This window comes from Polaromonas jejuensis NBRC 106434, assembly GCF_001598235.1.
GTDB classification, from domain to species: Bacteria; Pseudomonadota; Gammaproteobacteria; order Burkholderiales; family Burkholderiaceae_C; genus Polaromonas; species Polaromonas jejuensis.
Genome location: NZ_BCYO01000029.1, coordinates 1 through 45169, shown reverse-complemented (window position 1 = coordinate 45169; position 45169 = coordinate 1). Strand labels below are relative to the sequence as shown.

Genomic DNA, 45169 nt, shown 5'->3' with positions numbered 1-45169 from the left:
CGCTGCCTGCGCCGGGCGTGTCAGGCGTGGCCGTACCCTCCCCCTGGACCGGGGGCGTGAGGCCGCCCGCGGCGGCCGGCTCCGGACTGGAGTTTGCTATCATTTCGGTAGCTTCTTGCGCAGGTTCCGCCTGGGCTGGCGCCATTTTTTTCTTGAGAACCGGTTTTTTGACGGGTTTGGCCACGGGTGGGACGGGCGCTTCTGCCGCTGGCGGCAGCTCAATGCGGCGCGTCACAAAAGCAGCGCTGCGCGGCGAAGGCGGCGCCAGTTCCGCGCCAGGCGGCCTGGGCGAGATGCGCAACACCAGTGTGTGCGCGGCGAGCACCAGCCCGGCCAGCGCCAGCAGCGTGCCCCAGGGCGGCCTGGCGCTTGGGCCGGTGGCCGTCTGCGGAGCGGGTGGCGCCAGGCGGCTCATGCCTGAGGGCCTCCAGAACTATGGGAACGCAAGCGCATTGTCGGCTATGTTTTATAAAAGAGCGCGCCGTCAGGCGCGGCACAATCGGGTCTGTCATCTGGAGCGCGGCACCTTGTCCCGGCCCCAGCCATTTATTCAGGATATTGATGAAACTAGCCACTTACAAAGACGGCTCACGCGACGGCCAGCTCGTCGTGGTGTCGCGAGATCTTTCCACCGCCCATTATGCGACGGGCATTGCCGGCAAATTGCAGCAGGTGCTGGATGACTGGAACTTCATGGCACCGCAGCTGCAGGACCTGTACGACACGCTGAACAACGGCAAGGCACGCCAGGCTTTCCCGTTCGAGCCGTCCCGCTGCATGGCGCCGCTGCCGCGCGCCTACCAGTGGGCCGATGGCTCGGCCTACCTCAACCATGTGGAGCTGGTACGCAAGGCGCGCCATGCCGAGGTGCCGGACACCTTTTACGGCGACCCGCTGATGTACCAGGGCGGCAGCGACGACTTCATCGGACCCTGCGATGACGTGGTGGTGCCCAGCGAGGCCTTCGGCATCGACTTTGAAGCCGAGCTGGCGGTGATCACCGGCGACGTGGCCATGGGCGCCACACCGGCGCAGGCGCTGGAAGGCATACGCCTCCTGATGCTGGTCAACGATGTCTCGCTGCGCCACCTGATTCCCGGCGAACTGGACAAGGGCTTCGGCTTTTTCCAGAGCAAGCCGGCGACCGCCTTCAGCCCGGTGGCGGTCACGCTCGACGAGGTCGGCGATGCCTGGGACCAGGGCCGTTTGCACCTGACCTTGCAAAGCACCTGGAACGGCCGCAAGGTCGGCATGTGCGAAGCCGGTCCCGAGATGACCTTTCATTTCGGCCAGTTGATCGCACACATCTGCAAGACCCGCAACGCGCGCGCCGGCAGCATTGTGGGCTCGGGCACGGTCAGCAACAAGGACTGGAGCCATGGCTACAGCTGCATCGCCGAAAAGCGGGCGATTGAAACCATTGAGAACGGCAAGCCCAAAACCAACTTCATGAAGTTCGGCGACACCATACGCATAGAGGTCAAGGGCGGGGACGGGCAGTCGGTGTTCGGCGCCATCGACCAGAAAGTGGTCGAGGCGGCGTAGCGGCGCAGGGCCCGGCGGGCGGCCTGCCGCCAACGGGTTCAGGAGGCGCCGCCGATTTGCGCGACAAAAAGGCGTATGCCGCGCAGCAGCATCTCGACCGAAATGGCCACCAGGATCAGGCCCATCAGCCGCTCAAAGGCCATCATGACGCGGTCGCCCGCGATGCGCTGAATCCGCTCGGACAGCACCAGCACCACGGCGCAGACCGCCATCGTGACGCACAGCGCGGCGACCCACTCCAGGCGCCGCTCCGGCGCCTGCGACACCAGGAGCATCACCGTGGCCAGCGCCGACGGGCCCGCCAGCGCCGGGATGGCCAGCGGCACGATCAGCGGCTCGCCCTGCAGGACCGGTGCCGACTCGGGCTGTTCCGACGGAAAAATCATGCGCAGCGCGATCAGGAACATGACCACGGCGCCGGCAATCTGCAGCGAGAGGTCACTCAGGTTCATCAGGCGCAGGAAACCGTCGCCCACAAACATGAAGGCCAGCAGCAGCAAAAAGGCGATCATCACCTCGCGCAGGATGACCTGCATGCGCCGCTGGGGTGCCACGCCGCGCAGGGCGTTGACGAAAATCGGGATGTTGCCCAGCGGATCCGTGATCAGCAGCAGCAACACCGTGGCCGAGGCAAAGGTATAAGCCATGGGCGCGGGGCGTCAGGCGGCGTAAAGCGCGTCCAGCGACCGGAAGCCCTTGATCTCTATGGGATTGCCAAACGGGTCGCAAAAAAACATGGTCCACTGCTCGCCCGGCTGGCCCTCAAAGCGCACCTGCGGCGCCAGCACGAACTCGGTATGGGCCGCCTGCAGGCGCTGGGCCAGGGCCTGCCAGTCGGGCAGGGCCAGGACCAGTCCGAAATGCGGCATGGGCACCAGGGTGTCGCCCACATGGCCGGTGCGCTCCGTCTTGAAGGGCTCGCCCAGATGCAGCGAAATCTGGTGGCTGAAGAAATCAAAGTCGACCCAGGTGGCGGTGCTGCGGCCTTCGGCGCAGCCCAGCACGCCGCCATAAAACCGGCGCGCAACATCCAGGTCTCTGACATTGAAGGCAAGGTGAAACAGGCTTTTCATGCTGCAAGCTTAGCAGGCGCGGCGGGCCAGGAAGGGCGGCCATGCGGTGCAAGACCACCGGTCGCCCGAAGCGCCGCAAGCGCGGGCGTTCCTTGCTTGATTTTTGTATGCTATCGAATAAGTAGCAAATTACGCCCGTCATTCGGGCGCTACAGCAATTTTTGTCAATAGAGATGGCGGTGGCGCCTGTCCCGGACGGCCGGGTCGGTCTGGCCGCGCCGGACAGAAACCGGTTGACGTGCCGCGGCGGCGTTGCACAATCAGGACGCGTAGCGCGGCGCCAATGTCCTCATGGCCAGGCAGCCCATCCATTCAGATGCAATATTGCAATAACACGCCAGGAGACTTTCATGAGTGACGCAGACCCATCTTCATTTTCAGGTTTCGGCAAGCTGGTGCCGGGCTTCGACTTTTTGCAAAACCTGGCGAAGCAGGCGGCCGGCAGCGCGACGCACAACATACCGCAGTTGCCCAACCTCGGGAACTGGGTGGCGCCCACGCTCAATGTGGAGGAACTGGACAAGCGCATTGATGAGCTCAAGGCCGTCCAGTTCTGGCTGGACCAGAACGCCACCGCGCTCAAGGCCACCATCCAGGCGCTGGAGGTGCAGAAAATGACCCTGGCCACGCTCAAGGGCATGAACTTCAACATGGGTGACGTGGCCAACGCCTTCAAGCTCAAGGTCGCCGACAGCGTGGCCGGTGGCGTGCAGCGCGTGGCCGACAAGGCCAGGACGTTTTCGGGCCTGGAGGTTCCTGCCTCGAGTTTTGGATCCGGCCAGGCCGGCGCCGATACCGGCACCAAAGCCGCCGCTGCCAAATCAAAAACGCCCAAGGCCAAGGCCGTCGAGGCGCCGGCCAGCGCAGGCGTGGTGGACCCCATGCAATGGTGGGGCGCGCTGACCCAGCAGTTCCAGACCATTGCCGCGGACGCGATGAAGGACGCCGCCAAAAAAGCCGCCCTGGACAGCACCAAGAGCCTGGCCAAGGATGCCGTGAAAACCGCCACCGACATGGCGACGGGGCTGGCCAGGGGCATGGCCGAAACCGCCGGCAAAACCGTGGCCGGCGGCGCGCGTGCCGCCATGGGTTCGGCCCTGCGCAGCAGCCAGGCCTGGCCGACACCCGTGTCGGTAGCGGCGCCGGCCAAAACCCCGTTGCGGGCAGAACCCGCTGCCAAAACCAAAGCCAAAGCGCCGGCGCGCAAGACGGCCCGCAGCAGCACCCGCCAACCCACACGTTAATTTTTCACCGAACCCATGAAGCTTTTCCCCTACGGCCACGCCACCCATCCGCAATGGCAGATGGCGGCCGGCCTCGTGCTGGCGCAACTGCGCGCCCACCTCGCCTTGCCCGGCTATGCCCACGCACCGACGCTGGCGCTGCTCTACATCACTGACCACTACGCGGCGCATGCGCAGGAAATCCTGGACCACCTGAGTGCCGAGCTGCCCGATATCACCGACTGGAGCGGTACCGTGGGCGTGGGCGTTGCCTCCAACAACGTGGAATATTTTGACGAGCCGGCGCTGGCGGTGATGCTGTGCGAACTGCCGCATGACCTGTACCGCGTGTTTTCCGGTGTGTCGCCCCTGCCGCCGGCCAGGCCAGGAGGCTTCAAGGCGCACACCGCGCTGGTGCATGCCGACGCTGCCACGCCCGATGTGGCCGAGCTGATTGACGAGATGGCCCAGCGCACCGACAGCGGTTATGTCTTTGGCGGCCTGGCGTCGAGCCGCTCCAGCACCGTGCAGTTTGCGCTCAGCGGCCATGGCAATGTCAAGGGGCAGGGCGCGGCCGGCGGTGTCTTCAGCGGCGGCCTGAGCGGCGTGGCCTTTGCGCGCGATCCCTCCGGCGGCATGGGGCTGATGTCGCGGGTCACGCAAGGCTGCAGGCCGATCTCCGCCTATTACGAGATCACCGCCTGCGAAGGCAATGTGGTCATGGCGCTGGACGGCCGGCCCGCGCTGGATGTGTTGCTGGCCGACCTGGCGGTATCGCTGGACCAGCCGCGAGAGGCGCTGGCCAGGGTGCGCACCACGCTGGTGGGGCTGAGCCGCGACGCCGACCGCCCGAACGATGTCGTGAGACGGCGCGCCGGCCAGTTTGGCGCCGACGTCGTGGTGCGCCACCTGATCGGGCTGGACCCGGCGCGCAAGGGCGTGGCCATTGCCGATCTGCCGGCCCTGGGCATGAAGCTGGCTTTTTGTGAGCGCAACGCCGAGGCCGCGCGCGCCGACCTGGTCCGGGTCTGCGCCGAAATCCGTGAAGAGCTGGAGCCGCAGGAGCTCACGCTGGAAGTGGCCAATGCCCTGCGTGCCCCCGAAGCCGAATCGTCACCGCATCCGGCGCGCCGCATCGCCGGTGCGATTTATGTCAGTTGCTCCGGGCGGGGCGGGCCGCATTTCGGCGCGCCCAGTGCCGAGCTGCAGATTGTGCGGCGCGCCCTGGGGGATGTGCCGCTGGTGGGCTTTTTTGCCGGCGGTGAAATTGCGCGCCACCACCTGTATGGCTACACCGGCGTGCTGACGGTGTTTACCGCGACAGATGGCGGGTGAAACCGGCGCGCTGGCTTGGCCTATGGGCGCAAGCCGGCCAGCGCAAGATTTCCCCCGGGCTTCAGAATACCTGCGCCTCCGGCATCCCGGCCGGCTCGGGCCTCCTCACGCCTTGACCAAGTGCCTGCGAAACCGGCAGCAGCCCGCAGCGTCTGGGCCGGCAATCAGGGCAGAATCCGGCTCAGCATTCAACAAATGAGCAGATGACCGGCGACCCGGTCCCCCCAAGTTCACGGCATGGCAATGTCAAAAGAGGAGTCAGGCATGAGGGTTGAGAAAGCCGCACCGGTGGCAGCGGTGCCGATAGCGCCAACAGGGTCAACAGGGGTAATAACGCCACCCGAGCCGCAGGCGCGCCCGAATCAGTTCGCGCTCCTGAAGCAGCGCCGCTTCGCGCCCTTCTTCTGGACGCAGTTTTCCGGCGCGGCCAATGACAACCTGTTCAAGTTTGCGTTCACCGTGATGGTGACCTACCAGCTTGGCGTAGGCTGGCTGCCGCCTGCGCTGGCGGGGCTGGTGATAGGCGCCCTGTTCATCCTGCCGTTTTTGCTGTTCTCGGCGACGAGTGGCCAACTCACCGACAAGTTCGAAAAAACCCGCATCATCCGCTTTGTCAAGAACCTGGAAGTGCTGATCATGCTGGTGGCCGCTGTGGGCTTTCTGGGCCGCAGCGCCAATGTTCAGGCCGCCGTGCTGCTGGGCTGCACCTTTCTGATGGGGCTTCACTCCACGCTGTTCGGCCCGGTCAAGTTTGCCTATCTGCCGCAGGCCCTGAGCGAGCGCGAGCTGACCGGCGGCAACGGCATGGTGGAGATGGGCACCTTCGTGGCCATCCTGCTTGGCAACATCGTGGGCGGCCTCATGGTGGCGGTTCCCGGTGTGGGCGCGCATTATGTGGCGCTGTCCTGCGTGTTGCTGGCGCTGGCCGGCCGGGCGGTGGCGCAGTTCATTCCCCTGGCGCCTGCCACCGACCCCGGTCTCAGGATCAACTGGAACCCCGTCACCGAAACCTGGCGCAATCTCAGGCTGGCCCGCGACAACATGGTGGTGTTTCGTTCCATGCTGGGCATCAGCTGGATGTGGTTTTTCGGCGCGGTCTTCCTGAGCCAGTTCCCGAGCTTTGCCAAAGAGGTGCTGCATGGCAACGAGCAGGTGGCCTCCCTGCTGCTGGTGGTGTTCTCGATAGGTATCGGGACTGGATCGCTGCTGTGCGAGGTGCTGAGCCGACGCCATGTCGAGATCGGCCTGGTGCCGCTGGGCGCCATCGGCATGAGCGTGTTTGCGGTGGACCTTTACTTTGCCGTGCGCGGCCTGCCGGGCGCGGCGCTCATGGGCATGGCCGGCTTTATCGCCCAACATGCGCATTGGCGCGTGATGCTGGACCTGGCGCTGCTCAGCCTGTTTGCCGGGCTGTACAGCGTGCCCATGTATGCGCTGATCCAGCTGCGCAGCCGGCCCACGCACCGCGCCCGCATCATCGCCGCCAACAACATCCTCAATGCGCTGTTCATGATTGTCAGTGCAATCCTGGCCGGGGGCCTGCTGGGCGCCGGGTTCAGCATCCCGCAGATATTCCTGTTTGTCGGCCTGGCCAATGCCGTGGTGGCGTTCTACATCTTCATGCTGGTGCCCGAGTACCTGCTGCGCTTTGTGGCCCTGATCGCCTCGCGCTGCGTGTACCGTTTCCGGATCAGGGGGGACGAACACATTCCCCTGCAGGGCGCGGCGGTGCTGGTCTGCAACCATGTCAGTTTTGTCGACCCGGTGCTGCTCATGGCCGCCAGCCCGCGGCCGATTTACTTCTTGATGGACCACCGCATTTTCAAACTGCCGGTGCTGGGCTGGCTGTTCCGGCTGGCCAGAGCCATACCGATTGCGCCACGCTCGGAAGACCCGGCGGCTTACGAAGCGGCGTTCGAGGCGGCCGCCAAGGTGCTGCGCGATGGCGACTTGCTGGCCCTGTTCCCCGAGGGCGGCATCACCCGGGATGGCGAACTGCAGGCGTTCAAGGGCGGCATCATGAAAATTCTGGAAAACGCCGAGCGCGACGGCCTCAGCGTGCCGGTAGTGCCTTTGGCCCTGACCAATTTGTGGGGTTCGTTTTTCAGCCGCGTCGAGCAGGTCAAGGGCCGGAAGGTGGCCATGGTGCGGCCCTTCCGGCGCGGGGTGTTCAGCCGGGTGGGGCTGAATGCGGGGCCCGCCATCCCGGCGACGGAAGTCCAGCCGGAGCTCTTGCGGGTCCGGGTGGCTGCGCTGATGAAGACATGAGTTACGCTATACATTTGATAGCTATATGCGCCCGAAGGACGGCCGCTGCTGCCTGATTTGATGCGAAATTTGGAGCCGGGTTGCTGGGCCCGGCAGGCGCCGGCTTCCCTTCAAGCCACCTAGAAACGGAACTGCCCATGAGCAAAGCCTTGCGACTGTCCGAGAAATGGTTTCACCGCGGCCTGTGGCTGGTGGCGATGGTGTTCGCCAGCTTCCTGGTCGGCCTGGGCGGCACCGTGGTGAGCGACCTGCCCAAGGTTGAAAAGCGGCTTTCACTGGACGACTATATGGACGCCGCGGCCAGCGGCGCGCTGCGCAGTGCGATCAAAACCGCCGAGCGCGCCGGGCAGGACGCCGACACCGCGCTGGAGCAGGCGCAACTCAAGCGCAGGGCGGCCCAGGCCGATTCTGCCGCGGCCCGCGAGACCTTCAACAACTGGCTGTCGACGCGTCGTGCCACGCAGTTGGTTGACCAGGACCCGGAGCTGGTGTTGCGCACCAAGGCGCTGGATGCGCTGAAGGACAGGGAGCGCGCGGCCGGCGCGGCGGTGGAAGCCCAGCAACAGGCCGCGCTGGATGCCCGGCAGACGGTTGTGCGCGAACGCCGCAAACTGAATGAGCTGGAAGCGGCCGCGCAGCAGCAACTCCAGGCCGAGTACCGCCGCGTGGAATTGCGTGTCTTTTTGTACCGCCTGGCGCTGACCTTGCCGCTGCTGGTGATCGCCGGCTGGCTGTTTGTGAAAAAACGCAAGAGCACGTATTGGCCTTTTGTCTGGGGCTTCATCCTCTTTGCCGTGTTCGCATTCTTCGTCGAACTGGTGCCCTACCTGCCCAGCTACGGCGGCTATGTGCGCTATGTCGTGGGGATTGTGGTCACCGCGCTGGTCGGCCGGCAGGCCATCGTGTCCCTGAACCGCTACCTGGAAAAACAGAAACTGGCCGAGCAGCTGCCCGACGCGCAGCGCCGCGAAGAACTGAGCTACGACACGGCGCTGACGCGGCTGGCCAAAAGTGTGTGTCCGGGCTGTGAGCGGCCGGTGGACCTTAAAAACACCGCGATTGATTTTTGCCCGCACTGCGGCATTGGCCTGCACGACCATTGCGGCCGCTGCAGCACGCGCAAGAGCGCGTTCGCCAGGTTTTGCCATGCCTGCGGCACGGGCGCCGGACCGGCGGCCGCTGTCAGTCGGCCCTGATGTTGGCGCGTGCGGCCACCGCGCGCATTTGGGGCAGCTCTCTTTCGACACGGTCTTTCACGGCCTGGCCCGGGCCGTAGGCCGGTATCAGGCCCACGCTGTCTAGCTTTTTTCGCAGTTCGGGGTTGGCCATCACGCTCTCGAGCGTTTTCTCCAGCCTGGCCTGGACGGGGGCCGGGAGCCGGGCAGGCGCCAGCAGGGCGAACCAGGTTGACATCTCGAAGCCCGGGTAGCCGCTTTCCGCCACGGTGGGGACGGCCGGCAGCATCGATGACCGGTTGGCGGACAGCATCGCGATCGGTTTGATCTTGCCGGCCTTGATCAGCGGGGACGTGGCCACGACCGTGTCGACCGCGACCTGTACCTGGCCGCCCATCAGTGCCGTGAGGCTGGGGGCGCTGCCGTTGAAGGGCACATGCACCATGTCGACGCCGCTCGCCGATTTGAGCATCTCGCCGCCGAAGTGCACCGACGAGCCGGTACCGAAGGAGCCGTAGGAAAACTTTTGCGGCTCGGCCCTGGCCTTCGCAAGAATCTCCTTGAGCGTGGTGCCGGGCGTGTTGTTGTTGGCCACCAGGACCAGGCTCATGTCGGCCACCAGGCCGATGGGCGTGAAGCTGGCGACCGAATCGTAGCCCAGGTTGGAGCGCAATGCGGGGTTGAGCGTGAGCGTGGTGCTTGCACCCAGCAGCAGCGTGTAGCCATCGGGCGGTGCCTTGGCCACGGCCGATGCCGCCACGACGGTGGCTGCCCCGGGCCTGTTTTCCACGATCATGGTCTGCCCCAGCTTGTCACCCATGGCGGTGGCCAGCAACCGGGCCAGGATGTCGGTGGCGCCGCCCGGGGCAAAGGGCACGACCAGTCGGATGGGGTGGTCGGGGTAGGCCTGTGCGAGCGCGCCCGTGCAGAGGACGGAGGCACAGCCGGCGGCAAGACACGACATGATGAGAGAGCGGCGCAATGCCATGGTGGAGCTCCTGGTGGTGGGTAGGGTGAACAAAGGGCTGAACGGCGACTTGCGAAGGGCCGGGCTTTTTACCGCAGCAGCGGGCTGCGCACGCGGGCATGGCCGCTGGCCTGGTCGTAGGCATGGCCGATCTGCAGCACGGCCCAGTCGGCCTGCGCCGGACCGATGATCTGCAGCCCCGCGGGCAGGCCGGCCGCGCTGAAGCCGGCCGGCGCGCAGAGGGCCGGCAGGCCTGCCATGGTGGCCGGAACCACCACCTGCATCCAGCGGTGGTAAGTGTCCATCTCGCGGCCGGCTATGGACGCGGGCCAGTGCAGCTTGCCGTCGAAGGGGAAGGCCTGGGTGGCCGGCAGCACGAGGTAGTCAAAGGTGTCGAACAGTCCGCGCAACACCTGGTACCAGGCGGTGCGTTCGCGCGAGGCCTGGAAGATGTCCTGGCCGCTCAGCGCCAGGCCGCGCTCGATTTCCCAGACGGCCTCGGGCTTGAGCAGGGCGCGCCTGGCGGGGTCGGCGTACAGGCCGGCGTTGCCGCCTGCCACGGTAAAGCTGCGCAGGTTTATCCAGGCCTGCCACAGGCGTTCGAAGTCGAAGGCCGGCAGCACCGGCTCGACCTTGCAACCGATGGCCTCGAAGGCCGCGAGCGCCTGTTCGTTCAGCGCCAGCAGGCCGGGCTCCATGGGCAGGTGACCGCCCAGATCGCCCAGCCAGCCTATGCGCGTGCCGCGGAAATCGCGCTCCAGCGTGGAGGTGAAGGCGGCCGGGTCCTGCTGGCGGGTGAGAGGCAGGCGCGCGTCGAAGCCGGCCTGCACCGACAGCAGCAGCGCCAGGTCGGGAATGCTGCGCGCCATCGGGCCGGCCACGCTGAACTGCTGGAAGAACACCTCATCCGTGGGGCCGTGCGGCACGCAGCCGGGCGAGGTGCGCAGCCCGTAGATATTGTTGAAGGCGGCCGGCGTGCGCAGCGAACCCATCATGTCCGAACCGTCGGCCACCGGCAGCATGCGCAGCGCCACCGCCACGCCGGCACCGCCGCTGCTGCCACCGGCGGACTTGTCGGGCGCGAAGGCGTTGCCCGTGGTGCCGTAGACGCTGTTGTAGGTGTGTCCCCCCAGGCCGAATTCCGGCGAGTTGCTGCGGCCAATGAAGACCGCGCCGCCGCGGCGCATGCGTTCGAAGATCACGGCGTCGGTGGCCGAGACCTGGTCCTTGAAGATCGGCGAGCCCCTGGTGGTGACCAGGCCGGCGGCCGGCATGATGTCCTTGGGCGCCTGCGGAAAGCCGTGCAGCGGTCCCAGCCACTCGCCCCGGGCCAGCTGCGCATCAAGCTGCATCGCCTGGCACCGCAGCGCGTCCCGCTCCTGCAGGGCCACGAGGGCGTTGACCTGGGGGTTGAACCGGTCGACCTGGGCCAGAAACGCGTCCAGCGTTTCCACGCAGGACAGCTGCCGGCTGCGGATCGCCTGCGACAGGGCGACGGCATCGAGTTCGGTGATGCCGCCGGAGGGCGGGACGAGGAGCGTTCGAGCATTCATGGAGGCAAGGATAGGAGCCACAATGCCTTGCGACAATCACAATTTATGCAAGTTTCCATTGCGTTTTAATCAAACCAGAAAAAGGCCTCCCATGCAGTCCGTCCATTTGCAGGAAACCGCGGTGCGCTACTTCCTCGAGGTCGTGCGCAGCGGCTCGATCAGCGAGGCGGCGGTGCGGCTCTTTGTGTCCGGCTCGGCGGTGAGCCGGCAGATCGCCGGGCTGGAGTCGGTGCTCGGCGTCGCGCTGTTCGAGCGCCGTCCGCGCGGCATGGTGCCCAGCGCCGCCGGGGAACTGCTGGCGGCCTATGCCCGGCGGGCGACCCTGGAGGCTGACCGCGTGGTGTCGGACATCGAGGCCCTGCAGGGCCTGCGCAAGGGCAAGGTGCGCATCGCCAGTTCAGCGGGCTTCGTGCTCGAGTTCCTGCCCCAGGTGATGGTTGACTTCCAGCGGCGGTATCCGGGCATCCAGTTCCAGCTGCAGGTCGCCCGGCCCGCCGACGTGACCACGGCCATCCTCAACGGCGACGCCGACATCGGCCTGACCTACAGCCGCGCGGCCGAGCAGGGCATTTGCGTGGAGTACCGGCAGGAGGCGCCGGTCCTGGTGATCATGCGGCCGGACCACCCGCTGGCGAAATTCCGCGCGGTCACGCTGGCGCAGATGCAGCCTTACCCCCTGGCCCTGCCGGATCGCGAGAACACGGTGCGCCAGCTGTTCGACATCTGCTGCAGCCGGCGCCAGCTGGTGTTCGAGCCGGCGCTGGTCAGCGTCAGCTTTGAGGCGCTCACGAGTTTTGTGCTGCATGGGGGCGGGTTGTCGATTTCGGGCGAGGTGACGGTGCGGCACCGCATGCAGCGCGGCGAACTGCATGGCGCCATGATTCGCGATCGCGGCATGGACGGCCGTGTGATCGAGGTGCAGACCCTCACGGGCCGGACGCTGCCCGAGGGGGCGCGCACTTTTCTGGAGGTCCTGAAGCGGCAACTGCCGGCGCCTGCTGGGGATGGCCAGCTCCCGCGCGCCGGGGTGCAAGGCCGGCGTGGTGATCAGACCGGGCGGCCGAAGAAAGGGTAGCCGGGATCGTTGTAGCCGTGGCTGGACGCGTGGCCCGGCACCACCAGGTCATTGATGAAAGCCTCGTCGTCCTGGTCCAGTACCAGCTCCGTCGCCCCATAGACGTCTTCCAGATGCGCCAGCGTGCGCGGTCCGACGATGACCGAGCTGACCAATGGGTTGGCCAGTACCCAGGCGGCGGCGAACTGGCCGGGGACCAGGCCTTTCGCTTCGCAGCGGGCCTTGATTTTTTGGGCAATCACGAGCGACTCTTCACGGAACTCGGTTTCCAGAATGCGCTTGTCACCGCTGCCGGCACGGGTGCCTTCGGCGGGCGGCTGGCCCGGCGGGTATTTGCCCGTCAGCACGCCGCGCGCCAACGGGCTGTAGGGGACGACGCCCAGCCCGTAGTGGCCACAGGCCGGCAGGATTTCCACTTCCGGTCCGCGGTTGAGCAGGTTGTAATAGGGCTGGCATACCGCCGGTTGGGGCACGCCCAGCTCCTTGCACAGACGCACCACTTCGGCAATGCGCCAGCCGCGGAAGTTGGACAGGCCAAAACTACGGATCTTGCCCAGGCGGATCAGGTCGCCCAGCGCACGCACCGCTTCGTCCAGATTCTCTTCGTGGTAGTCGCGGTGCAGGTAAAGAATGTCGAGGTAGTCGGTCTGCAGCCGGGCCAGGATGGCGTCGGTTTGCTGGATCAGCCAGCGGCGCGAGTAGTGGCTCTCGTTGATGGCGTCGCTGACCGGGTTGCCCAGCTTGCTGGCCAGCACCCAGTGCTGGCGCTGGCCGCTGAGCAGTTTCCCGACATCCCGTTCGGATTGGCCCTGGTTGTACACATCGGCGGTGTCTATGAAGTTCAGGCCATGCTCGCGCGCCGAGGCCACGATGCGGGCCGCCTCGTCAAACGGCGTCTGCCGGCCAAACATCATGGTGCCCAGGCAGAGGGCTGAAACCTTCAGGTTGCTGTTGCCGAGACGGCGGTATTGCATCATCAACTCCTTGCTTGGTAGAGGTGGCCGATTTTGCCTTGCCGCCCGGGCTTCATGAAGGCTTCAGGGCGCGAGGCGCTCGACCAGGTATTCCTTGGCGTACCAGTAGGTCTCGGGTGTCTTGAAGGCGGCCATGGTGCCGTCCTTTTCGTCCTGCCGCGAGCGCAGGTCCCAGCGTTCGTCCAGAATGCGGCACTGCGCGCACGGCGGCTGGCCGACGCGCCGCTGTACCAGGGCATAGCGGCTGGTTTTGAAGAGCGCGTCCACATCCTGGTAGTCCACCGGCTGCTCGGCATAGTAGGGCACGATTTTGGCGCCCGGGATGATGAACTCGTAGCGCTCGAAGTGGCCGTTGAAATTGCTGGGCACCGACACCGCCTGGCCCAAGAGCCGGGCGTTGGTGTCGGCGCGAAAGCGCCCCAGTTCACCGTTGAAGGGGTTGGTGGCCCAGGCCAGCGCAAACAGCACGGCAAAGCCGGCGAGTGCGGTGACAGGCCGGGTCCATTCCTTTTTGAACATGCCGACCCCGCAGGCCAGCACGGTCGCGGCCAGGAACAGCCAGTACAGCGGCGAGTAAAGCCCGCTGTTTTGCGTGGCACGCAGGGCGCCATAGCCGATCAGGCCCATGGCCAGCGTGCCGATCAGGCAGACCAGCAGCGTGAGGCTGAACCAGATGCGGCCGATGCGCTCCCAGTACAGCGCGATCACGACGGCCAGGGCGGGCATGGCCGGAATCAGGTAGCGGGTCGAACGCTGGGTCGGCAGCATGAACACCAGCGCCAGGGCCAGCAGCCAGAGCCACATGACTTTCTCGGCGGCGCTGAGGGTCTGGGCCGTGCCGGCGCGCTGCCGGTAGCTGCGCCAGGCGGCCCAAAAGCCGCCGACCGAGAGCGGTAGCAGAAAGAGGGCATTCGAGAAGTAGCCCGTGAGGATGGTCAAAATGCCGCTGCTGCCGCTGAACGCGGTTTGGAAATAGCCGCGCGAGGAATTCATCTTGCCGGCGTTTTCACCGACCACAAACTCGCGCCAGACCTCGCCCGGCTGCGGGTCGATCACAAACCACAGGCCAAAAATCCCCAGACCGATGAGGCAGATGGCGGCAACCTTGACGGCATCCGGGACGATGCCGCGCCGGAAAATCTTCCAGGGGGCGAGCTTTGCGCCCACCATCTGGTAGCACAGCGCCAGCCCAAAACCGACCGGCACGACCATGGCGAAGGACTTGTAGAGGCAGCCAATGCCGATGGCAATGCCGGCCAGCAGCGGGAACTTCCAGCGCGAGGCCAGCAGTTTGGCCGGCGACCAGGCGACGGCAAAGAACACGCCAAACAGCCAGAAGGTCTCGGCGGCGCTGGTGAGGTAGGGGCGGCCGTAGCGGTAGGTGCTGAAGAAAGACAGGTAAACGATGGCGGCAATCGCCCCCATGACCTTGGCGTGGCGCTGGCGGTGCTCGGCGCTGACGCCGCTGGACAGCATCGAGGGATTGGTTTCGCTGCGGAACAGCTTCCAGGTCAGCAGCCCCACCATGAGCGCAATGCCCCAGGTGTAGGCCAGGCTGGGCAGGCGCAGGTTCAGCAGCGTCCAGTGATCGCCCCAGCCGCCCACCACCATGGCCTGCCAGAACAGCAGCGGCGGTTTGGTGTTGCGCATGAAGTCATAGGAGCTGACCAGCGGCAACCAATGGCCGGTCGCGGCCGTCAGCCTGGAAATGTGGGCATAGACCAGCTCATCGCCGTTGCGCGGGATGTGGTCGCCGCCCAGGCCAAACAGATAGCCCAGGGCCACCAGGACGGCCAGAACTATCCAGAGCGTGGGGGCGGGCAGGCGGGAGGTCGGTTTTTCAGGGCTTGTCATGAACGTTGGAGGGTGGTTCGGCGCCATCGTTCGCGGCGTCGGGGACTGGCATTTTCACGCGGTGGCGGCGGAAAGTCATGCGGTCATTGGCGACAAAGTTGGCCGCGCTGGCGATCACAATCGCCACCAGATTGGCCACGATGTAGTGCAGGTAGAGGGCCAGCCATTTGGTCAGCAGGGACTGGATCACGATGGACAAGGCCGCCGCCATCACGTACTTGGAGAACAGGAACAGGGCCGAATAATGGGCGGCGTGCTTGCGGTCGCGCCAGGTCAGGCGCCGGTTCCAGTAAAAGTTGCTGATGGTCGCCACGGTGATGGCCAGCGCAATCGAGTAACTGAGCCGCGTGTGAAAGTCGGCGATGCCGCGCAGCAAGAACTCCTGCGCCAGGTACAGCACCACAATATTGATCACCGTGCCGCTGGCGCCCACCACGCCAAACTTGATGAAGCGCCAGCGCGCCATGGGTTGAAGGCGCGCTGGCAGGCGGCTGATCACCGCCTCGGCAAAAGATCGTAGGATGGACATCGGCAGGGGTGGGTCAGGGCGCGGCCAGGCATTCGCGGGCCTTGGCCAGCACGGCGCTGGGGGCGATGACCTTGAGGCACTGGTTGTCGCCGTCGCAGTAGGACGAGCGGTGGTTGTAGGCGGTCAGGCAGGGCGAGCAGGGCCACTGGCTGTAAAAGGAATGGCACCTGGGCGTGACCGGGGCATAGAGGCTGGGGGTTTCGGGGCCAAACAGCATCAGCGTCCAGATCGGTGTCAGCGCCGCAAACTGGCCGGGGCCGCCGTCGTTGGTGACCAGCAGGCGCGCCACATGAAACAGCGCCAGCAGTTCGGAAATCGAGCGCGTGTAGCCGGTCAGGTCGATCACCGGGCTGGCCGACGTGTTGCCTGCAAAGGCACGGTTCACGCTGGCCACCAGTTCCCGGGCCAGGGCCTGGTCGTCCTTCAGGCCGATCACGGCCACGGCGCAGCCATCGGCCACCAGCCCTTCGCACAGCGCGGTGTAAGAGGCCAGGGGCCAGGCACGAATCGGCAAAATGCCGCCGCCGGGGTAGACCAGCGCCAGCGGCTTGCCCGCAATGGCCGGAAAGTCCTGCGCCAGCCGGCTTTGAATCTCCTGGATCAGGGCGGCATCCAGCTGAACGTGGGGCGGCGGCTTGACGGCAGCCATCACCGGCAGCTTGGACTTGGGCACGGCGGTCGAGTCAATCGCCCGCGCCAGCGTCAAAAACTGCGCACTGATGTGCTGGTAAGGGTTGTAGGGCACCGGCCGGTTGATGTGCGAGCCGCGGTACAGGCCTTCCTGCGTGTGGCGATGAAAGCCCACGCGCACGGCCGCGCCGCTGGCATAAGACAGCAGGCTGCTGATGCGCGAGAACAGCTCGCAGTCGATGGCGACATCCACATTCGCGCGGCGCAGCGCCCGCAGCGCCTGCCACAGGCTGGACAGCAGGCCGGTCAGCGACTTGTCATTGACCGTGTGCACGTTGGCCGGGTCCACCACCTTCATGAGGTCCAGGATTTCGCGGTTCTTGCGGAACAGCAGGGCATGCAGTTCGGCATTGGGATAGCGTGCCTTGAGGCGTGCAAACATGTCATGCGCCAGCACCAGGCTGCCCATTTCCGACAGCAGGATCACCACGATGGCGCGCGGCGCCTGGTCGGCGCTGGACGGCCCCTTGAACCAACCGGCGATTTTGTCCACGCCAGACACCGCCGCGCACAGCGGGATGCCGACCCAACGGTCAATCCATCGTTGCAGCTGGATGTTCATGCCTTAAACCCCTCGCTGCCGGTCGGCCCGGAACTGCGCCGCGAATTCGCCAAAGCGGCCGGCGTCCAGCGCATCGCGGATTTCCTGCATGAGGTTCAGGTAGTAGTGCAGGTTGTGGATGCTGGCCAGCATGGGGCCCAGCATTTCGCCGCAGCGGTCCAGGTGGTGCATGTAGGCGCGGGAAAAATTGCGGCAGGTGTAGCAGCTGCAGGTGGCATCCAGCGGCTGCTCGTCGGTCTTGTGGCGCGCGTTGCGGATTTTCAGGTCGCCAAAGCGCGTGAACATGTGGCTGTTGCGTGCATTGCGGGTCGGCATCACGCAGTCGAACATGTCCACGCCGGCGGCCACGCCTTCGACCAGGTCTTCCGGCGTGCCCACGCCCATCAGGTAGCGCGGTTTGTTCTTCGGCAGGCGGTGCGGCGTGTGCGCCATGATGCGCTGCATTTCTTCCTTGGGCTCGCCCACGCTGACGCCGCCGACGGCATAACCCGGAAAGTCCATCTCGACCAGCGCTTCAAGTGATTCCTGGCGCAGGTTCTCAAACATGCCGCCCTGGACAATGCCAAACAGCGCGTTCGGGTTCTCCAGCCGGGCAAATTCATCCTCGCAGCGCCTGGCCCAGCGCCGGCTCAGCTCCATGGAGTGGCGCGCTTCGGCTTCGGTGGTGATGTGGCCCTTGGTGTCGTAAGGCGTGCACTCGTCAAACTGCATGACGATGTCGCTGTTCAGAATCGTCTGGATCTGCATCGAGATCTCGGGCGTCAGGAACAGCTTGTCGCCGTTCACGGGCGAGGCGAACTTCACGCCTTCTTCGGAGATCTTGCGCATCTCGCCGAGCGACCAGACCTGGAAGCCGCCGCTGTCCGTGAGTATGGGCTTGTGCCAGCTCTCGAACTTGTGCAGGCCGCCAAACTGCTGCATCACGTCCAGGCCCGGACGCATCCAGAGGTGAAAGGTGTTGCCCAGGATGATTTGCGCGCCCATCTCGTGCAGCGACTGCGGCATCACGCCCTTGACGGTGCCATAGGTGCCGACCGGCATGAAGATGGGGGTTTGCACCGCGCCGTGGTTCAGGGTCAGCTGGCCGCGGCGGGCGTAGGAGCCGAGGTAGGCGCCTTCGGCCGCATCGGTTTTCAGGACTTCAAATTCGAGCATTCCGTGATTGTCGCAGGTGTGTTTAAACGCTCGCCGGCGGTGTTTGGCGGGCCAGCAGCATGGCGTCGCCGTAGCTGAAGAAGCGGTAGCGCTGCGCAATCGCGTGCTGGTACAGCGCCATGATGTGCGCGTGGCCCGACAAGGCGCTGACCAGCATCATCAAGGTGCTCTTGGGCAGGTGGAAGTTGGTCAGCAACAGGTCCACCACCTTGAATTCAAAGCCCGGCGTGATGAAGATGTTGGTGTCGTTGCAGGCGGGGCCGAACTGGGCCGCCGACTCCAGCGCCCGCACCGTGGTCGTGCCCACGGCCACCACGCGCCCGCCGCGCGCCTTGCAGGCGGCAACCGCCTCGTGCGTGGCGGGGGGCACTTCAAAGCGCTCGAAGTGCATGGTGTGCTCGGCGATGGTTTCGGTCTTCACGGGCTGGAAGGTGCCCGCGCCCACATGCAGCGTCACGCTGGCGCGTTCCACGCCACGCTCGGCCAGTTGCGCCAGCATGGCTTCGTCAAAATGCAGCGCGGCGGTCGGGGCCGCCACCGCGCCCGGGTGTTTGGCAAACACGGTCTGGTAGCGCCGCTCGTCTTCCGCCGAGTCGCCATGGGTGATGTAGGGCGGCAGCGGCACATGGCCATGCTGTGCCATCAGCGCATAGGGGTCGCTGCTGAACCGGAAGCGGTAGAGCGGCCCGTCGTCGTGGGGCCAGCGCCCCAGCAGGGTGGCGGTGAAGCCGCCCTCCATCTGCAGCACGGCGCCGGGCTGGGGTTTCTTGCTCACCTTCATGTGGGCGGCCACTTCATGACCTTCATCGGCATGGGGCGAAAGCACCCGTTCAATCAGTAGTTCCAGCTTGCCGCCGCTGGCCTTCTGGCCGAAGAGCCGCGCCTTGACGACCTTGGTGTCGTTGAACACCAGCAGGTCGCCGGGGGCAAGCAGGCCGGGCAGGTCGGCGAAGCGGCGATCTACCGGGGTGCTCTCCCGCCCGTCGAGCAGGCGCGAGGCGCTGCGCTCGGCGGCAGGGTGCTGGGCAATGAGTTCTTCGGGGAGTGTGAAATCAAAATCACTGAGGCTGAAATGCGTCTTCATGAAGGCACAATTGTCCCATGTCGCCACCCGGTGCCCCTGCCCTAAAACCTGCCCCGCCGGAGGGAATGGCCGAGGGCCGGCCCCTGTCCAAAGCCCAGCACGCCGCGCCGGCGGCCAAAGTTCCCGCCAAATCACCGGCGCAAAAGGCCCTCGACAAGCTGGGGCTGCGCCGCGACATCGACCTGGCCCTGCACCTGCCCCTGCGCTACGAGGACGAAACCCGCATCGCGCGGCTGGCGGATGCGCGGGACGGAGACCTGGTGCAGATCGAAGGCCAGGTGACGCACAGCGAGATCACGTTCAGACCGCGCCGCCAGCTGCGCGTGACGCTGGACGATGGCACAGGCAGCTGCGTGCTGCGCTTTCTCAATTTTTATCCCTCGCACCAGAAAACCCTGAGCGTGGGCAGCCAGGTGCGCGTGCGCGGTGAGCTGCGCGGCGGCTTTGTGGCCCGCGAGATGGTGCACCCCAGCTTCAGGCTGGCGGGCGGCGAGCTGCCGCAGTCCTTGAGCCCGGTGTATTCAACGGTGGCCGGTTTGCCGCAGGCTTATCTGCGCAAGGCCGTGCTCGGCGGCCTCGCCCGCGCCGACCTCAGTGAAACCATTCCTCCGGAATTTCTAAGCCAAATCGGGCCTCTGCCCTTGTCCAGCCTGCGCGATGCGCTACAGTTTTTGCACCACCCCAGGCCCGATGTGGCGCTTGCCGCGCTGGAGGACCGCAGCCACCCGGCCTGGCAACGCCTGAAGGCCGAGGAGTTGCTGGCCCAGCAGCTGTCGCAATTGCAGGCGCGGCGCGTGCGGGCCGCAATGCGCGCGCCCGCGCTGAACGGAGCGCTGAGGCGCGTCGGGCGGCAGGCCACCCTGCAAGCGCGATTGCTTGAAGGCCTGCCCTTTCGCCTGACCGCCGCCCAGCAGCGCGTCGGCGCAGAAATTGAAGCGGACCTGAAAAAGCACATCCCCATGCACCGCCTGCTGCAGGGCGATGTGGGCGCCGGCAAGACCGTGGTGGCGGCGCTGGCGGCGGCGCGCTGCATGGATGCGGGCTGGCAGTGCGCGCTGATGGCGCCCACCGAAATCCTGGCCGAGCAGCATTTCAGCAAGCTGGTCAGCTGGCTGGAGCCGCTGGGCGTCAAGACGGCCTGGCTGACCGGCAGCCAGAAAACCAAAAAGCGGCGCGAGATGCTGGCGCTGATTGAAAGCGGCGAGGCCGGTCTCGTCATAGGCACCCACGCCGTGATCCAGGACAAGGTGAGGTTCAAGAAGCTGGCACTCGCCATCATTGACGAGCAGCACCGCTTTGGCGTGGCGCAGCGGCTGGCCCTGCGCAGCAAAATGACCGGGGACGGTCAGGACAGCGGCCAGGAGCCGCACCTGCTCATGATGACCGCCACGCCGATTCCGCGCACCCTGGCCATGAGCTACTACGCCGACCTGGATGTCTCCACCCTCGATGAGCTGCCGCCCGGGCGCACGCCCATCACCACCAAGCTGGTGAACGACGCGCGGCGTGACGAGGTGATTGAGCGCATCCGCGGGCAGCTTCTAGAGGGCCGGCAGATTTACTGGGTCTGCCCGCTGATTGAAGAGAGCGAATCCATCGACCTGGTCAATGCCACGCAGACCCATGAAGACCTGAGCCGCGCGCTGCCCGGCGTGGGGGTGGGCCTGCTGCACTCGCGCATGCCGGTGGCCGAGAAGAAGGCGGTCATGAGCCTGTTCACAGAGGGCGTGATGGGGGTGCTGGTCAGCACCACCGTGATCGAGGTCGGCGTGGATGTGCCCAATGCCTCGCTGATGGTGATCGAGCATGCCGAGCGCTTTGGTTTGAGCCAGCTGCACCAGTTGCGCGGCCGGGTCGGGCGCGGCGCGGCGGCCTCGGCCTGCGTGCTGCTGTACTCGACTGGCGACGCGCCGCGGCTCGGTGAACTGGCGCGGGCGCGCCTCAAGGCCATGGCCGAGACGAATGACGGGTTTGAAATCGCCCGACGTGACCTGGAGATTCGCGGACCGGGCGAGTTTCTGGGGGCGCGGCAGTCGGGCGCGCCCTTGCTGCGTTTTGCCGATCTGGCCACTGATGCCGAGCTGCTGGCTTGGGCGCGAGAGCTGGCTCCCCTGATGCTGGACCGGCATGCCGGGCTGGCGCAGCGGCATATTCAGCGTTGGCTTGGTGGGAAGGCTGAGTTTTTGAAGGCTTGAGTTGTGAGGGCTAACGTAGGCAGTTTTTCACTGATTGCTGTGACTCATGCCCCAATGGCGTGAATTGACATGGGCCATGACGGCCTGCTGAATTTGTAGCGATATCCGGGCTCCGGATTGGGCTTGTTGAGGCCGCTTCAGGTCTGGCCGGGTTGCCCTTCACGACCAAGCCGGGTCTCGCCCCGGCGGGCGACTTACTTTGCTTTTGCTTCGCCAAAAGAAAGTAAGCAAAGAAAAGGCGACCCTACTGTCTGCGACCCTTCGCTGCGCTACGGGTACCCTGCGGTGCTCGCCTGGAGCGGGGTCCGCAGAACTCGCTTCGCTCAAACAACTGCGGCCCTTTTTCCGCTCCAGGCTCCGCTCCTCAGCGCATACAGAAGGGGGTGGGGAAACCAATACCAACAGCCCAATCCCGCAGAACGCGCTTTGCGCGTTCTGCTCCCCGATTCCGATTTCTTTCCCCCAAACCCGTCCTGGCTGGGCTGAGCAGCGCAGGAGGGGACGGATAAAAATTTTAGATGTCCGAAGGCGGCGAAGCCGACAAGTTTCTAAAATTTCCGTCCCCTTCGAGCAGCGCAAGTTGCCCGAAGCGCAGCGCAGGGACCCAGACTGCGGGTCGCCTTTCTTTTGGGTACTTTTCTTTGGCGAAGCAAAGAAAAGTGCCTCGCCCGCCGGGGCGAGACCCGGCCAGCCCAAGCACGCAAAGGGCAACCCGGCCAGACCAGAAACGACCTCAACAAACGCAGCCCGACCCCACCGCGAAAAGCATCACAATAAGCCCATGACGCTGACCGAACTCAAATACATCGTGGCCGTGGCCCGCGAGAAACACTTTGGCAAGGGCGCCGATGCCTGCCATGTGTCGCAGCCCACGCTCAGCGTGGCCATCAAGAAGCTCGAAGAAGAGCTGCAGGTCAAGCTGTTTGAGCGCAACGCCAACGAAATCACCGTGACCCCCTTGGGCGAGGAAATCGTGCGCCAGGCGCAAAGCGTGCTGGAGCAGGCCGAAAACATCCGCGAGATCGCCAAGCGCGGCAAGGACCCGCTGGCCGGCGCCTTGCGGCTGGGCGTGATCTACACCATTGGCCCCTACCTGCTGCCTGACCTGGTGCGCCAGGCGATTGCCCACACGCCGCAAATGCCGCTGATGCTGCAGGAAAACTTCACCGTCAAGCTGCTCGAGGAGCTGCGCACCGGCGAGATCGACTGTGCGATTCTGGCCGAACCCTTCCCCGACACCAACCTGGCGATTGCGCCGCTGTACGACGAGCCCTTCATGGCGGCGGTGCCCAGCGCCCACCCGCTGGCCGCGCGCAGCAGCGTGTCGGCCGATGAACTCAAGAAGGAAACCATGCTGCTGCTGGGCACGGGGCACTGCTTTCGCGACCATGTGCTGGAGGTCTGCCCCGAGTTCGCGCATTTTTCCAGCAGCGCCGACGGCATACGCAAGAGCTTCGAGGGCTCCTCGCTGGAAACCATCAAGCACATGGTGGCCGCCGGTATGGGCATCACGCTGGTGCCGCGCCTGGGCGTGCCCAAGGGCGCGCTGGCCGAGCAGGCCGCCGCCAAAAAAGGCGGCAAAAACGCCGAAGGGGCCGAGTCTCCCGTGTACATCAAATACCTGCCGTTCAAGGGCCATGTGCCCAGCCGGCGCGTGGTGCTGGCCTGGCGCCGCAGTTTCACGCGCTACGAGGCCATCGCCGCACTGCGCAACGCCATTTATGCCTGTGAACTGCCGGGTGTCACGCGCCTGTCCTGAGGCCTTTGCCGGCCGCTCTATGATGCTTGCAGTCGGCGGCTGTGGCTGCTCGCCGCTTTGATGTCGTCAAATGCAGATTCCCTGAAATTGTTTTTAAAAAAGGAAAATCATGGCCAAGCCTTCTTCCAAAGTTGACGTGAAAGCCCCTGTGAAAGCCGCGCCAGGCATCAACATCGGCATCAGTGAAAAGGACCGTGCAGCGATTGCCAAGGGGCTCAGCCGCCTGCTGGCCGACACCTACACGCTTTACCTGACCACGCACAACTTCCACTGGAATGTGACGGGGCCCATGTTCAACACCCTGCACCTCATGTTCATGACGCAGTACACCGAGCTGTGGGCTGCCGTGGACCCGGTGGCCGAGCGCATCCGCTCGCTGGGCCATCCCGCCCCTGGCTCTTACGCGCAGTTCAGCAAGCTGGCCTCGCTGCCGGACGTGCCCGCCACGCCGCCCAAGGCGCTGGAAATGGTGCGCATCCTGGTGCAGGGCCATGAGGCCGTGGCCCGTACCGCCCGCGAGCTGTTCCCCCTGGCCGACAAGGCCAGCGACGAGCCCACCGCCGACCTGCTGACCCAGCGCCTGACGGTGCACGAGCAGACCGCCTGGATGCTGCGTTCCCTGCTCGAAGAATAAGAAAAGCGCCAGCGCTCCTCACGTCCGGCCCTGATTTTCAAGATGACAGACCGCAGCCCCGGCAAGCTTTCCCTCTATCTGCAACTGATACGCTGGAACCGGCCTGCCGGCTGGCTGCTGCTGCTCTGGCCGACCCTGTCCGCGCTCTGGATTGCCGCGCACGGCTTTCCGGGCTGGCAGTTGCTGACGGTGTTCACCTTGGGGACCTTTCTGATGCGCAGTGCCGGTTGCTGCGTCAATGACGTGGCCGACCGCGACTTTGACCGGCATGTGAAGCGCACGGCCCAGCGGCCCGTGACCAGCGGGGCTTTGTCCAGCAAGGAGGCGCTGGCCGTGGGGGCGGTGCTGGCGCTGCTGGCCTTTGGGTTGGTGCTTACTACCAATACCGTCACCGTCGCCTGGTCGTTTGCCGCGCTGGCGGTGACGCTGGTGTACCCGTTTGCCAAGCGTTATGTGTCCATGCCGCAGGCGGTGCTGGGCGTGGCCTTCAGCTTCGGCATCCCGATGGCGTTTTCGGCGGTGCAGTCGCGCGTGCCCCTGCTGGCCTGGGTGCTGGTGTTGGGCAACCTGTTCTGGGTGCTGGCCTACGACACCGAGTACGCCATGGTGGACCGCGACGACGACCTGCTGATCGGCATGAAGACCTCGGCCATCACGCTGGGGCGCTTCGACGTGATCGGGGTCCTGTCGTTTTACCTTGTTTTCTTGGTCATTTGGGCTGTGGCCCTGATGGATTATGTGCAGCCAGCTATCTATTCAGTAGCGATTGCGGTGGCTGCGCTGCAAGCCCTGTGGCACGGGGTGCTGATCCGCAAGCGCGAGCGCGGCGACTGCTTCAAGGCCTTTCGCCTCAATCACTGGCTGGGATTCACCGTGTTTGCCGGCGTCGCCTTGTCTTACCTGGTCGCTTGAGTCGGGCCTGTGCCCCCCATCCCCATGAAAAAAGCCCGCGCATGGCGGGCTTTGCGAAACCTTCATCGGTCGGATCCGCTGGACCCGTCCCATGAGGCGTTGCGCTCCTCTTATTGAGCGGCTGCTTTTTTAGCCGATTTGGCTTTGCTCTTGTGCTTGGCCTTGTGCTTGGCTTTGGCCTTCATGGGCGCGGCTTCTTTAGCAGCGGGCGCAGCGGCAGGTGCGGCAGCCGGGGCGGCGGCAGGTGCTGCAGCGGGTGCTGCGGGGGCCTGGGCTGCGGCTGGCGTGGAGATCACGGCCAGGGGCATGGCGAGTACAGCGGCGCTGGCGAGGATGGACAGGATTTTTTTCATGAGGAACTCCGGAGTTTAGAAAAGTACTTACGCGGGGGCTGCCGGCTCGTGGTTGACGGCAAGCGGCACCTGCGTGCACCCTTAACGTCGGCGGACGCGCGGCGGTTGACGCACATCATCAATGTGTTTTGTTGCTATCACAACCATAGCTCTTGGCGTCCGTTCTGCAAGGGCTGGGGGCTGATTGGATGCGGAAAATGCTCAGCCGGCGCCGAATTCATCACCCAGTTCGCCGGCGCGCTGCCTGGCGGCCTGCATGGCGCGGATGAAGCGGGGCTTGATGTCGTCGGCCTCCATGGCGCTCAGGGCGGCGTAGGTGGTGCCGCCTTTGGAGGTCACGCGCGCGCGCAGCACTTCAGGCGGCTCCTCGGCGTCCTTGGCCAGCGCCGAGGCGCCGACAAAGGTGCCAATGGCCAGCTTCCGGGCCTGCTCGCGGCTCAAGCCCATGTCGAGGCCGGCCTGGATCATGGCCTCCATGAAATAAAAGACATAGGCCGGGCCCGAGCCTGAGAGGGCGGTCACGGCGTCCAGCTGCTCTTCCTGGCTCAGCCACAGATAGTCGCCGGTGGTCTGGATCACGCGTTCGACCGCGCGCTGGTCAGGCGCGGCCGCGGCGGGGCGGGCGAAGAGGGCGGTCATGCCCTTGCCGACCAGGGCCGGCGTGTTGGGCATGGCGCGCACGATGCGTTCGGTGCCCAGCCACTGGGCAATGCTGCTTGAACGGATGCCGGCGGCCACGCTGAGATGCAGCGCCCCGGCCGTATGGGGGCAGGCTTGCGCCGCGGCTTCCTTGAAGGTCTGGGGCTTGACCGCCCAGACCACCAGCGTGGCACGGCTCAAGGAGGCCTGGGGCGTTTCGCTGACGGCGACCTGAAACTGCTGCTGCAGCCTGGCGCGCTGCTCGGCGAAAGGCTCGACGACCTGAATCTGGCTGGCCGGCAGGCCTTGCCTGAGGAGGCCGCCCAGGATGGCGCTGGCCATGTTGCCGCCGCCTATGAAGGCGATGTGTTCGTTGCGGGTGTCGGGGTGTGGAGTGTTCATGGATGTGTTGCCTGGCGGAGTTGGGGCGGCGTGCAAGCATCCGCCCCGTAGCGGATTGTCGCCGAACCGGCGCCCCGTTTATTGCAGCACGGTCTGCCTGACCGCGTGCTCCCATTGTTCCATCAGCGCGGCGGCGCGGTCCGCACTCAGCGTGGGCAAAAAGGTGCGCTCGGCGCGCCACATGCCTGAGAGTTCCCCGGTGCTGCGGTAGACGCCGCTGGACAGGCCCGCCAGGTAGGCGGCGCCCAGCGCGGTGGTTTCCGTCACGGCGGGGCGCACTACGGGAATGCCCAGCAAATCGGCCTGGAACTGCATCAGCAAGTCGTTGATGCAGGCCCCGCCATCGACGCGCAATTCGGCCACCGGCGCCGCGCCGGCGCTGACCGCATCGCGGCTCATGGCCTGCAGCAGGGCGGCGCTCTGGTAGGCAATGCTCTCCAGCGCCGCGCGTGCAATGTGGGCCAGGGTGGTGCCGCGCGTCAGGCCGGTAATCGTGCCGCGCGCATCCGGTTTCCAGTAAGGCGCGCCCAGGCCGGTGAAGGCCGGCACCATCATCACGCCGCCGGAGTCGGGCACGCTCTGCGCCAGCGCCTGCACTTCGCTGCTGCCCTGGATGGCGTGCAGGCCGTCGCGCAGCCACTGCACCACCGCGCCGCCCACAAATACGCTGCCCTCAATGGCAAATTCAGGCTGCCACGTGGCCTGTCCAGCGTCGGGCCGCCCCAAGCTGGACAACGCCCCCTCGGGGGGCAGTGCAGTACGCGAAGCGACGAGCGTGGGGGCTATTTGAGCCGCGCTGGTGGTGAGCAGACCGTTGCGCGAGGTCTGGAACTGCTGGCCGGTGTGCATCAGCATGAAGCAGCCCGTGCCATAGGTGTTTTTGGCCATACCGGCCTTGAAGCAGGCCTGGCCGAAGAGGGCGCTTTGCTGGTCGCCGGCGACGCCGCCAATCACGATGGCGTGGCCCAGCAGTTCGGGCCGGACCTCGCCGTAATACGCGCTGGATGGTTTCACTTCGGGCATGAGGGAGGCGGGAATCTCCAGCAGCTCCAGCAGCTCGCTGTCCCACTGGTTGCTGTGCACGTTGAACAGCATGGTGCGCGACGCATTGCTGACATCGGTGGCATGCAGCGCGCCGCCGGTCAGCTGCCACATCAGCCAGCTGTCTATGGTGCCGAAGGCCAGTTCGCCGCGATCGGCCTGCGCGCGGGCGCCGGGCACATGGTCGAGCAGCCACTTGAGCTTGCTGCCTGAAAAGTAGGCATCCACCGGCAGGCCGGTTTTGGACTGGATCAGCGCTTCCTTGCCCTGCGCGCGCAGCTGGGCGCAGGTGGCTTCGGCGCGCCTGTCCTGCCAGACGATGGCGTGGTGAATGGGCTGGCCGGTCTGGCGGTTCCAGACCACCGTGGTTTCGCGCTGGTTGGTGATGCCTAAAGCGTGGATGTCGCTGGCCTTCAGGCCGGCCTTCTCCAGCGCTTGCCGGGCGGTCGCCAGCTGGCTGCGCCAGATTTCCATGGCGTCGTGCTCGACCCAGCCCGGCTTGGGGTAGATCTGGGGCAGCTCCTTTTGGGCCATGGCCAGCACATGGCCTTGCGCGTCGAACACGATGCTGCGTGAGCTGGAGGTGCCCTGGTCGAGCGCGAGCAGATAAGTCATGGCGTCAGTCCGGTAGAGGTTGTGAATGGCGTGAGGCTTGCTCAGGCGTGGGCGACTTCGCAGCGCACGTCCGCTTCTTCAAGCAAGCCGGGGAAGGGCTCGGGCGGGGCCTGGTCGGTGAACAGGCGGTCAATCTGTGACAGCCGGGCCAGCTCGACCATGGCGGGGCGGTTGAATTTGCTGCCGTCGGCGGCCAGCCAGACCTCGCGGGCGTGGGCAATGATGGTTTGGGCCACCTTGACTTCCCGGTAGTCAAAGTCGCGCAGGCTGCCATCCGGCTCGATGCCGGAGATGCCAATGACCGCAATGTCCACCCGGAACTGGCGTATGAAGTCCACGGCCGCCTCGCCCACGATGCCGCGGTCGCGCGCGCGGACCACGCCGCCGGTCACGATGACCTCGCAGTCCGGATTGCCGCACAAAATGGCCGCCACGTTCAGGTTGTTGGTGATGACGCGCAGACCGGTGTGGTGCAGCAAGGCCCTGGCCACGGCCTCGATGGTGGTGCCGATGTTGAGCATCAGCGAGCAGTCGTTGGGAATGCACCGGGCCACCGCCCGGGCGATACGTGCCTTGCCTTCGGCGTGCAGGCTTTCGCGCTGCTGGTGCGCCAGGTTCTCCACCGTCGAGCTGGGCACCCGCACGCCGCCATGAAAGCGCGCCAGCAGGCCGGCATCGGCCAGGCGCTGCACGTCGCGGCGAACCGTTTGCAGCGTGACGTTCAGCTGCTCGGAGAGTTGCTCAACAGAGGCGGCCCCCTGGGCGCGCACGAGGTCAAGAAGCTTGAGTTGCCGGGGATTGGAGTTCACGCGATCGGTTACATGAAAGGGTAGTGCACACTCTACACCGAAACAAAAGGAATATCTATGGGGCAAATAATTAGACAAAACAAACACAAAGGAAGAAAATAGAACGCATTCGAATGCTTCGAACACCAACCGGGAAGAAATCCATGAGCACCTCCACCCTGCCAGCGCCAACACGGCGCCATGAGCTGATCAGCCGTCTCGCCGAGCCACGCCAGTACGACCTGGCCGTGATTGGCGGCGGCGCCACCGGCCTGGGCGTGGCGCTCGACGCTGCGGCGCGCGGTTTCTCCGTGGTGCTGCTGGAATCGCATGACTTTGCCAAGGGCACCTCGTCGCGTGCCACCAAACTGGTGCATGGGGGCGTGCGCTACCTGGCCCAAGGCAATATTTCGCTGGTGCGCGAGGCCTTGCGGGAGCGCGCCACGCTGCTGGCCAATGCGCCGCACCTGGCGCAGCCGCTGCCTTTTGTGATGCCTTCATATAAGGTATGGGAGGCGCCGTTCTATGGCGTGGGGCTCAAGATGTATGACGCCCTGGCGGGCAAGGCTGGATTGGGGGCCACGGAGTTTTTGAGCCGGAACGAAACCCTGCAGCGCCTGCCCACGGTGCAGCCGCAAGGCCTCAAGGGCGGCGTGAAGTACTGGGACGGCCAGTTCGACGACGCCCGGCTGGCGCTGGCGCTGGCCCGCACGGCGGCCCGGCAGGGTGCGCTGCTGGTCAATTACTGTGCAGCCACGGGGCTGCTCCACGAGAACGGCAAATTGGCGGGCTTGCAGGCCCAAGACCAGGAAACTGGCCGCTCCTTTGAGCTGCGTGCCCATTGCGTGGTGAACGCGGCCGGCGTGTGGGTAGATCAGTTCCGCCTGCAGGACGGGCAGGCCATTGGCCGGGATGCCAAACCGATGGTCGCGCCCAGCCAGGGCGTGCATATCGTGGTGGACCGTTCGTTTCTGCCCACGGACCATGCCATGCTGATACCGAAAACAGCGGACGGCCGGGTGTTGTTTGCCGTGCCCTGGCTGGGCAAGGTCATCCTGGGCACCACCGATACGCCGCGCGATGACCTGGCCCGCGAGCCGCTGCCGTTCAAGGAGGAGGTCGATTTCATTCTGCGCGAATCGGCCCGTTACCTGAGCCGCGCGCCTGGGCCGGCCGACATCAAGAGTATCTGGGTCGGGCTGCGGCCGCTGGTCAAGCCGGCCGATGAGGACGCCGGCAGCACCCAGGCGCTGTCGCGCGAGCACACGGTGCTGGTCAGCAAAAGCGGCCTGGTGACGGTAACCGGCGGTAAATGGACCACTTACCGGGCCATGGCTGAGGATGTGCTCAATCAATGCTTTGCCGCTTCGCTGCTGCCTGCGCGCACCGGCCTGTCCACCGAGCGGCTGCCGCTGGTGGGGGCGCAAAAGTCGGCCGTCAAGATCAGCGCGGCCCCCGGTCTGCACCTCTATGGCTGCGAGGCGGCGGCCGTGCAGGCCCTGCCGGGGGCCGGCCATGCGCTGGGCGACGGCTTGACCGAGGCCATGGTGCGTTTTGCGGCGCGCTACGAGTACGCCCGTTGCGTGGAAGACGTGCTGGCCCGCCGCTCCCGCTTGTTGTTCCTGGATGCGGCACTGGCGCGCGCCATAGCGCCGGAAGTGGCCAGGCTGCTGGCGGAAGAGAGCGGCGTGGACCCCCAGCTGGACGCCTTTTTGGCGCTGTGCGGCCAATACCTGCGCCTGCCGGTCTGATGGGGCTTTGGCCGCGGGCATGAAGGTCTTTTGCTCCTATATTGATAGCAATTAAGGCTCTTCTGTATTGGGCTAGGTGCCAATTTCATCGTTAAATTTCGGCTGGCCCGGGTATCCCGGATTGCCGTCCCGGGGCTTGCCGATGGGAGTGGCTCCGGCCGGCTTGCCAGGTATTTTCAACTTTTTGGGGATATTTCCACCAAGGGTTGTTGACAGTGGAAATCGCTTTTGCCATAATGGAGGGCTTCGCTCTAAAGGCGGGGACTTCTGCCCAGCGGAAGCATCGCAAGTGGTTTGCGGTGTGGACGACGGGCCCAAGACTGATTGGCTGGTGGCTTCAAGCGAAAGCAAAAGGCTGCCTTCCGGTGCAAGTTGGGACTAAATTAAATGATTCAAACGCAATCCAAACTCGATGTTGCTGACAACACGGGTGCTAAATCCGTGATGTGCATCAAAGTGCTGGGCGGCTCCAAGCGCCGGTACGCCAGCGTTGGTGACGTCATCAAGGTGAGCATCAAAGAAGCTGCGCCACGTGGCCGCGTCAAAAAAGGCGAGGTTTACAGTGCCGTGGTCGTTCGTACCGCCAAGGGTATCCGCCGCGGTGATGGCTCGCTCGTCAAATTCGATGGCAACGCAGCCGTGTTGCTTAATGCCAAGCTGGAGCCTATCGGCACCCGCATCTTCGGACCAGTGACGCGCGAATTGCGCACTGAAAAGTTCATGAAGATCGTGTCCCTGGCTCCTGAAGTTCTGTAAGGACGCGCCATGAACAAGATTCGCAAGGGCGACGAAATCATCGTTATCGCAGGTCGCGATAAGGGTAAGCGCGGCAAGATTTCGCTGCGCGTTGACGACAGCCATGTGCTGGTTGACGGCATTAACTTGGTGAAGAAGCACACCAAGCCAAATCCGCTCAAGGGCACCACCGGTGGCATCGTTGAAAAAAGCATGCCGATTCACCAATCCAATGTGGCGATTTTCAACGCCGCAACGGGCAAGGCGGATCGTGTTGGTATCAAGTTGTTGGCTGACGGCAAAAAAGTGCGCGTCTTCAAGTCCAGCGGCGATGAAATTAAGGCTGCATAAACATGGCACGCTTCCAAGATCAATTCCGCGAGAAAATCGCGCCCAGCCTGATTGAGAAATTTGGCTACACCTCGCCCATGCAGGTGCCCCGCATCACCAAGATCACGCTCAACATGGGCGTGAGCGAGGCGGTTGCCGACAAGAAGGTCATGGACAACGCCGTTGGCGACATGACCAAGATTGCCGGCCAGAAGCCTGTGGTGACCAAGGCCAAGAAGGCGATCGCTGGTTTCAAAATCCGCGAAGACCTGCCTATCGGTTGCATGGTGACCCTGCGTGGCGTGAAGATGTATGAATTCCTCGATCGTTTCGTCACCGTGGCTCTGCCCCGCGTGCGTGACTTCCGTGGTATTTCCGGTCGTGCCTTTGATGGCCGCGGCAACTACAACATCGGCGTCAAAGAGCAGATTATTTTCCCTGAAATTGAGTACGACAAGGTCGATGCCCTGCGCGGTCTCAATATCAGCATTACCACAACGGCCAAGACCGATGAAGAGTGCAAAGCCCTCCTCACCGCCTTCCGTTTTCCGTTCAAGAACTGAGGCGGGATATGGCAAAACAAGCATTACTGCAACGTGAACTGAAGCGCGACAAGCTCGCCGCCAAGTTCGCCAAGAAATACGCTGAACTCAAGGCGACGTCGACCGACGCCAAGCGCTCCGATGAAGAGCGTGCGCTGGCCCGTCTTGAGCTGCAAAAGTTGCCCCGCAACGCCAACCCGACTCGTCAGCGCAACCGCTGCGCGATCACGGGTCGCCCACGCGGTACGTTCCGTCAATTCGGCCTGGCTCGCGCCAAGATCCGTGAGTTGGCTTTTGCTGGTGATATCCCTGGTATCACCAAGGCAAGCTGGTAAGCAATAGGAGAACCGCAAATGAGTATGAGTGATCCTATCGCCGACATGTTGACCCGCATCCGCAATGCACAAATGGTTGAAAAAGCCGTTGTGCTGGTGCCGTCTTCAAAAGTCAAGGTTGCCATTGCACAGGTGTTGAAAGATGAAGGCTACATTGATGGCTTTTCTGTCAAGACCGATGATGGCAAGTCCCAATTGGAAATCGCCCTGAAGTATTACGCAGGCAAGCCCGTGATTGAGCGCATCGAGCGCGTCAGCCGCCCCGGCCTGCGCGTTTACAAAGGTCATGGCGCCATTCCCCAGGTCATGAATGGCCTCGGTGTGGCAATTGTCACGACGCCCCAGGGTGTCATGACGGATCGCAAGGCACGCGCTACCGGTATCGGTGGCGAAGTGCTGTGCTACGTGGCCTAACGGCGGCATTGAGGAGAAACTGAAATGTCTCGTGTAGCAAAAATGCCGGTCGCCGTACCCCAGGGTGTGGAAGTGGCCATCAAAGAAGACCAGATTAATGTCAAGGGCGCCCTCGGTGCTCTGGCGCTGACGCAAAACGCGCTTGTTAGCATCAAGAACGATGACGGCAAGCTGACGTTCTCGCCTGCCAATGACTCGCGTGAAGCCAATGCCATGAGCGGCACGATGCGCCAGCTCGTGAACAACATGGTGACGGGTGTGACCAAGGGCTTCGAGAAGAAGCTCAGCCTGGTTGGCGTGGGTTACAAGGCCCAGGCGCAAGGCGCCAAGCTGAACCTCACGGTGGGTTACTCCCATCCTGTGGTGATGGACATGCCGGCTGGTATCAAGGTCGAAACCCCAACGCCTACGGAAGTAGTCATCAAGGGTTCCGATCGCCAACGTGTGGGCCAGATCGCCGCTGAAGTGCGTGCAGTTCGCCCTCCCGAGCCTTACAAGGGCAAGGGCATCCGTTATTCGGATGAAAAAATCACGATCAAAGAAACCAAGAAGAAATAAGGAGCTGCATCATGTTGACCAAAAAAGAGCAGCGCCTTCGTCGTTCACGTCAAACCCGTATCCGCATTGCTACGCAAGGCGTTGCCCGTTTGACCGTAAATCGTACCAACCTGCATATTTACGCCAGCGTTATTTCTGGCGACGGCACCAAGGTTCTGGCTGCTGCTTCCACCGCGGAAGTGGAAGTTCGCAAGGAAATTGGCGCCTCGGGTAAAGGTGGAAACGTTGCTGCTGCGCAAGCCATTGGCAAGCGTATTGCCGAAAAGGCAAAAGCAGCAGGTGTGGAAAAAGTGGCGTTTGATCGCGCCGGTTTTGCGTACCACGGCCGCGTCAAAGCGCTGGCTGATGCGGCTCGCGAAGCTGGTTTGCAGTTCTAAGCAGACTGGAATTAAGTATGGCTAAGTTTCAAGCAAAATCGCAAAACGACGCTCCAGACGATGGTCTGAAGGAAAAAATGATCGCGGTCAACCGCGTGACCAAAGTGGTGAAGGGCGGCCGTATTCTCGGTTTCGCTGCACTCACCGTGGTTGGTGACGGTGACGGCCGCGTTGGCATGGGCAAGGGCAAGTCGAAAGAAGTGCCGGCAGCCGTGCAAAAGGCCATGGAAGAAGCGCGCCGCAACATGACCAAGGTCTCGTTGAAGAACGGTACGCTCCACCACAATGTGTTCGGTCACCACGGTGCCGCCAGCGTCATGATGGCGCCGGCCCCCAAGGGTACCGGCATCATCGCTGGCGGTCCCATGCGCGCTGTTTTTGAAGTAATGGGCATTACCGACATCGTGGCCAAAAGCCATGGTTCGAGCAACCCTTACAACATGGTGCGCGCCACGATGGATGCACTGAATAACTCCACGACGGCCTCTGAAATTGCGGCCAAGCGCGGAAAATCAGTCGAAGAAATCTTCGGCTAAGGCGGCATTGAAATGACCAAAGAAACCAAAGTAAAAGTCCAGCTGGTTCGCAGCCCGATTGGCACGAAGGAATCACACCGCGCGACTGTGCGTGGTCTGGGCCTGCGTGGCGTCAACAGCGTCAGCGAATTGCAGGACACGCCCGCAGTGCGCGGCATGATCAACAAGATCAGTTATCTGGTCAAGGTTATCTGAGCGGAGACTCAACATGGAATTGAACGGAATCAAGCCTGGCCAGGGCGCAAAACATGCCAAACGACGCGTCGGTCGTGGCATTGGTTCGGGCCTGGGTAAAACGGCTGGACGCGGCCACAAGGGACAGAAGTCCCGCTCTGGCGGCTATCACAAAGTGGGCTTCGAAGGCGGTCAAATGCCTATGCAGCGCCGCTTGCCGAAGCGCGGTTTCAAGTCCCATCTGCTCAAGTTCAATGCCGAGGTCACACTCACCGCATTGGAGCAGCTCGGCTTGGCCGAAGTTGATCTGTTGGCGCTGAAGCAAGCTGGCCTGGTGGGCCAACTGGCCAAGAACGTCAAGGTGATCAAATCTGGTGAATTGACGAAAGCGGTCAAGCTGAGCGGTATTGCTGCTACGGCGGGCGCCAAGGTCGTGATTGAAGCCGCTGGCGGCTCCATTGCTTAATACTTGACTGGGACCAATCAGTGGCAACCAACTCGGCTCAAATTGCAAAAACCGGCAAGTTCGGTGACCTGCGCAACAGGCTCGTGTTTTTGCTGCTGGCACTGGTGGTGTACCGCATCGGTGCGCATATTCCAGTTCCGGGCATTGACCCTGGCCAGCTGAAAGAGCTGTTCAAGGGCCAGCAGGGCGGCATATTGAATTTGTTCAATATGTTCTCTGGCGGCGCCTTGTCGAGATTCACGGTGTTTGCCTTGGGCATCATGCCGTACATCTCGGCCTCCATCATCATGCAGCTGCTCACCTATGTGATTCCCACATTCGAGCAGATGAAAAAAGAAGGTGAAGCTGGTCGCCGCAAGATAACGCAATACACCCGCTATGGAACGTTGGGCTTGGCCTTGTTCCAGTCCATGGGGATTGCAGTCGCGCTGGAAAGCTCACCGGGCCTGGTGCTGGCGCCGGGCTTTGGATTCAGGATGACGGCGGTATTCAGCCTGACGGCCGGTACGATGTTTTTGATGTGGCTGGGTGAGCAGATCACCGAGCGTGGTCTTGGCAATGGTATTTCGATTCTGATTTTTGCAGGTATTGCTGCGGGCTTGCCCAATGCAATGGGTGGGCTGCTTGAGCTGGTGCGTACCGGTGCCATGAGCATTCTTGTTGCAATCGTGGTCGTCGCTGTTGTTGTGCTGGTGACCTATTTTGTGGTGTTTATTGAGCGGGGGCAGCGCAAGATTCTTGTGAACTATGCCCGCAGGCAGGTTGGCAACAAGGTGTATGGTGGGCAGGCTTCGCATCTGCCGCTGAAGCTGAATATGGCGGGTGTGATCCCTCCGATCTTCGCATCGTCCATCATTTTGTTGCCTGCTACGGTGGTAGGTTGGTTCAGTACCGGTGAAAGCATGCGTTGGCTGAAAGACATTGCCAGCACGCTGACCCCGGGCCAGCCCATCTATGTGATGCTTTATGCCAGCGCGATCGTGTTTTTCTGCTTCTTTTACACGGCTTTGGTATTCAATAGCCGCGAGACCGCAGACAACCTGAAAAAGAGCGGTGCCTTCGTACCAGGAATTCGGCCGGGTGATCAGACAGCACGTTACATCGACAAGATCCTGGTGCGTTTGACGCTGGCGGGTGCGGTTTACATCACCTTCGTGTGCCTGTTGCCAGAGTTTTTGATTTTGAAATACAACGTGCCGTTTTATTTTGGTGGTACGTCATTGATGATTATTGTGGTGGTGACCATGGATTTCATGGCCCAGGTACAGAATTACATGATGTCGCAGCAGTATGAATCGTTGTTGAAAAAGGCAAACTTCAAGACGTCGTTAGGTGGTTGATGGGAAATGTCTAAAGATGATGTGATCCAGATGCAGGGTGAGGTTGTCGAAAACCTCCCAAATGCAACTTTCCGGGTCAAACTGGAAAATGGACATGTTGTACTAGGACATATCTCTGGGAAAATGCGGATGCACTACATTCGCATTCTTCCTGGCGACAAGGTGACAGTTGAATTGACACCTTACGATTTATCGCGTGCACGAATAGTGTTCCGTGCCAAGTAAGCACAAAGTGAAAGTTTAGGAGAAAGAAATGAGAGTTTCAGCTTCGGTTAAGAAAATTTGCCGCAACTGTAAAATCATCCGCCGTAAAGGCGTTGTTCGCGTGATCTGTACAGATCCACGCCATAAACAGCGTCAAGGCTGATTTTCAAGAGATTTAGAGGACGCACATGGCTCGTATCGCTGGTATCAATATTCCGCCGCAGCAGCACGCCGAAATCGGCTTGACTGCAATCTTTGGCATAGGTCGTACACGTGCTCGCAAAATTTGCGAAGCATGTGACATTGCCTACGCGAAGAAAGTCAAAGATCTGACTGACGGCGATCTGGAAAAAATTCGTGACCAGATTGCTCTGTTCACCATCGAGGGCGATTTGCGTCGTGAAACCACGATGAACATCAAGCGCCTGATGGACATCGGTTGCTATCGTGGTTTCCGTCATCGTCGCGGCCTGCCAATGCGCGGCCAGCGTACCCGGACCAACGCCCGTACCCGCAAGGGGCCGCGTAAAGCCGCTGCTTCGTTGAAGAAATAATTGAGAGGTCGTCATGGCAAAATCACCAAGCAATAACGCCGCGCAGCGCGTTCGCAAGAAAGTACGCAAGAACGTGGCGGATGGCATTGCCCACGTCCACGCTTCTTTCAACAACACGATCATCACGATCACGGATCGCCAGGGCAACGCGTTGTCTTGGGCTTCCTCTGGTGGCCAGGGCTTCAAGGGTTCACGCAAGTCGACTCCTTTTGCAGCCCAGGTTGCATCGGAAGTGGCTGGCCGTGCCGCCATTGAGCAAGGCATCAAGAACCTTGATGTTGAAATCAAGGGCCCTGGTCCAGGACGTGAATCATCTGTGCGGGCACTGGGCGCGCTGGGCATTCGAATCAATTCGATTGCCGACGTGACCCCTGTTCCTCATAACGGCTGCCGCCCCCAAAAGCGTCGCCGTATTTAATCGCCTTGTCTTATCATGCCTGGCTGCTTGCAATGCAAGCAGCCAGGCATTAGACATTTTTCGTCAAGCCCACCGCCGTTAGGTTAACACCGAAGGCTCCTGCAGCAGTTGCAGCAGATCAAAAGGATATTCAAGTGGCACGTTATCTCGGCCCCAAGGCCAAACTCTCCCGCCGTGAAGGCACCGATCTTTTCCTGAAGAGCGCACGTCGTTCTATCAGCGACAAGGCGAAATTTGACTCCAAGCCAGGTCAGCACGGCCGTACCTCCGGTACCCGTACGTCGGACTTCGGTCTGCAATTGCGTGAAAAGCAAAAAGTCAAGCGCATGTACGGCGTGCTTGAAAAGCAATTCCGCCGTTATTTTGAACAAGCTGATAGCCGCAAGGGCAACACTGGCGCCAATCTGCTGTTCATTCTGGAGTCGCGGCTCGACAACGTGGTTTACCGCATGGGCTTTGGCTCCACGCGAGCAGAAGCACGCCAGCTGGTTTCCCACAAGGCCATTACCGTGAACGGTAGCTCTGTGAACATTCCTTCTTACATGGTCAAGACCGGTGATGTGATTGCTGTTCGCGAAAAGTCCAAAAAGCAGACTCGCGTCACGGAAGCGCTTGAGCTGGCCAAGCAAGTTGGCCTGCCTGCATGGGTGGATGTGAACGCTGACAAGGGCGAAGGCGTCTTCAAGAAAGTGCCTGACCGTGATGAGTTTGCCGCCGACGTCAACGAATCGTTGATCGTCGAGTTGTACTCACGCTAATTTTCGTTCCTGCGATACGGGGCACCGTATCGCCAGGGTGTGCTTCGCCGGCCTTATCGGTGTAACGAACCGAGGGTATTGAGAGGAAGACTGCATGCAGACTAATTTGTTGAAACCAAAAACTATTAATGTTGAGCAGCTTGGCGTCAATCGCGCCAAGGTGACTCTGGAGCCTTTTGAGCGTGGCTATGGCCACACGCTGGGCAACGCGCTGCGCCGCGTATTGCTGTCGTCCATGGTTGGCCACGCTGCGACAGAAGTGACCATCGCTGGTGTTTTGCATGAGTACTCTTCCATTGATGGTGTTCAGGAAGATGTTGTTAACATTCTGCTGAATCTCAAAGGTGTGGTGTTCAAACTGCACAATCGTGATGAAGTTACCTTGAGCTTGCGCAAGGATGGCGAAGGTCCTGTGACCGCTGCCGACATCCAGACGCCCCATGATGTGGAAATCATCAATCCTGAGCATGTGATTCTGAACCTGTCGCAAGGCGGCAAGATCGATATGCAGATCAAGGTTGAAAATGGCCGCGGCTATGTGCCTGGCAATGTGCGCCGTTATGGTGACGAATCGCCGAAGTCGATTGGCCGTATCGTGTTGGACGCCTCGTTCTCCCCCGTCAAGCGCGTGAGCTACACCGTCGAAAGCGCTCGTGTCGAGCAGCGCACCGATCTGGACAAGCTGGTTCTTGAGATTGAAACGAACGGTGCCGTGACGGCAGAAGATGCGGTGCGTGCATCGGCTAAAATTCTGGTTGAGCAGCTGGCTGTTTTTGCTCAGTTGGAAGGCAATGAATTGGCTGCATTCGATGCGCCAGTCCAGCGCAGTTCGCAGCAGTTTGACCCCATTTTGCTGCGTCCCGTCGATGAGCTTGAACTCACCGTGCGCTCGGCAAACTGCCTGAAAGCAGAAAATATTTACTACATTGGCGATTTGATTCAGCGTACTGAAAATGAGCTGTTGAAAACCCCCAATCTGGGACGGAAATCTCTCAATGAGATCAAGGAAGTGCTGGCCTCTCGCGGCCTGACACTTGGAATGCGTCTTGAAAGCTGGCCTCCTGCAGGCCTCGACAAGCGTTAATTGAGTCGGAAAATCTCATCATCATGATGAGATAGTGCACAGGCAGTACCTGATACGGCTGCCTGGATATTAAAGAAAGGAAGCACTATGCGCCACGGACACGGACTACGTAAATTAAACCGCACCAGCGAGCACCGCCTCGCCATGCTGCGTAACATGATGAACTCACTGATTCAGCATGAAGTCATCAAAACCACGCTCCCTAAGGCCAAAGAATTGCGCCGCGTTGTCGAGCCAATGATTACGCTCAGCAAGGAGCCTACGCTTGCGAACAAGCGCCTGGCATTTGACCGTCTGCGCGATCGGGACATGGTGGTTAAGCTGTTTGCTGAATTGGGCCCTCGCTACAAGGCTCGTCCTGGTGGCTACACGCGTATCCTGAAGATGGGTTTCCGCGTCGGCGACAATGCACCTATGGCGCTGGTTGAGTTGGTGGATCGCCCTGAAGTGTCGGAAGACACTACAGCTGATGTGGCTGAAGCAAAGTAAGCTATAATAAATACATATCGCGCGGTGGAGCAGCCTGGTAGCTCGTTGGGCTCATAACCCAAAGGTCGTAAGTTCAAATCTTGCCCGCGCAACCAACATCCATGCCGTCTAGGCTGGTAGCAAACGCCCACTTCATGTGGGCGTTTTGCTTTGTAGCCCACTCATAGCCCATTTCTAGCCCGCTTATAGCCCAACATTTTTGGGAACTTGCAATTGCGACCATTGGGTACCCACGGCGTATACTCCGATACCTTGTCGCCCCAGAAACGGGAGTCTGCAGAGCTTTTTGACACCGCCAATAAGGTCGAGTGGTGGTATCACAACCCTGTAGGCGCTTCGCGCCCCGACTCCGTGAGCCTGTACAAATGGTCTGGCGGGACAGGGTTCTTTCCGGACTTCGCATTGAAAATCAAGCGCCGCAAAGAAGGAGACGGCATCGCTCTCTTTGAGGTCAAAGGCCCACACCTTCAGCAGTTCGACCGCGGAAAGGCCGCAGCCCGGCATGCGGTCTACGGTCTGGTTTCGATGGTGGGAGAGGCCGGAGCCGACGGTGGCTTTCGATTGTGGCGGCTCACAGATGAAGACGAACTTGTTGACGATGTGCCGTTTGAGGTTTCGCGTCGTCTTCACTCCCGAATGCCGTCTTCGACGGGAACCCGGGGGGCCTCGTGCGGATTCCGGGTACGCTGACCACCCGTGCCTGGGACGGTAACCGCTGATCATTTCACGAAGTTATGCTGGTATAGACCATGCTGCGGAAGTCAGCTCAAGACGGCTATGGATAGCTTTACATAGCAGTCTCTACGCATAGATCTCAACTAGGAATAGTTCGTCCTGGCGCCCTGGCGTTGATGCAGGTGTGGCGCGGCGGAACACGGGGAGCACCTTCGAAGTACTAGACATAGTCGCGGCGGCAGTGTGCAGCGGTAGTCCCATTTCAGAGACCGCCACGGGCATCTCTTTCACCGAGGCCGACCTCACGACGAAGGAGAAGGCGCTCGCACGGCTTGACGCGCCGGACACCAAGTTATGGAGGTTCCGCGCGCAGGACTTGTTGATACGGTTCTTGCAAGCGCTGGGACTATGTATAGAATTCGCCGGCTCCTCGCGCTTCCCACCATGGGGGCTGGCGTCGTTCATCGTGCGGCAACTATTCCTAGTTGAGATCTATGCGTAGAGACTGACTGCTGACCTACACCTATTCAAACTGCTACCGGGGTGTTTCTATGCTCGCCACAACGTTGCGGCACACTGAATCGCCACACTGTAGCTTCGATGTACCTGACCCATGCTTTATAAATAAAAGCGCTAGAATCCAAACCAACATAGCCGCCACGCCTCTGCCCTCAGCATGCGCAACCTTGGCGGCTTTTTTCATGGTTTTTTCCGTTTTCGTGTTGCACCGCTAATAGTTGCTAGTGACGCAAGCTTTTGTCTCCCTATTCTGGAGGTCCGTTGTCTTTGTGTTCAACAGCGATTGCAAAGTGGTAGGTATGAGCAACTCCAATACCGCAGGGGAAGATGACAGTCCAATTGCGTGAGTGGTTGGGTCCACGGCTAGGACCACAAGACAATTGGTGCTGCGTCGTGGAGAAGGCCGATGATGAATACTGAATGCGGACAACAACACTTTTGGGAGGCAATCAATGCAATGGATCTCTGAAGGCGATCTGAAGCGCTGGTCAGAACGGCTTGACGCACGCGCGTTGCTCATCGACATGGTCGGTGATCTGATCCGAGCCACAGTAGCCGATGCAAGCCAATTCCGTTTTCCAGGAGGCGACTCCGCGCAGATCCGAGGGTTCGACGGGGATCTGGAGACCACGGAGGCGATCTCCGTGGTTCCAGGTCAGAAGTCCAAGTGGGAATTTGGGGTATCGCCCGGGCGCGGGAAGGCTGATGGCGACTACGAGAAGCGCACGGGAAAGACCGATCCCGCGATCATGCGAGAGAACACACTGGTCATCGTGAACCTGTGCCGCTGGGACGTCCCGAAGACGACCCTCGTTGATTGGGTAGCTGAAAAAAAGGGCGAGAGCAAATGGCTCGACGTGAAGTACATCGACGGTGTTGCGCTCGTGCAATGGCTCGAGGAGCATCCGGCCGTCGCCGCGACATACGCCCGCCGCGTTCTTGAAACGGCCCCGCGCCATGACGCGCTGAGCACCGACGAGTTCTGGGAGCGATACAGCACAGGCTTCAAGCCCACCCTCTCTGGGCAGGTTCTCTTGTGTGATCGTGATGAACAGCGCCAGCAGCTGCTGCAGGCGCTCGGCGGTAGGCCTCAGAACATTATGCTCGGCGCCGAGTCCGCTGAAGAGGTGATCGCGTTCGCAGTGGCGGCCATCCGTTCTGCCCCCGAGGATCAGCGTCGATTGCTTGAGGCACGGACCTTGATCGTGGAGTCGGAGCAGGCCGCCCAGTTCTTGACGGGCCGGAAAAACCTTGTCTTTCTGGCTTGGAAGTCAGCCGAGAATCTGACTGGCATGCTCGGTCAACGTGGCCCGACCCTGGCCGCCGCGACGGGCGTTCAGAGACGTCAGCACGCCAACCTCGCTCGCCCGACCGCCAGCGCCATGGCGGAAGCAATGGTGTCGATGGGTATTCCCAGGGAGGACGGCTACGAGCTCGCGCTTCGCTGTGGCCGCAGCCTGACCGTTCTGCGGCGCCTACGACCGTCCGGGATTGCTCAGCCGGCGCAATGGGCGCAGCACGCCAACAATTTGAAGCCGGCCTTGCTTGCAGGTGGCTGGACCGTCAACTCCAAGTTGGACACCGACGTGTTGGCTGCGCTGGCGGGGCACGGCGACTATGACGCTGTGGAGGCCTTGATTCGCCCGACGATGACCTTGTCGGACCCGCCGTTGGATCGCGTAAACGAAGTGTGGCAGGTGCGCGCGCCGGTCGATGCCTTTCCGTTCTATGGGCATCTCGTGGACAGCAAGGATCTTCAACGGCTGCGCGAGGCTGCAATCAAGGTTTTCAGTCATGCGGTCCCGCGTCCGACTCGGGATGAGCGGTTCAGCCTCGAGTACAAGCCGCCGGCAGACTACAGCTCGTGGCTACGAGACGGCATAGCCCTCACCCTATTGATGTTCGCGGCGATGCCAGAGGTGGGCGGGCTTCACTTCAACGAAACGACCCCACAGCAGTATGTCGACAGTATCGTGCGGGAACTTCCTGGCTTCGCCAAAGGGCACAAATGGCTGGAGCCCATCTTGGACCAGGCATCACTTCTAGCGGAGGCCGCCCCCAACCCTTTTTTGGAGGCCCTCGAGTCTATGCTCGAGGGCGACGGTGAGGCGGCCAAGCACCTGTTTGCGGCTCAGGGCGAAGACGACTTCATGTTCGGCCCGACAAGCCCACACACGTATATCTTGTGGGCGTTGGAGGTCCTCGCGTGGCACCCCGCGTACCTACAGCGCAGCGCACTTGTGTTGGCCAGGCTGGCTGAGGTCGACCCAACGCCATCCTCGCGAAATGGCAACCGGCCGCTCAACAGCCTCCGGGCAATCTTCATTAGCTGGTCTCCGAACACGCACGCGAAGTTGAGCCAGCGCATCGCCGCCATCGACGCGATCCTGCGTCATGTTCCGTCTATGGGGTGGGATCTGCTGATGCAGCTGTTGCCGCGCTCACACGACACCAGCTCGCCCACACAAAAGCCCAAACTGCGGGATGCCTCGCCCGTGGCGGCCGAGGAAATCACCTTCGGACTGGTGTGGGACACGGAAACTGAGATTGTGGGTCGTGCCATGAAAATGGCGCAAGGTAACGAGGAGCGCCTGATCGCCTTGGTCGAGGCGCTGCCGAACTTCCAGCCAGCTAGTCGATCCCAGGTGTTGGAGCTAATCGATCAATACCTTCAGCAGCACATGGATGGCCACGGGAATCCACTCTGGCACGCGCTACGGGAACAGGCGTCGAAGCACGCGTATTTTGAGGACTCTGACTGGGCGTTGAAGGGAGAAGATCTCTCCGCGATCCGGGAGATCATTGAGCGGCACGCGCCAACGGATCAGGTCGCGAAGATTCGCTTTCTTTTCGATGACTGGACCCCGCACATTGGAGAGCGCGATGGCGACGAGATTGCCGCCGTCGATCGTGCCCGTGCCGATGCCCTGTTCCGACTTTGGGAGTCAGAAGGCCAAGCGGGCATCTTGCGTCTGGCTGAAACGGCAAAGCTCCCTCAGTCGATGGGGCCTGCAGTCCAAAGCCTACCTCTGTCGCTCAACGACACCGAATCGTTGATGTTTGCGTTCTGGGATGCAGGCGGCGAGCAAGCGCAGATTGCAGTGATGCTTTCTGGCGCAGCCCGCACTCGCCTGGGTGATGAATGGAAAGCGCGTATGCGCGATTTGGTTGTGCCTCGGTGTGTCTCGAACCGCCAGGTGGCCGAGTTCCTGGCAGCGTGGCCTCGGGATCGGGAGACCTGGGCATATGTGGAAGCGCTTGGTAAGGATCGGCATGACGCCTACTGGCGGTACGCAGGGACCCTGCCTTGGCAGAGTTCGACGGAGGACCTGCTTTTTGCGGTTCAAGAGCTCCGCCGGGTCAACCGGAGTCTGCATGTGATCAACATGATCCATCGCCGGGCCAAGGACATTCCGAGCGATGTGCTCATGGGCCTCCTTGATGACGCGCTCCAGGAGCTTGCAGCGGGTGACATTGCGATCTCGAACATGCTTTCCTACTACCTCAAGGACGTTTTCGAGACGCTCAGCGGGCGAGACGACGTGTCGAGGCAGGATCTGGCAAGGCGTGAATACGCTTACTTGCCGCTCATAGAACGCGAAGCGAAATCCTTGGTGCTGCACGAGTTCATGGCCGAGGATCCTGCTTTCTACGTGGAAGTGCTCACCCACGTTTTCGCCAGCAAGGATGATCCGCGAGATCGCATTCCAACAGATCAGGAGCGTGCACGAGCCAAAACGTCATACAAACTGCTCAGCTCGTTCCATCGCCTGCCGGGACAACAAGGAAGTGAGATCGATGCTGTTGTGCTTCGGACTTGGGTGGACGAGGTGCGTCGCCTTGCCAGTGAGCGTGGGCGGGCGGCTATCGGGGACGAGTACGTCGGACAGCTACTGGCTCATGCGCCAACCGACACTGAAACTGGCGCTTGGCCGCCTGCGACCGTTTGCACGGTGATCGAGGGACTAGTCGCCGATGGAGTTGAGCGTGGATTAGAGGTCGAACGCATCAATATGCGGGGCGTTTACTCCAAGGCCTATCAAGAAGGCGGTGGGCAAGAGCGCAACTTGGCCCACACCTACCAAGGCTGGGCAAATGCAGCGCAAAAGTCGCCTCGGGTGGTCGCAATGTTGACGCGGATCGCAGAAACCTGGCTGCGATATGCGGAGCTGGCAGACATCGAGGCGGACAAGAGCATGCTAAAGCGCTGACTTCCGCAGCAACCGCCTGGAGGGCCGGCCGCTCCACCGGCCTTCGGGCGGCGGCCCTCCTCCGATTTGAGGATGGCCCGCGCAGATGTGTCCGGGAACTCCCACCTTGCTGCCCGCACAACGCTGCGGCCATGATCCCTCGAAACCAACGGATGCAGTGCTGGGAGGCGCGAGGCTCAATCAAAGCTCTGTGAGCTGCGCGCCCTGGTCCTGTGAAGTAATGGACTTGCAGTGCCCCTGAACAGCTCATCGAATGCCACTGGGCGGCTCGATACCTGCCGCTCGCTGTCGACCGTTCG

General features: G+C 62.5%; 45 protein-coding genes, 1 tRNA gene and 1 pseudogene. 32 read left to right on the top strand and 15 right to left on the bottom strand.

The features are described from left to right. Positions 1-415: pseudogene (locus PJE01S_RS21040) on the bottom strand (DUF3108 domain-containing protein); the annotation flags it as partial. A gap of 146 nt (positions 416-561) precedes the next feature. On the opposite strand from PJE01S_RS21040, the gene PJE01S_RS21035 reads away from it, so the two are divergent. Further along, the gene (locus tag PJE01S_RS21035; protein WP_068835634.1) at positions 562-1545 is read left to right on the top strand and encodes a fumarylacetoacetate hydrolase family protein; all 984 of its coding nucleotides are present in this window, start codon (positions 562-564) and stop codon (positions 1543-1545) included. 38 nt (positions 1546-1583) lie between these two features. Here the strand turns inward: PJE01S_RS21035 and PJE01S_RS21030 are convergent, their stop codons facing one another. Next, positions 1584-2192: a MarC family protein gene (locus tag PJE01S_RS21030; RefSeq protein WP_068835632.1), complete on the bottom strand. Its 609-nt coding sequence runs from the start codon at positions 2190-2192 to the stop codon at positions 1584-1586. Between the two features lie 12 nt (positions 2193-2204). Then, the gene (locus PJE01S_RS21025; protein ID WP_068835630.1) at positions 2205-2618 is read right to left on the bottom strand and encodes a VOC family protein; all 414 of its coding nucleotides are present in this window, start codon (positions 2616-2618) and stop codon (positions 2205-2207) included. A 350-nt stretch (positions 2619-2968) separates the two neighbouring features. Between PJE01S_RS21025 and PJE01S_RS21020 the strand changes: the two genes are divergently transcribed. The 4 genes from PJE01S_RS21020 (at position 2969) to PJE01S_RS21005 (ending at position 8640) form a co-directional block, all read left to right on the top strand. Next, the gene (locus tag PJE01S_RS21020) at positions 2969-3862 is read left to right on the top strand and encodes a PhaM family polyhydroxyalkanoate granule multifunctional regulatory protein (protein ID WP_068835628.1); all 894 of its coding nucleotides are present in this window, start codon (positions 2969-2971) and stop codon (positions 3860-3862) included. Positions 3863-3877: 15 nt separating this feature from the next. Then, positions 3878-5176: an FIST signal transduction protein gene (locus tag PJE01S_RS21015; RefSeq protein WP_068835626.1), complete on the top strand. Its 1299-nt coding sequence runs from the start codon at positions 3878-3880 to the stop codon at positions 5174-5176. Positions 5177-5440: 264 nt separating this feature from the next. Next, positions 5441-7444, top strand: a complete 2004-nt coding sequence (locus PJE01S_RS21010) for an MFS transporter (RefSeq protein WP_084389680.1) — start codon at positions 5441-5443, stop codon at positions 7442-7444. A 137-nt stretch (positions 7445-7581) separates the two neighbouring features. Continuing rightward, positions 7582-8640 (top strand): zinc ribbon domain-containing protein, encoded by a 1059-nt coding sequence (locus tag PJE01S_RS21005; RefSeq protein WP_068835625.1) that lies wholly within the window; start codon positions 7582-7584, stop codon positions 8638-8640. Here PJE01S_RS21005 and PJE01S_RS21000 read toward each other — a convergent pair. Continuing rightward, the gene (locus tag PJE01S_RS21000) at positions 8627-9607 is read right to left on the bottom strand and encodes a Bug family tripartite tricarboxylate transporter substrate binding protein (protein WP_068835624.1); all 981 of its coding nucleotides are present in this window, start codon (positions 9605-9607) and stop codon (positions 8627-8629) included. The genes PJE01S_RS21005 and PJE01S_RS21000 overlap by 14 nt on opposite strands. Positions 9608-9675: 68 nt before the next feature. Next, positions 9676-11139 (bottom strand): amidase, encoded by a 1464-nt coding sequence (locus tag PJE01S_RS20995; RefSeq protein WP_068835623.1) that lies wholly within the window; start codon positions 11137-11139, stop codon positions 9676-9678. Positions 11140-11230: 91 nt separating this feature from the next. On the opposite strand from PJE01S_RS20995, the gene PJE01S_RS20990 reads away from it, so the two are divergent. Continuing rightward, positions 11231-12214, top strand: a complete 984-nt coding sequence (locus tag PJE01S_RS20990) for a LysR family transcriptional regulator (RefSeq protein WP_084389679.1) — start codon at positions 11231-11233, stop codon at positions 12212-12214. Here PJE01S_RS20990 and PJE01S_RS20985 read toward each other — a convergent pair. The 6 genes from PJE01S_RS20985 to queA all read right to left on the bottom strand — a co-directional run bounded on the left by PJE01S_RS20985 (position 12187) and on the right by queA (position 19062). After that, the gene (locus PJE01S_RS20985) at positions 12187-13188 is read right to left on the bottom strand and encodes an aldo/keto reductase (RefSeq protein WP_068835622.1); all 1002 of its coding nucleotides are present in this window, start codon (positions 13186-13188) and stop codon (positions 12187-12189) included. The genes PJE01S_RS20990 and PJE01S_RS20985 overlap by 28 nt on opposite strands. A gap of 63 nt (positions 13189-13251) precedes the next feature. Further along, positions 13252-15042 carry an ArnT family glycosyltransferase gene (locus PJE01S_RS20980; RefSeq protein WP_068835618.1) on the bottom strand — a complete coding sequence of 597 codons (1791 nt, stop codon included), beginning with the start codon at positions 15040-15042 and terminating at the stop codon, positions 13252-13254. Next, complete coding sequence (locus PJE01S_RS20975; RefSeq protein ID WP_068835616.1) at positions 15029-15571, bottom strand: GtrA family protein; 543 nt, start codon at positions 15569-15571, stop codon at positions 15029-15031. The genes PJE01S_RS20980 and PJE01S_RS20975 overlap by 14 nt, the downstream gene beginning before the upstream one ends. Before the next feature lie 13 nt (positions 15572-15584). After that, entirely contained in the window at positions 15585-16823 is a 1239-nt protein-coding gene (locus tag PJE01S_RS20970) for a glycosyltransferase family 9 protein (RefSeq protein WP_068835615.1), read from the bottom strand. A 3-nt stretch (positions 16824-16826) separates the two neighbouring features. Next, the gene (gene tgt / locus PJE01S_RS20965; protein WP_068835613.1) at positions 16827-17978 is read right to left on the bottom strand and encodes a tRNA guanosine(34) transglycosylase Tgt; all 1152 of its coding nucleotides are present in this window, start codon (positions 17976-17978) and stop codon (positions 16827-16829) included. A 22-nt stretch (positions 17979-18000) separates the two neighbouring features. Continuing rightward, entirely contained in the window at positions 18001-19062 is a 1062-nt protein-coding gene (gene queA / locus PJE01S_RS20960) for a tRNA preQ1(34) S-adenosylmethionine ribosyltransferase-isomerase QueA (RefSeq protein WP_068835611.1), read from the bottom strand. Positions 19063-19079: 17 nt separating this feature from the next. On the opposite strand from queA, the gene recG reads away from it, so the two are divergent. The 4 genes from recG (at position 19080) to ubiA (ending at position 24562) form a co-directional block, all read left to right on the top strand. Then, on the top strand, positions 19080-21257 hold the full coding sequence (recG, locus tag PJE01S_RS20955) for an ATP-dependent DNA helicase RecG (protein WP_068835609.1): 2178 nt from the start codon (positions 19080-19082) through the stop codon (positions 21255-21257). 781 nt (positions 21258-22038) lie between these two features. Further along, positions 22039-23016, top strand: a complete 978-nt coding sequence (locus tag PJE01S_RS20950; RefSeq protein ID WP_068835608.1) for a LysR substrate-binding domain-containing protein — start codon at positions 22039-22041, stop codon at positions 23014-23016. 109 nt (positions 23017-23125) lie between these two features. Continuing rightward, the gene (locus PJE01S_RS20945; RefSeq protein WP_068835606.1) at positions 23126-23650 is read left to right on the top strand and encodes a Dps family protein; all 525 of its coding nucleotides are present in this window, start codon (positions 23126-23128) and stop codon (positions 23648-23650) included. Between the two features lie 42 nt (positions 23651-23692). Then, complete coding sequence (gene ubiA / locus PJE01S_RS20940) at positions 23693-24562, top strand: 4-hydroxybenzoate octaprenyltransferase (RefSeq protein ID WP_068835604.1); 870 nt, start codon at positions 23693-23695, stop codon at positions 24560-24562. A gap of 110 nt (positions 24563-24672) precedes the next feature. Here the strand turns inward: ubiA and PJE01S_RS20935 are convergent, their stop codons facing one another. The 4 genes from PJE01S_RS20935 to PJE01S_RS20920 form a co-directional block, all read right to left on the bottom strand. Further along, on the bottom strand, positions 24673-24915 hold the full coding sequence (locus PJE01S_RS20935) for a hypothetical protein (protein WP_068835602.1): 243 nt from the start codon (positions 24913-24915) through the stop codon (positions 24673-24675). A gap of 201 nt (positions 24916-25116) precedes the next feature. Beyond that, positions 25117-25956, bottom strand: coding sequence for a pyrroline-5-carboxylate reductase (gene proC / locus PJE01S_RS20930; protein ID WP_068835600.1), 840 nt, complete (start codon positions 25954-25956; stop codon positions 25117-25119). Positions 25957-26034: 78 nt separating this feature from the next. Next, on the bottom strand, positions 26035-27612 hold the full coding sequence (gene glpK, locus PJE01S_RS20925; protein ID WP_068835598.1) for a glycerol kinase GlpK: 1578 nt from the start codon (positions 27610-27612) through the stop codon (positions 26035-26037). Between the two features lie 41 nt (positions 27613-27653). Next, entirely contained in the window at positions 27654-28421 is a 768-nt protein-coding gene (locus tag PJE01S_RS20920) for a DeoR/GlpR family DNA-binding transcription regulator (RefSeq protein ID WP_068835596.1), read from the bottom strand. Positions 28422-28564: 143 nt separating this feature from the next. Between PJE01S_RS20920 and PJE01S_RS20915 the strand changes: the two genes are divergently transcribed. From PJE01S_RS20915 to PJE01S_RS25605, 22 genes are all read left to right on the top strand, one after another. Beyond that, positions 28565-30151 (top strand): glycerol-3-phosphate dehydrogenase/oxidase, encoded by a 1587-nt coding sequence (locus PJE01S_RS20915; RefSeq protein WP_068835595.1) that lies wholly within the window; start codon positions 28565-28567, stop codon positions 30149-30151. A gap of 387 nt (positions 30152-30538) precedes the next feature. Beyond that, positions 30539-30907 carry a 50S ribosomal protein L14 gene (gene rplN / locus PJE01S_RS20910; RefSeq protein ID WP_007869247.1) on the top strand — a complete coding sequence of 123 codons (369 nt, stop codon included), beginning with the start codon at positions 30539-30541 and terminating at the stop codon, positions 30905-30907. Between the two features lie 9 nt (positions 30908-30916). Next, positions 30917-31237 (top strand): 50S ribosomal protein L24, encoded by a 321-nt coding sequence (rplX, locus tag PJE01S_RS20905; protein ID WP_068835594.1) that lies wholly within the window; start codon positions 30917-30919, stop codon positions 31235-31237. 2 nt (positions 31238-31239) lie between these two features. Then, positions 31240-31779 carry a 50S ribosomal protein L5 gene (gene rplE, locus PJE01S_RS20900; protein ID WP_068835592.1) on the top strand — a complete coding sequence of 180 codons (540 nt, stop codon included), beginning with the start codon at positions 31240-31242 and terminating at the stop codon, positions 31777-31779. A gap of 8 nt (positions 31780-31787) precedes the next feature. Continuing rightward, positions 31788-32093, top strand: a complete 306-nt coding sequence (gene rpsN / locus PJE01S_RS20895) for a 30S ribosomal protein S14 (protein ID WP_068835590.1) — start codon at positions 31788-31790, stop codon at positions 32091-32093. Between the two features lie 18 nt (positions 32094-32111). Next, on the top strand, positions 32112-32507 hold the full coding sequence (gene rpsH, locus PJE01S_RS20890) for a 30S ribosomal protein S8 (RefSeq protein WP_068835588.1): 396 nt from the start codon (positions 32112-32114) through the stop codon (positions 32505-32507). Between the two features lie 24 nt (positions 32508-32531). Then, positions 32532-33065 carry a 50S ribosomal protein L6 gene (rplF, locus tag PJE01S_RS20885; RefSeq protein ID WP_068835586.1) on the top strand — a complete coding sequence of 178 codons (534 nt, stop codon included), beginning with the start codon at positions 32532-32534 and terminating at the stop codon, positions 33063-33065. An 11-nt stretch (positions 33066-33076) separates the two neighbouring features. Further along, a complete protein-coding gene (gene rplR, locus PJE01S_RS20880; protein ID WP_007869273.1) occupies positions 33077-33442 on the top strand; it encodes a 50S ribosomal protein L18 in 366 nt (121 codons plus the stop codon). A 17-nt stretch (positions 33443-33459) separates the two neighbouring features. Further along, the gene (rpsE, locus tag PJE01S_RS20875; RefSeq protein WP_068835584.1) at positions 33460-33978 is read left to right on the top strand and encodes a 30S ribosomal protein S5; all 519 of its coding nucleotides are present in this window, start codon (positions 33460-33462) and stop codon (positions 33976-33978) included. Between the two features lie 12 nt (positions 33979-33990). Further along, a complete protein-coding gene (rpmD, locus tag PJE01S_RS20870) occupies positions 33991-34173 on the top strand; it encodes a 50S ribosomal protein L30 (RefSeq protein ID WP_068835583.1) in 183 nt (60 codons plus the stop codon). Positions 34174-34186: 13 nt separating this feature from the next. Then, on the top strand, positions 34187-34618 hold the full coding sequence (gene rplO / locus PJE01S_RS20865) for a 50S ribosomal protein L15 (RefSeq protein WP_068835582.1): 432 nt from the start codon (positions 34187-34189) through the stop codon (positions 34616-34618). Between the two features lie 20 nt (positions 34619-34638). Continuing rightward, the gene (gene secY, locus PJE01S_RS20860) at positions 34639-35958 is read left to right on the top strand and encodes a preprotein translocase subunit SecY (RefSeq protein WP_068835581.1); all 1320 of its coding nucleotides are present in this window, start codon (positions 34639-34641) and stop codon (positions 35956-35958) included. A gap of 6 nt (positions 35959-35964) precedes the next feature. Beyond that, complete coding sequence (gene infA / locus PJE01S_RS24770; protein ID WP_007869286.1) at positions 35965-36183, top strand: translation initiation factor IF-1; 219 nt, start codon at positions 35965-35967, stop codon at positions 36181-36183. Between the two features lie 28 nt (positions 36184-36211). Beyond that, a complete protein-coding gene (rpmJ, locus tag PJE01S_RS24765) occupies positions 36212-36325 on the top strand; it encodes a 50S ribosomal protein L36 (RefSeq protein WP_011481465.1) in 114 nt (37 codons plus the stop codon). A gap of 25 nt (positions 36326-36350) precedes the next feature. After that, positions 36351-36716, top strand: a complete 366-nt coding sequence (rpsM, locus tag PJE01S_RS20855; protein ID WP_068835580.1) for a 30S ribosomal protein S13 — start codon at positions 36351-36353, stop codon at positions 36714-36716. 13 nt (positions 36717-36729) lie between these two features. Continuing rightward, entirely contained in the window at positions 36730-37134 is a 405-nt protein-coding gene (gene rpsK / locus PJE01S_RS20850; protein ID WP_007869288.1) for a 30S ribosomal protein S11, read from the top strand. 134 nt (positions 37135-37268) lie between these two features. Further along, complete coding sequence (gene rpsD, locus PJE01S_RS20845) at positions 37269-37892, top strand: 30S ribosomal protein S4 (RefSeq protein WP_068835579.1); 624 nt, start codon at positions 37269-37271, stop codon at positions 37890-37892. A 94-nt stretch (positions 37893-37986) separates the two neighbouring features. Next, positions 37987-38976, top strand: a complete 990-nt coding sequence (locus tag PJE01S_RS20840; RefSeq protein WP_068835578.1) for a DNA-directed RNA polymerase subunit alpha — start codon at positions 37987-37989, stop codon at positions 38974-38976. 87 nt (positions 38977-39063) lie between these two features. Next, on the top strand, positions 39064-39465 hold the full coding sequence (rplQ, locus tag PJE01S_RS20835) for a 50S ribosomal protein L17 (RefSeq protein ID WP_068835577.1): 402 nt from the start codon (positions 39064-39066) through the stop codon (positions 39463-39465). Between the two features lie 18 nt (positions 39466-39483). Next, a tRNA-Met gene (locus PJE01S_RS20830) sits at positions 39484-39560 on the top strand. 157 nt (positions 39561-39717) lie between these two features. Next, positions 39718-40155 carry a hypothetical protein gene (locus tag PJE01S_RS20825; RefSeq protein WP_169804410.1) on the top strand — a complete coding sequence of 146 codons (438 nt, stop codon included), beginning with the start codon at positions 39718-39720 and terminating at the stop codon, positions 40153-40155. 956 nt (positions 40156-41111) lie between these two features. Beyond that, complete coding sequence (locus tag PJE01S_RS25605; RefSeq protein WP_068835574.1) at positions 41112-44870, top strand: hypothetical protein; 3759 nt, start codon at positions 41112-41114, stop codon at positions 44868-44870. The last annotated feature ends 299 nt before the right edge of the window (positions 44871-45169 follow it).

What these genes read in the sequence shown, in the direction of transcription:
- PJE01S_RS21035 (WP_068835634.1), top strand. Translation starts at nt 562, where the DNA reads ATGAAACTAGCCACTTACAAAGACGGCTCACGCGACGGCCAGCTCGTC.
- PJE01S_RS21030 (WP_068835632.1), bottom strand. Translation starts at nt 2,192, where the DNA reads ATGGCTTATACCTTTGCCTCGGCCACGGTGTTGCTGCTGCTGATCACG.
- PJE01S_RS21025 (WP_068835630.1), bottom strand. Translation starts at nt 2,618, where the DNA reads ATGAAAAGCCTGTTTCACCTTGCCTTCAATGTCAGAGACCTGGATGTT.
- PJE01S_RS21020 (WP_068835628.1), top strand. Translation starts at nt 2,969, where the DNA reads ATGAGTGACGCAGACCCATCTTCATTTTCAGGTTTCGGCAAGCTGGTG.
- PJE01S_RS21015 (WP_068835626.1), top strand. Translation starts at nt 3,878, where the DNA reads ATGAAGCTTTTCCCCTACGGCCACGCCACCCATCCGCAATGGCAGATG.
- PJE01S_RS21010 (WP_084389680.1), top strand. Translation starts at nt 5,441, where the DNA reads ATGAGGGTTGAGAAAGCCGCACCGGTGGCAGCGGTGCCGATAGCGCCA.
- PJE01S_RS21005 (WP_068835625.1), top strand. Translation starts at nt 7,582, where the DNA reads ATGAGCAAAGCCTTGCGACTGTCCGAGAAATGGTTTCACCGCGGCCTG.
- PJE01S_RS21000 (WP_068835624.1), bottom strand. Translation starts at nt 9,607, where the DNA reads ATGGCATTGCGCCGCTCTCTCATCATGTCGTGTCTTGCCGCCGGCTGT.
- PJE01S_RS20995 (WP_068835623.1), bottom strand. Translation starts at nt 11,139, where the DNA reads ATGAATGCTCGAACGCTCCTCGTCCCGCCCTCCGGCGGCATCACCGAA.
- PJE01S_RS20990 (WP_084389679.1), top strand. Translation starts at nt 11,231, where the DNA reads ATGCAGTCCGTCCATTTGCAGGAAACCGCGGTGCGCTACTTCCTCGAG.
- PJE01S_RS20985 (WP_068835622.1), bottom strand. Translation starts at nt 13,188, where the DNA reads ATGCAATACCGCCGTCTCGGCAACAGCAACCTGAAGGTTTCAGCCCTC.
- PJE01S_RS20980 (WP_068835618.1), bottom strand. Translation starts at nt 15,042, where the DNA reads ATGACAAGCCCTGAAAAACCGACCTCCCGCCTGCCCGCCCCCACGCTC.
- PJE01S_RS20975 (WP_068835616.1), bottom strand. Translation starts at nt 15,571, where the DNA reads ATGTCCATCCTACGATCTTTTGCCGAGGCGGTGATCAGCCGCCTGCCA.
- PJE01S_RS20970 (WP_068835615.1), bottom strand. Translation starts at nt 16,823, where the DNA reads ATGAACATCCAGCTGCAACGATGGATTGACCGTTGGGTCGGCATCCCG.
- tgt (WP_068835613.1), bottom strand. Translation starts at nt 17,978, where the DNA reads ATGCTCGAATTTGAAGTCCTGAAAACCGATGCGGCCGAAGGCGCCTAC.
- queA (WP_068835611.1), bottom strand. Translation starts at nt 19,062, where the DNA reads ATGAAGACGCATTTCAGCCTCAGTGATTTTGATTTCACACTCCCCGAA.
- recG (WP_068835609.1), top strand. Translation starts at nt 19,080, where the DNA reads ATGTCGCCACCCGGTGCCCCTGCCCTAAAACCTGCCCCGCCGGAGGGA.
- PJE01S_RS20950 (WP_068835608.1), top strand. Translation starts at nt 22,039, where the DNA reads ATGACGCTGACCGAACTCAAATACATCGTGGCCGTGGCCCGCGAGAAA.
- PJE01S_RS20945 (WP_068835606.1), top strand. Translation starts at nt 23,126, where the DNA reads ATGGCCAAGCCTTCTTCCAAAGTTGACGTGAAAGCCCCTGTGAAAGCC.
- ubiA (WP_068835604.1), top strand. Translation starts at nt 23,693, where the DNA reads ATGACAGACCGCAGCCCCGGCAAGCTTTCCCTCTATCTGCAACTGATA.
- PJE01S_RS20935 (WP_068835602.1), bottom strand. Translation starts at nt 24,915, where the DNA reads ATGAAAAAAATCCTGTCCATCCTCGCCAGCGCCGCTGTACTCGCCATG.
- proC (WP_068835600.1), bottom strand. Translation starts at nt 25,956, where the DNA reads ATGAACACTCCACACCCCGACACCCGCAACGAACACATCGCCTTCATA.
- glpK (WP_068835598.1), bottom strand. Translation starts at nt 27,612, where the DNA reads ATGACTTATCTGCTCGCGCTCGACCAGGGCACCTCCAGCTCACGCAGC.
- PJE01S_RS20915 (WP_068835595.1), top strand. Translation starts at nt 28,565, where the DNA reads ATGAGCACCTCCACCCTGCCAGCGCCAACACGGCGCCATGAGCTGATC.
- rplN (WP_007869247.1), top strand. Translation starts at nt 30,539, where the DNA reads ATGATTCAAACGCAATCCAAACTCGATGTTGCTGACAACACGGGTGCT.
- rplX (WP_068835594.1), top strand. Translation starts at nt 30,917, where the DNA reads ATGAACAAGATTCGCAAGGGCGACGAAATCATCGTTATCGCAGGTCGC.
- rplE (WP_068835592.1), top strand. Translation starts at nt 31,240, where the DNA reads ATGGCACGCTTCCAAGATCAATTCCGCGAGAAAATCGCGCCCAGCCTG.
- rpsN (WP_068835590.1), top strand. Translation starts at nt 31,788, where the DNA reads ATGGCAAAACAAGCATTACTGCAACGTGAACTGAAGCGCGACAAGCTC.
- rpsH (WP_068835588.1), top strand. Translation starts at nt 32,112, where the DNA reads ATGAGTATGAGTGATCCTATCGCCGACATGTTGACCCGCATCCGCAAT.
- rplF (WP_068835586.1), top strand. Translation starts at nt 32,532, where the DNA reads ATGTCTCGTGTAGCAAAAATGCCGGTCGCCGTACCCCAGGGTGTGGAA.
- rplR (WP_007869273.1), top strand. Translation starts at nt 33,077, where the DNA reads ATGTTGACCAAAAAAGAGCAGCGCCTTCGTCGTTCACGTCAAACCCGT.
- rpsE (WP_068835584.1), top strand. Translation starts at nt 33,460, where the DNA reads ATGGCTAAGTTTCAAGCAAAATCGCAAAACGACGCTCCAGACGATGGT.
- rpmD (WP_068835583.1), top strand. Translation starts at nt 33,991, where the DNA reads ATGACCAAAGAAACCAAAGTAAAAGTCCAGCTGGTTCGCAGCCCGATT.
- rplO (WP_068835582.1), top strand. Translation starts at nt 34,187, where the DNA reads ATGGAATTGAACGGAATCAAGCCTGGCCAGGGCGCAAAACATGCCAAA.
- infA (WP_007869286.1), top strand. Translation starts at nt 35,965, where the DNA reads ATGTCTAAAGATGATGTGATCCAGATGCAGGGTGAGGTTGTCGAAAAC.
- rpmJ (WP_011481465.1), top strand. Translation starts at nt 36,212, where the DNA reads ATGAGAGTTTCAGCTTCGGTTAAGAAAATTTGCCGCAACTGTAAAATC.
- rpsM (WP_068835580.1), top strand. Translation starts at nt 36,351, where the DNA reads ATGGCTCGTATCGCTGGTATCAATATTCCGCCGCAGCAGCACGCCGAA.
- rpsK (WP_007869288.1), top strand. Translation starts at nt 36,730, where the DNA reads ATGGCAAAATCACCAAGCAATAACGCCGCGCAGCGCGTTCGCAAGAAA.
- PJE01S_RS20840 (WP_068835578.1), top strand. Translation starts at nt 37,987, where the DNA reads ATGCAGACTAATTTGTTGAAACCAAAAACTATTAATGTTGAGCAGCTT.
- rplQ (WP_068835577.1), top strand. Translation starts at nt 39,064, where the DNA reads ATGCGCCACGGACACGGACTACGTAAATTAAACCGCACCAGCGAGCAC.
- PJE01S_RS25605 (WP_068835574.1), top strand. Translation starts at nt 41,112, where the DNA reads ATGCAATGGATCTCTGAAGGCGATCTGAAGCGCTGGTCAGAACGGCTT.